The 57,671-nt window shown below is 55.0% G+C and carries 45 protein-coding genes and 2 tRNA genes; 26 read left to right on the top strand and 21 right to left on the bottom strand.

Annotation, left to right across the window (positions count from 1 at the left end; genetic code table 11):
- Positions 1–27 precede the first annotated feature (27 nt).
- Positions 28–3,006 carry a hypothetical protein gene (locus SFX18_14795; protein ID MDX1964417.1) on the bottom strand — a complete coding sequence of 993 codons (2,979 nt, stop codon included), beginning with the start codon at positions 3,004–3,006 and terminating at the stop codon, positions 28–30.
- A 133-nt stretch (positions 3,007–3,139) separates the two neighbouring features.
- On the opposite strand from SFX18_14795, the gene SFX18_14790 reads away from it, so the two are divergent.
- From SFX18_14790 to metF, 3 genes are all read left to right on the top strand, one after another.
- Positions 3,140–4,429 (top strand): DUF1080 domain-containing protein, encoded by a 1,290-nt coding sequence (locus tag SFX18_14790; protein MDX1964416.1) that lies wholly within the window; start codon positions 3,140–3,142, stop codon positions 4,427–4,429.
- A gap of 413 nt (positions 4,430–4,842) precedes the next feature.
- Complete coding sequence (locus SFX18_14785) at positions 4,843–5,277, top strand: CBS domain-containing protein (GenBank protein ID MDX1964415.1); 435 nt, start codon at positions 4,843–4,845, stop codon at positions 5,275–5,277.
- Positions 5,278–5,617: 340 nt separating this feature from the next.
- Positions 5,618–6,493, top strand: a complete 876-nt coding sequence (gene metF / locus SFX18_14780) for a methylenetetrahydrofolate reductase [NAD(P)H] (protein MDX1964414.1) — start codon at positions 5,618–5,620, stop codon at positions 6,491–6,493.
- On the opposite strand, the gene SFX18_14775 is transcribed toward metF, so the two are convergent.
- Together SFX18_14775 and SFX18_14770 are read right to left on the bottom strand one after the other, a co-directional pair.
- Entirely contained in the window at positions 6,490–7,392 is a 903-nt protein-coding gene (locus tag SFX18_14775; protein ID MDX1964413.1) for a hypothetical protein, read from the bottom strand. The two genes, metF and SFX18_14775, sit on opposite strands and share 4 nt — an antisense overlap.
- Positions 7,393–7,484: 92 nt before the next feature.
- On the bottom strand, positions 7,485–8,510 hold the full coding sequence (locus SFX18_14770) for a hypothetical protein (protein ID MDX1964412.1): 1,026 nt from the start codon (positions 8,508–8,510) through the stop codon (positions 7,485–7,487).
- A gap of 379 nt (positions 8,511–8,889) precedes the next feature.
- On the opposite strand from SFX18_14770, the gene SFX18_14765 reads away from it, so the two are divergent.
- Both SFX18_14765 and SFX18_14760 read left to right on the top strand, forming a co-directional pair.
- Entirely contained in the window at positions 8,890–10,104 is a 1,215-nt protein-coding gene (locus SFX18_14765; GenBank protein MDX1964411.1) for an HD-GYP domain-containing protein, read from the top strand.
- Positions 10,105–10,293: 189 nt separating this feature from the next.
- Entirely contained in the window at positions 10,294–12,096 is a 1,803-nt protein-coding gene (locus SFX18_14760; GenBank protein ID MDX1964410.1) for a M14 family metallopeptidase, read from the top strand.
- Positions 12,097–12,160: 64 nt separating this feature from the next.
- Here SFX18_14760 and SFX18_14755 read toward each other — a convergent pair whose 3' ends face one another.
- The 3 genes from SFX18_14755 to SFX18_14745 all read right to left on the bottom strand — a co-directional run bounded on the left by SFX18_14755 (position 12,161) and on the right by SFX18_14745 (position 17,021).
- Positions 12,161–13,264 carry an ABC transporter ATP-binding protein gene (locus SFX18_14755; protein ID MDX1964409.1) on the bottom strand — a complete coding sequence of 368 codons (1,104 nt, stop codon included), beginning with the start codon at positions 13,262–13,264 and terminating at the stop codon, positions 12,161–12,163.
- 7 nt (positions 13,265–13,271) lie between these two features.
- Positions 13,272–16,379: a hypothetical protein gene (locus SFX18_14750; GenBank protein MDX1964408.1), complete on the bottom strand. Its 3,108-nt coding sequence runs from the start codon at positions 16,377–16,379 to the stop codon at positions 13,272–13,274.
- Between the two features lie 354 nt (positions 16,380–16,733).
- Positions 16,734–17,021, bottom strand: a complete 288-nt coding sequence (locus SFX18_14745) for a hypothetical protein (GenBank protein MDX1964407.1) — start codon at positions 17,019–17,021, stop codon at positions 16,734–16,736.
- Between SFX18_14745 and SFX18_14740 the strand changes: the two genes are divergently transcribed.
- The 3 genes from SFX18_14740 to SFX18_14730 all read left to right on the top strand — a co-directional run bounded on the left by SFX18_14740 (position 16,932) and on the right by SFX18_14730 (position 21,065).
- Positions 16,932–18,464 carry an RHS repeat-associated core domain-containing protein gene (locus SFX18_14740; protein ID MDX1964406.1) on the top strand — a complete coding sequence of 511 codons (1,533 nt, stop codon included), beginning with the start codon at positions 16,932–16,934 and terminating at the stop codon, positions 18,462–18,464. The genes SFX18_14745 and SFX18_14740 overlap by 90 nt on opposite strands.
- A 1,322-nt stretch (positions 18,465–19,786) precedes the next feature.
- Positions 19,787–20,629, top strand: coding sequence for a hypothetical protein (locus SFX18_14735; protein MDX1964405.1), 843 nt, complete (start codon positions 19,787–19,789; stop codon positions 20,627–20,629).
- A 37-nt stretch (positions 20,630–20,666) separates the two neighbouring features.
- Positions 20,667–21,065 (top strand): hypothetical protein, encoded by a 399-nt coding sequence (locus SFX18_14730; GenBank protein MDX1964404.1) that lies wholly within the window; start codon positions 20,667–20,669, stop codon positions 21,063–21,065.
- Between the two features lie 858 nt (positions 21,066–21,923).
- On the opposite strand, the gene SFX18_14725 is transcribed toward SFX18_14730, so the two are convergent.
- Positions 21,924–23,888, bottom strand: coding sequence for a M14 family zinc carboxypeptidase (locus SFX18_14725; protein MDX1964403.1), 1,965 nt, complete (start codon positions 23,886–23,888; stop codon positions 21,924–21,926).
- 126 nt (positions 23,889–24,014) lie between these two features.
- Positions 24,015–24,197 carry a hypothetical protein gene (locus tag SFX18_14720; GenBank protein ID MDX1964402.1) on the bottom strand — a complete coding sequence of 61 codons (183 nt, stop codon included), beginning with the start codon at positions 24,195–24,197 and terminating at the stop codon, positions 24,015–24,017.
- 321 nt (positions 24,198–24,518) lie between these two features.
- On the opposite strand from SFX18_14720, the gene SFX18_14715 reads away from it, so the two are divergent.
- The 3 genes from SFX18_14715 to SFX18_14705 all read left to right on the top strand — a co-directional run bounded on the left by SFX18_14715 (position 24,519) and on the right by SFX18_14705 (position 28,685).
- Positions 24,519–25,685: an aminotransferase class V-fold PLP-dependent enzyme gene (locus SFX18_14715; GenBank protein ID MDX1964401.1), complete on the top strand. Its 1,167-nt coding sequence runs from the start codon at positions 24,519–24,521 to the stop codon at positions 25,683–25,685.
- Positions 25,686–25,935: 250 nt separating this feature from the next.
- Positions 25,936–26,439, top strand: a complete 504-nt coding sequence (gene coaD, locus SFX18_14710) for a pantetheine-phosphate adenylyltransferase (GenBank protein MDX1964400.1) — start codon at positions 25,936–25,938, stop codon at positions 26,437–26,439.
- 137 nt (positions 26,440–26,576) lie between these two features.
- Positions 26,577–28,685, top strand: a complete 2,109-nt coding sequence (locus SFX18_14705; protein MDX1964399.1) for a right-handed parallel beta-helix repeat-containing protein — start codon at positions 26,577–26,579, stop codon at positions 28,683–28,685.
- Between the two features lie 169 nt (positions 28,686–28,854).
- Here SFX18_14705 and SFX18_14700 read toward each other — a convergent pair whose 3' ends face one another.
- The 3 genes from SFX18_14700 to SFX18_14690 form a co-directional block, all read right to left on the bottom strand.
- Entirely contained in the window at positions 28,855–29,325 is a 471-nt protein-coding gene (locus tag SFX18_14700; GenBank protein MDX1964398.1) for a hypothetical protein, read from the bottom strand.
- Between the two features lie 162 nt (positions 29,326–29,487).
- Positions 29,488–30,396, bottom strand: coding sequence for a hypothetical protein (locus SFX18_14695; protein ID MDX1964397.1), 909 nt, complete (start codon positions 30,394–30,396; stop codon positions 29,488–29,490).
- Positions 30,397–30,422: 26 nt separating this feature from the next.
- Entirely contained in the window at positions 30,423–31,037 is a 615-nt protein-coding gene (locus tag SFX18_14690) for a sigma-70 family RNA polymerase sigma factor (protein ID MDX1964396.1), read from the bottom strand.
- Positions 31,038–31,544: 507 nt separating this feature from the next.
- Between SFX18_14690 and SFX18_14685 the strand changes: the two genes are divergently transcribed.
- Positions 31,545–31,691, top strand: coding sequence for a hypothetical protein (locus tag SFX18_14685; protein MDX1964395.1), 147 nt, complete (start codon positions 31,545–31,547; stop codon positions 31,689–31,691).
- A 316-nt stretch (positions 31,692–32,007) separates the two neighbouring features.
- Positions 32,008–32,361, top strand: a complete 354-nt coding sequence (locus tag SFX18_14680) for a hypothetical protein (GenBank protein MDX1964394.1) — start codon at positions 32,008–32,010, stop codon at positions 32,359–32,361.
- Between the two features lie 423 nt (positions 32,362–32,784).
- Here the strand turns inward: SFX18_14680 and SFX18_14675 are convergent, their stop codons facing one another.
- Positions 32,785–32,973 carry a hypothetical protein gene (locus tag SFX18_14675; protein ID MDX1964393.1) on the bottom strand — a complete coding sequence of 63 codons (189 nt, stop codon included), beginning with the start codon at positions 32,971–32,973 and terminating at the stop codon, positions 32,785–32,787.
- Positions 32,974–33,074: 101 nt separating this feature from the next.
- The gene (gene galE / locus SFX18_14670) at positions 33,075–34,061 is read right to left on the bottom strand and encodes a UDP-glucose 4-epimerase GalE (protein MDX1964392.1); all 987 of its coding nucleotides are present in this window, start codon (positions 34,059–34,061) and stop codon (positions 33,075–33,077) included.
- Between the two features lie 225 nt (positions 34,062–34,286).
- Between galE and SFX18_14665 the strand changes: the two genes are divergently transcribed.
- The 11 genes from SFX18_14665 to polA all read left to right on the top strand — a co-directional run bounded on the left by SFX18_14665 (position 34,287) and on the right by polA (position 46,263).
- The gene (locus SFX18_14665; GenBank protein ID MDX1964391.1) at positions 34,287–35,204 is read left to right on the top strand and encodes a phosphoribosylaminoimidazolesuccinocarboxamide synthase; all 918 of its coding nucleotides are present in this window, start codon (positions 34,287–34,289) and stop codon (positions 35,202–35,204) included.
- Positions 35,205–35,293: 89 nt separating this feature from the next.
- Complete coding sequence (locus SFX18_14660; GenBank protein ID MDX1964390.1) at positions 35,294–35,476, top strand: hypothetical protein; 183 nt, start codon at positions 35,294–35,296, stop codon at positions 35,474–35,476.
- A gap of 42 nt (positions 35,477–35,518) precedes the next feature.
- Positions 35,519–35,803 carry a hypothetical protein gene (locus SFX18_14655; GenBank protein MDX1964389.1) on the top strand — a complete coding sequence of 95 codons (285 nt, stop codon included), beginning with the start codon at positions 35,519–35,521 and terminating at the stop codon, positions 35,801–35,803.
- Entirely contained in the window at positions 35,769–36,362 is a 594-nt protein-coding gene (locus tag SFX18_14650; protein ID MDX1964388.1) for a hypothetical protein, read from the top strand. Before SFX18_14655 ends, SFX18_14650 begins: the two co-directional genes overlap by 35 nt.
- 302 nt (positions 36,363–36,664) lie before the next feature.
- Entirely contained in the window at positions 36,665–37,891 is a 1,227-nt protein-coding gene (gene xseA, locus SFX18_14645; protein ID MDX1964387.1) for an exodeoxyribonuclease VII large subunit, read from the top strand.
- 40 nt (positions 37,892–37,931) lie between these two features.
- Entirely contained in the window at positions 37,932–38,426 is a 495-nt protein-coding gene (gene xseB, locus SFX18_14640; protein ID MDX1964386.1) for an exodeoxyribonuclease VII small subunit, read from the top strand.
- A 93-nt stretch (positions 38,427–38,519) separates the two neighbouring features.
- Positions 38,520–39,437 (top strand): polyprenyl synthetase family protein, encoded by a 918-nt coding sequence (locus SFX18_14635; protein MDX1964385.1) that lies wholly within the window; start codon positions 38,520–38,522, stop codon positions 39,435–39,437.
- A complete protein-coding gene (dxs, locus tag SFX18_14630) occupies positions 39,437–41,362 on the top strand; it encodes a 1-deoxy-D-xylulose-5-phosphate synthase (GenBank protein ID MDX1964384.1) in 1,926 nt (641 codons plus the stop codon). The genes SFX18_14635 and dxs overlap by 1 nt, the downstream gene beginning before the upstream one ends.
- A gap of 54 nt (positions 41,363–41,416) precedes the next feature.
- Positions 41,417–42,574, top strand: coding sequence for an FAD:protein FMN transferase (locus SFX18_14625; GenBank protein ID MDX1964383.1), 1,158 nt, complete (start codon positions 41,417–41,419; stop codon positions 42,572–42,574).
- A gap of 295 nt (positions 42,575–42,869) precedes the next feature.
- Positions 42,870–42,943, top strand: a tRNA-Ile gene (locus SFX18_14620).
- A 263-nt stretch (positions 42,944–43,206) separates the two neighbouring features.
- Positions 43,207–46,263 (top strand): DNA polymerase I, encoded by a 3,057-nt coding sequence (polA, locus tag SFX18_14615; GenBank protein MDX1964382.1) that lies wholly within the window; start codon positions 43,207–43,209, stop codon positions 46,261–46,263.
- 188 nt (positions 46,264–46,451) lie between these two features.
- Here polA and SFX18_14610 read toward each other — a convergent pair whose 3' ends face one another.
- From SFX18_14610 to SFX18_14580, 7 genes are all read right to left on the bottom strand, one after another.
- Positions 46,452–48,038 carry a porin gene (locus SFX18_14610; GenBank protein MDX1964381.1) on the bottom strand — a complete coding sequence of 529 codons (1,587 nt, stop codon included), beginning with the start codon at positions 48,036–48,038 and terminating at the stop codon, positions 46,452–46,454.
- 519 nt (positions 48,039–48,557) lie between these two features.
- Positions 48,558–49,640: a signal recognition particle-docking protein FtsY gene (gene ftsY, locus SFX18_14605; GenBank protein MDX1964380.1), complete on the bottom strand. Its 1,083-nt coding sequence runs from the start codon at positions 49,638–49,640 to the stop codon at positions 48,558–48,560.
- A 37-nt stretch (positions 49,641–49,677) separates the two neighbouring features.
- On the bottom strand, positions 49,678–50,118 hold the full coding sequence (gene nusB / locus SFX18_14600) for a transcription antitermination factor NusB (protein MDX1964379.1): 441 nt from the start codon (positions 50,116–50,118) through the stop codon (positions 49,678–49,680).
- A 152-nt stretch (positions 50,119–50,270) separates the two neighbouring features.
- Positions 50,271–50,813 (bottom strand): 6,7-dimethyl-8-ribityllumazine synthase, encoded by a 543-nt coding sequence (ribH, locus tag SFX18_14595; protein MDX1964378.1) that lies wholly within the window; start codon positions 50,811–50,813, stop codon positions 50,271–50,273.
- A gap of 64 nt (positions 50,814–50,877) precedes the next feature.
- Positions 50,878–52,158, bottom strand: a complete 1,281-nt coding sequence (gene rho, locus SFX18_14590) for a transcription termination factor Rho (protein ID MDX1964377.1) — start codon at positions 52,156–52,158, stop codon at positions 50,878–50,880.
- 877 nt (positions 52,159–53,035) lie between these two features.
- The gene (gene coaE / locus SFX18_14585) at positions 53,036–53,650 is read right to left on the bottom strand and encodes a dephospho-CoA kinase (GenBank protein MDX1964376.1); all 615 of its coding nucleotides are present in this window, start codon (positions 53,648–53,650) and stop codon (positions 53,036–53,038) included.
- A gap of 36 nt (positions 53,651–53,686) precedes the next feature.
- Positions 53,687–54,091: a hypothetical protein gene (locus SFX18_14580; GenBank protein ID MDX1964375.1), complete on the bottom strand. Its 405-nt coding sequence runs from the start codon at positions 54,089–54,091 to the stop codon at positions 53,687–53,689.
- 111 nt (positions 54,092–54,202) lie between these two features.
- On the opposite strand from SFX18_14580, the gene SFX18_14575 reads away from it, so the two are divergent.
- Entirely contained in the window at positions 54,203–55,456 is a 1,254-nt protein-coding gene (locus tag SFX18_14575; protein ID MDX1964374.1) for a VCBS repeat-containing protein, read from the top strand.
- Positions 55,457–56,233: 777 nt separating this feature from the next.
- Positions 56,234–56,315, top strand: a tRNA-Leu gene (locus SFX18_14570).
- Here the strand turns inward: SFX18_14570 and SFX18_14565 are convergent.
- Positions 56,282–57,637 (bottom strand): phage integrase SAM-like domain-containing protein, encoded by a 1,356-nt coding sequence (locus tag SFX18_14565; protein ID MDX1964373.1) that lies wholly within the window; start codon positions 57,635–57,637, stop codon positions 56,282–56,284. The two genes, SFX18_14570 and SFX18_14565, sit on opposite strands and share 34 nt — an antisense overlap.
- Positions 57,638–57,671 lie beyond the last annotated feature (34 nt).

Raw genomic sequence — 57,671 nt, 5'->3', positions numbered from 1 at the left:
CAATCCCGGATCTGCAATGTTTCGGACTTACCACCACAGGGCAATCTCGGCCCAATCGTATGCTTCCAGATCAACGCGCACGCGATTATTTTCAATAGTCAAAATCTCTTGGGCTTCCCCGCTAAATTGAATGCGCTGGGCCGAGCTGATGGGATGAAACAGTTGCACGTGGACTGGCCCGGCTAACCCCGCGGTTTCTTGCAAGCGTAGCCGCAGGCCGCACACACGGTCTTCCTGCAGTAAAGATTCAATGGCCGTTACCAGGACATCCCGCACATCCACATGCACTAGCCAGCCGGTTGTGGGCCGGTCTCCGGGCCAGTCGCAATTGACGCTCGGCCAGCCAGAACCGGGCAAAACCCTACTATTCAATGATACTGGTACGTCATTTGTAGCGGATGAGTTGAGTTGATGGCATATAGCCCCCAACGCAAACTGCCTGGCAACGGCCGCACAATTCGGCAAATCCAGTCCAATCCCCAACCGCCAAACCCAAGGTTGTTGGTTAGCGGGAGGTTCCTCGCGCGAAACCGCTAAAAGCGTGTCGAATTTGCGGTATTCCGTACGTAAGTGAAAGGCCAAGCCCCCCGTCAAAATCGTGGTGCGGACCTTTTCATCGCGGATCTCCACAAAGTCTGCCGCTTCGATCCGTTTGGCCGTAGTCAGTTGCGCGGCCTCATGCACGCTGCGCCACAGCTCTTGGGTCTCGTGCGGCCACGCCCAGCGACAGGCCAGATAGGATTGCCACGGATCAGGCTGCAAGGGTTTTAACGGCCAAACTTTGATTGTTAGTTCCACCACCCGGCTCCCCGCCGCCAGGCTGGTTTGCTGTTCAAAGCGGGCATAGACCTCTCCCCCCGCATCGACCAAATCACCCCGGCTGACAATTTGTCCCAGCACTCCGGTATTGTGCTGGATTTCTAGCTGAGTGGCCCGCATCGTGGCATAGGTCGGCTCGTCTTCCCACGACTGGCCGTTGGTACTGTCTGGGAGCCGCCACGCCAGTTGTTGCGACAGCCGATTTCCCCGGTGTTTTAAATCGCGCACGCCCACGATTCCGCCGGTTTGGGGGCTGATTGTCACTTCGACCAATTCGTTTACCAGTTGCCATTGGGTGGCAATTGGAGAGGCAAGTTTGGTCGTTCGACCTGGAAATAAGCTACCTAGCACGCTTTTGGCTGATTTTTGGCCTCCTGGAGTTTTTGAGTTTGCCTTGCCTACCCAAGAAAAACCGAGCGCGGGAATTTCCACAATCAACTCACCGCTAATTGAGGAGGTTTGGCCGGGACTCATAGAAGTTGGATCATTGGCGGCGAGCGGGATCGCGGCTTTGACCATGCCATTGATCAGTGGCAAGTCTCCCCAGGCGGCTGGCCATACCAGTCTTACTCGCGCGGAGGCCGATGTGGGATTGACCAGCAATACACCCAGGGGTACAGGATTTTGGAGTTGCTGTTGGTTATCTACCGCGCAGTTTGTTCCCCCCAGTCCCGTGGCTAATAAAGGCAAAATCTGCTCCCCGGTGATCGTGCGGCAGTCACGCTGGCAAAGCGCTCCGGCCAAGCCGCGCAGAATCATTTGCTGCTGATTGGCTAGTCGTTGTTGAAACGCGGATTGGCGAGCGAGAATGGGATTGGTTGCGTAAGGCGCACTCGTTTGCGTCAAATACGGTGCGCGGTACTGATCGGCCTGGAAGTAGCTGTAGTCGCCGGTGCCGACGCTGTCGTTAAAGAATTGTTCAAATGTGCAAAATCGTCCCAACACCGGCGCATAGTCGTGAATCCGCAAGAGATCATGAAAGAACGGGCTGCCATGCCCCGGCCAATGGACAAACACCATCACCGCCACATGGTCATGGTCCATCGTTGCCCCTAGTTTTTCCGGCAGGTTCAGCAGCGCCGCGGACTCTCCCGCGTGCAGCGGCAACCGGCCAATCGCTTCGATCCCCTTGGTCCCCCAACCTTCCCAACTGGTTTTGGTTTTTTGCGATTCTGGAAACCGCCCCTCGTCAAAGGTGATATGCCAAGCCGACTGATAACCTAAGCTTTGCAAAATGCCTGGTAAAATAGGCGTCAGACCATGCCGCTGGCGGCCAAAGTGGCGTGGCTCTTGGTCGAGCAACTTCTTCCATACCATTCCTCCCGCGCGCAAATCCGCGAGAATCGCTTCGGCGTTGTGAATGGGCCATTCCGCTCCGTCATTGTCTCCGCCGATCACGGTTAGTCGTTCCGCCGCCAAACCCGCCCGAATAAGTTCCAGCGTTTCCGGCTCCGCGGCGGCAATTTCTGCCAGAGACTTGGCCGACAACAGGATGTTTTGTGGGCGTTCCGTGGCTAGTTCCCGACGCAGGCTTGCTCCCGCAAATTGTGGATTGACCAAGAGGATATTCAGCCAATAGGTATCCACCGGATAAAAATGACTACGGGCCTGCAGTAGCAGATCAAAGGCCCCCTGCAAATGGGTGCGCGTCTGGTCCGCATCTCCCAGGGCGCTAACCCGCGCGGCCAAACTTGCTAATTCTCCAAAGCGGGCCTCCTCGACCAGGCTCATGTAGCGCATCCGCCGGGTCAGCAACTCGGTCCAGAGGTAACCCAATGCCAGGGCAAAAAAGTCATCCACCAGGGCAAACTGCTCCGGCGGGATTGTTGCTTCCTCCCTGTCTTGCCCGGTGGCAAGGTTATACTTAAAAATCTGGTTCAGGATTTCAGTGCGATCCGGCCCCCCGATGATCAGCACGCCCCCCTGCTCCGCCACTTGCGCGGCATAATCACTGGGCAGGTCACATCCAAAGGTTCCAGGCAAGAGCAAGAGCTTGCCCGTAGTATCCTGGGGCGGGTCATCACAGCGGGCCCAAGTGGGGAGTTTTTGTGCTTGCGCTAAGAGAACCGGATGCCAGAGGGCCGACCACGCGGCCAGGAGTCCGCTGGCGTCATCGCCCGTATGGTACAACGGAAAATCTTCGAGGCTGTGGCAAGGGAGCAGAATGACAAGTTCAGTGAAGCGCATGCGATTAAAGAAACAATATGCCGGAAAATTCCGCAACGAATGGCAAAATCTAAATCATTTTTGTATCATATCAACAATTGTTAATGACATGTGGGTTAACCAAGAAAACACCGAACAATTATTTTTTATCACAATGCCACAACGCCAAACATCCAATCGCGCCGCCACTCCAAGTGAAAAATGCATCGCGATTACCTTTCTCGCCTTACTAGGTACCTTACTCTTTTGGCTTAACGGCGCCATCGCCAGGCAACAACCCGCCGGGCTGCAAAATCAACTCTCCCCCGCTGAAATCCAAGCGGGCTGGATTTTGCTCTTTGATGGCGAGTCCGCCGGTCCCGACCAGCCGCTTCCTTATGGATGGTACGCCAGCGGCGACGCCAAGTGGGAAGTCGTCGCTGGTGAAATCCGCAGTTCCGGCGCGCAGCCCGGCTTTTTAGTGACGACCACCGACTATGGCGATTTTCAGCTTTCCGCGGAATTTCGCGCGGCCGAAACCACCAATAGCGGCATTTTTTTGCGCACCGTGGCCAAACCGACCAGTCCCGCCGTGGACTGCTATGAGCTAAACATTGCAGCGCCGGAGGTTAGCCCTTTTCCCACCGGCAGCCTGGTTCAACGGCAAAAAAGCGACCTCAGCCATTCCCCCCACGGACCCGCCACCGATGACCAGTGGCATCGCTTTGAGGTGACCTTTGACAAAGGGCGCTGCACGGTCAAACTGGATGGCCAGCAGGTGCTGGACTATACCGATCCCCGGCCACTCGGTCGGGGGGCGATTGCCCTTCAGGCAAACACCGGACCGATTGCCTTTCGCAACCTCAAGCTTTTCCCCCTGGGGACAGAACCGATCTTTAACGGCCGGGATCTGACCGGCTGGACCCTCTTTCCCGGTAAAGCCAGCGAGTACAGCGTGACATCTATGGGCGAACTGCAAGTCAAGAACGGCCCCGGCATGCTGGAAAGCACGGGTAAGTATGGCGATTTTGTTTTGCAATGGCAGGTCCAGACCAATGGGGACCAGTTGAATAGCGGGGTCTTTTTTCGCCAGATCCCGGGCGAATTTACCCAAGGCTACGAATGTCAAATTCAAAACGGCTATAAAAACGGTGATCGCACGCAGCCGGTCGATTGCGGTACGGGGGGCTTTTATCGCCGCCAAAATGCCCGACTGGTCAATAGCAACGACCGCGAATGGACGGCGGTTACCCTTGTCGCCCATGGTCCGCACATGGCCGCCTGGGTGAATGGTCGCCAGGTCAGCGATTGGACCGACACCCGCAAACCTGACGACAATCCCCGCAAAGGACTGCGGACCGCCGCGGGGACGTTTTCCCTGCAGGGCCATGATCCCACCACGGACATTTTGTTCCGCGAGCTAAAGGTTGCCGAGATGCTACCACGGCAAGCGGTTGATAAATGAGTGGCGGGTTGCTCGTCATGGCAATTGATTGCCAATAAGTGTGTGAAGAGAGGATTGAGAATGATTTGCATTGTGAATTCTTTCACAAGGCGGAACCGCTAAATTTTTCTCCAAATATGTTTGATTTTAGACCAGCGATCTTTCTAAGATAGAGATAACTTCTTTTGAGCTGGCAGCAATGGTTGCAAATTGCCAACCGGTTTAGCAAGTCAATCGGCAACGGATAAGAGGCATCCGCGGGTTGACGGCAAAGATCGCGCTTGTGAAGGCGCATTAATAACCGTGTGTGACGGGATTGTGCGCCCAATATTTGACCTCATCCCGGGCTGGGGTTGTTGGTGGATATAGCCGTCAAAGCGCGTAATTACTCTTTTCTAGTGATTGGTGTTCTTTTCTTTGCGGAGATTGTTGCCATGCAGTTGCGTCATATTTTAGCGAACAAGGGGCACGCCGTGCATTCGATCCGGGCCAATGCCAGCCTGGATGACGTGGTCAAGCAGTTGGTGCAGCATAACATAGGCTCCCTGGTCGTGGTGGACCCCGCCTGGCCATCGCGGATGCAGGGGATTATCACCGAGCGGGATATCCTGCGCGCCCTGGCTCATATGCATACGCCGCTACATCTGTTGGAAGTGGCGGACTGCATGACGCGCGATGTAATCGCTGGCGGACTCAATGACACCGTTGAAGAAGCCATGCATCTGATGACCGCGCATCGGGTCCGGCACTTACCCGTGGTGGAGGGGACCGAACTTGTGGGGATGATCTCGATCGGCGATCTGGTTAAAAATCAGTGCGAAGAACTGACCTTGGAAAACCACTACCTCAAGTCGTATATCCACGGATAGGGTGAAATGGCCGTATGCCAGTCCGCACATCCCTCGCTCTACGTTGATTAGCAGTAGGATGCACGCCCACGGTTTGAATTGCATAAACCGTGGGCGAGTGCTGTGTCAAAGTTAATGATTCGAGTTAGGCAGATCAGCCGCTGGGCGCTAGCCCACGGTTTTTTCCGCTCCTAATCCGACCGTGGGGTAGCTGCCTATGGATCATCCACAAACGAATCTTTGGCAGAGCACTAGCTTGGTACATTGCTGCGATTTTAGGCTTTTTCGCGCCACCTTTGCGAAAATCGGGCCACCGCGTATGATACGGTGAACAGACTTCACGGCATCAGCGGAGCGGTTTATGCGATTGAGCGAGGCGTACGGTCCCGGTAAATTTGGCTTGTCTTTTGAACTCTTTCCCCCCAAAACGGCGGCGGGAGAAGAGTCCATGTACCGCAGCCTGGACGAACTGATGCGCTTTCGGCCCAGCTTTGTCACTTGCACGTATGGCGCGGGGGGGAGCACCCGTGAAAAAACGTTGGATATTTGCCAGACGGTCCATCGCCGTTATGGCCTGCCGGTGGCCTCCCACCTGACCTGCGTTGGTAACACCGTGGCCGAATTGCGGGCCTACCTGTCGGAGGCTGGCTCACGCGGCATTTCTAATATTGTCGCCCTACGCGGCGATCCGCCCAAGGGGGAAACCCGCTTTACCGCAGTAGACGGCGGGCTGTGCTGGGCCAGCGAGTTGGTCAATCTGATTCATACCGAATTTCCACGTTTTGGCATCGCGGTGGCTGGATATCCAGAAATTCACCAAGAAGCCACCAGCGCGGCCGACGATCTGCAAAATTTGTCAAACAAGGTCGCGCTGGGGGGGGAAATCGTCATCACCCAGTTGTTTTATGATAACGCGGACTACTTTGGCTATGTGGAGCAGGTTCGTAAGTTGGGCGTGACCGTGCCCATCGTCCCGGGCATTTTGCCCGTGACCAATTTTGCGCAGATTCAGCGAATTGCCAGTTTGTGCAAGGCGCGATTGCCAGAGGAATTTGCCGCCGCGTTATCCGCCGCCGGAATGGATGAAGCGGCGCAGTTTGAAATTGGCGTGGAGTTTGCCACGCGGCAAGTGCGGGAACTGGTGGCCGCGGGCGTGCCGGGCATCCATTTTTATGTGCTAAATAAATCCGCGGCGACCATGCGGGTACTGGAGAGCGCGGGGATACAATCAAGCTAATGCTTGCCCCTTTCGGGTGATTGGTAACGCATTTTATTGTCCTCCACCACTTGCCGCAACCAATAACGCCAGGCACCATACCCGGTAAACAGGACCAACCCCGTCACGATCACAATCGTCCATTCCGTGGACTTGCCGGCTTCTTTGGCCAATTCAGCGGGCACCTGGGCCAGGGGCTTGATCGCGTTTTCCGCCACCACCACGGACAGGTCCTTGGCCCCGTCCAGGAAAGGTTCGGGATTGCTGACAAATGCCGCGCACGCCGCCACACTTGCCAGTGTTAGTTTGTTGCGCCAGACAAAGTTCATCGCCCGATCGCCATATTTGCCAATGACGCGCAGCACCGCCGGAGATTGGGGAATGATAGCCAGGGTCCCTTCGCTGGCCATGATGGCCAGTTGGCGGCCTTCTTGGCTGGAAAGTTTGGCCAGCGCCTCGGCGGCTTCGCCGCCAAATTTTGATATTACCGGCGTGGCGGCGTTGCCATGCTTCACCAAGGCCGCTGCGGCGTTATCACCTAGATTGGCCACCAATCGGAGTTGGGTCGAATCGGTCACGACAGCCAGGGCGTTGTCGCCATATTTTGAAAGCGTGGTCAACGCGGGAAGGGCATTTTCGCCGGCCTCCTCGGCAATGCGCAGCGCGCGCGGGCCGACACGGCGAGTGGCGGCGGTGACTACTGCCTCGCCATGCCGCGCGGAGAGCGTTTCTAGTCGCTTGGCCACGGTTTCGGTCCCTTGCTCAGCCACTTCGCGGGCAAAATTCTTGCCCAGATATTCCATCGTCTCGCTAACGAGTTTGCTGACGGGATTGGCCAGACCGGCGGTGGTCGCAAAACATAGCAACCCGCAACACCAGGCAAGCGCCCATAACCGGCGGAAGCGCGAATGATAGGTCATGGTAAAAATGCTCGTCTGAAAAAATGGTGGTCAGTATTGCGTGCAAAAATGGATGATCCCAGCTTCATCCTCCGGGCATTATTATTATAAGGCTAAGGTTGTGGGTGATTGGCCTGGAGGAGTGATAATAAGGCCGCGCGTCGTAAATTGGCCCGTTGACTGGCGTATTTGGTCAGCCGTGATTTTAACGCGGGACTCTCCTCCGTGCCGATAATCAACAGGCGAATCTCATCCAGCTTGCGATTGAGTTCGTGCGCCAATTCGCCCTTGGGGTCGGCTGTCCAATCATACACCCACCAGACAATTTGATCTATGATAACGCCCACCACCAGCCCAATCCCCAGGGTATACGGTGAAGCAGCTGCCCCGGTCCCTAAAATGCCCGCGGAAATGCCCAGCCGGACGGCGACCTGCGTGAGCACCTCGCCAGCGATCAAGGAGACAACTTCGCCCGCGGCCGTATTGGCAAAATCGGCCTGGCTGGCGTGGATGACCTTCTCGACAGCGGCGGCATACTCGGCCCGCAACTGGCGTTCATCCCAGGTTGCCAGTTGATAAGTGGTTGAAAAGTCAGCGGTGTCCACCCGCACCCGCACCAGCACCTCATTATCCAGGCTATCCAATTGTTGGACGTAGGCCTGTATGGTTTGTTTGAGCAAGGTTTCCAACTCTTCCGGGCTAAAGATATGTTCATTGAACCGCTCGCGGATGTACTCCACGTGCCGGTCGCCGCGCGTGCCCGGGACATAATCGAGGATCAGCCGCCATTTGCTGCTAAAGCTGAGCGCGTCCCGCGCAAACGCGGGCGTGTGGTTTTTTGACTGGCGAAAAAACTGATCAATCCGTTCAAGCTGCGCTTGCAGTCGCTGTTCGGCGGCATGCTCGGCCCAGGTAAGGTGTGGCCCGGCTAACTGGAGCGCAGAGGGGACGACGGGGGTCGGTGGCGACGGCCTGGCCTGCTCCGGCTGGCTACCCGCGGATGGGGGAGTATGGCTGACGGCATTTTGCCAAGCGACATAGGGCCAAAATAATATCACGGACAAAGCGCATAACCCACCCAAACCGAACAAAATCGTCCAGTCGGGAAGCAATGTTCTCTTTGCACCGCGGTTGCTCATGGATGCCACGTGGAGTTTTCTATGGGGAAACATCCTTGCCCAAAGGATTTCTGGATGGGGATGAAATTATTGGGGAAAAAAGGGTGCTGCTTGCGGGATTTTGCCAACTTTTCCATCTAAGCACGAAATCGGCGCTTCTGAAAGTCGACTTTGTGTTAATTTTGTTGCCATTTTCGATTATTTCGTCACAGGAATTTTTAATAGTCCAAAACTCCAGGCATGAGCGGGATACCCCTCCATAGAGGAGATTTTGGGTAAATTGCGAAGAAAAAGGTGGTGTCCGGGAACTTTAAGCTACTTTTTACTACGGGGCTAATTGCTTGCTGGACGGGAGTTGGCGAGAAGATCGGCGTGAATTTGGCCTGCATTATTTATTAACATGCTGCGCGTCCCTTTACATAAACTGCAACCCGGCATGATCCTGGCTCGAGCTATTGCCGCGCCGGGGGATCCCCGCATGTACCTAGTGCAGCGCGATCGAGAAGTTCCGGCGGATCTGATTCCGCGGCTGCGCGATTTGGGCATCACCGATGTGTGGGTGCGGTTTCGGGATTTGGAATTTTTGGAAGGCCTGATCGATGAGGGGCTGGGCGAGCATCAGCGCGAGGTTTATCAGCATGTGCGCCGTAACTTTGAGCAAATGCTAGGCGGAGCGGCCTTTGAGCTGGATTACAATAAATTTACCACGTCGATTGGCGATTTGTTTCAGTATCTGAAGCAAAATCCCTGCGGCAATGTGTTGCTGCAAAAGCTGGAATCTTATGATAATTATTTGATGTCCCATTCCACCAATGTGTGTTATCTGGCGCTGCTGCTGGGTTTAAAATTAGAAAAATATCTCATCGAGGAACGCAGTTTCAAAACTGCGCGCGAAGCCAAGGATATCCAGTTGTTGGGGTTGGGCTGTATTTTGCATGATGTGGGAAAAATGCGCATACCGGCGGAAATCTTGAACAAGCCTTCCCGCCTTACGGAAGAAGAAATGCGCATCATGGAGATGCACACCATTTACGGATATGAAATGGTCAAGGGCCAAGTCCCCGCCAGCGCGGCGCAGATCGTGCTAAACCACCATCAGCGGTTTAATGGCAAAGGTTATCCCGTGCGCGTGGATCCCACCAATGGCCAGGAGTTGCCGCCGCTGGTGGCCAAGCAAATTCCCATTTTTAGCCGCATCACCACCATTGTCGACGTCTACGACGCGGCGACGGCAAAACGCGTCTATTCCGCCGCAAAGCCTTCGGTCCGCGTTCTGCACGAAATGAAAACCTGGTGCCAGGGTTTCTTTGACCCGCGCATCGAAAAAGCATTTTTTGAAATCATTCCCCCGTTTCCCGTGGGGAGCTTGGTTAAATTAAATAACGGCATCGAGGGGGCGGTGATCGATTTTAATCCCCAGCATCCCACCCGACCCAAGATTCAAGGATTGATCGATCCTTATGGGCAGCCGTTTGAAAATCCGGCAAACGAAGAGCTGGACCTGGCCCTGCATCCCGACTTGCATGTGGCCATGGCCGATGATCAAGATGTCACACCCTACCTGGCTACCCAGGAAACGCTGGAAAATCAGTTGGAATACGCGGAGGCCGTGTAATATTTTCTGGAAAATGCCAAGGATGGGCCGCTCGCAATGGTTATCGGCGCGGCATTGTTGCTAAAATGCAACTGACCGTCTGGTGGTTTGGTTAACGGGCGGTGGATCATTTTTATGCGGCGGCCGCTCGTCCGCCCTGGATGTGCAACTTTTGGGGATGGATGAATGATAAAGCAACCACTGTTTGTTATGGCCCTGGTTTTGGTGTCTAATCTGGCCCAAGCCGCCGACGTGGCGGCTCCGCCATCTGCCCCGGTAGGATCAGCCAATTCCGCGGCCGCCACCGCTGTCGGGTCACCGCGGGCGGTGTATCAACCAACGGGCGCGCCAGCGGATCCCCGCGTGGACGTACGCTGGAATATCTATCACGACTACGATGCCTCCACCCGCATCTTGCAGGCGCTGGCCGCCGCCCACCCGCGGTTGGCCACCTTGTCCAGTTTGGGAAAGTCCACTGACAAACGCGAAATGTGGGTATTGACCATCGCCAATCCCGGGACGGGCTCCCTCGAGGAAAAAGCTGCGTTTTGGATCGATGGCGGGATTCATGCCAATGAAATCCAGGCCACCGAAGTTACCCTGTATACCGCATGGTATCTGCTTGAAAGTTATGGTCGCAATGAGCGCGTCACCAGCTTAGTCAATGAGCGCGTTTTTTATATTTGCCCCATGCTAAGTCCCGACTCGCGCGATGCGCATTTTTATCGGGCCAATACCACGCATACTCCCCGCACCGGCCAGGTGCCGGTGGATGACGACCAGGACGGAAAATTTAACGAGGACCCTCCCAATGATTTAAACGGCGATGGCCACATTACCCAGATGCGCCGCCGGGATCCCAATGGCAATCAAAAACCCCATCCCGATTTTCCCGACCTGCTAATCCCCGCAAAACTAGATGAACCCGGCGAATACACGCTGTTGGGCGAGGAAGGTTACGACGACGATGGCGACGGCCGGGTCAATGAGGATGGCGACGGCAGGTATGATCCCAACCGCGATTGGGCGTGGAACTGGCAGCCGCGGCATGTGCAAAACGGCGCGCACCGCTACCCTTTTTCCCTGCCGGAAAACCGTGTGGTGGCGGAGTTTATCATGCGTCATCCGCACATAGCCGGAGCGCAAAGCTATCATAATACCGGCGGCATGATCCTGCGCGGGCCGGGCGCGCGGGATGACCGCTATGAGGCTGCGGACCTGGCCGTCTATGACCAGTTGGGCAAGCGGGGAGAAAGCATGCTCCCCGGCTACCGCTATATTAATATTGCCGAAGATCTGTACGAAGTATACGGCGGCTCGGTCGATTGGCTGCATCAAATGAACGGTGTGTTTACATTTACCAATGAGTTATTCACGCCGTTTAATTTTCAGCGAAAGGAAGTCGGCGGGGAACCATTTGCGCGGCCGGAACTGCTGCACCAGTTTAATCGAGATCTGCTGCTGGGTGATGGCCTGGTCAAATGGCAAACCGTGACGCATCCCAAATACGGCCAGATCGAAGTGGGCGGGATGAAAAAGAATTGGGTGCGGCAGCCTCCCTCCTTTTTGTTAGAGGAAGAATGCCACCGGAATATGGCGTTTACGCTGTATCATGCCGACCAAATGCCCCGGGTCGCCATTCAATCCGCCGTTAGTAAAGCACTGACCGCGGAAAAAACGGATCAACCGCTGTATGAAGTCACAGCAGTCATCATCAATGAAAAGCTCATTCCCACGCATGCGGCGGTGGACGTTAAGCATAACATTAATCCGCCGGATAAAGTAACGTTATCCGGCGACAACCTGACGGTTCTGGCTAGCCAATGGAGCGAAGAGCCTTTTTTTGAAAAGCCGCGAACCACCCGCAAAAACCCGCGCGAAGTCCGCCTGCCCAATTTACCGGGGAAAGGCGCGCGGTATATCAAGTGGATTATCCAGGGATCAGGACCGGGCAACGTGCGGGTCCAAAGCGTCAAAGGGGGCGTGGCGGAAAAAACTGTCAAAGTGCAATAACCAACCTGAAATAACGATTGCCCCGACCGCTGATGCCCTGCTGCCGCAGACATTCGCGATTTTTCTAGGCCACTAAGCCTTTTGTCACCAGCATAAAGACATCTTCCAGGGTTGGGTCCTTATCATAAAAACTGCGGATCCGCACGCGATGCAGGACCAACTGATCATGCAGGGCGGCGACGGTTTCATCCCCCCCCTCTAGTTCCACGGTGATTCGGTCGCGGGCCGCCTCCACATTGCGAATTGCCGGATGATTCCGCAAAACATTCAGCGCCACCTGCAGCGCGTCTTCGTGCAGTTTGATTTCTATCACGCGATTGCGGCGTATCCGGCGATAAACCTCTTCTATCGGTCCCTGCAAGAGCAACTGCCCGCGCTCGACAATGCCGATGGATGTGCAGGTGTCGGCCAATTCACTGAGGATGTGGCTGCTAATCAGGATTGTCTTGCCCATGCGGCGCAGTTCCTTTAACAGCGCCTTAAATTCCATCCGGGCGCGCGGGTCCAGGCCGCTGCTGGGTTCGTCCAAAATAAGCAGCGGTGGATCATGCACCAGGGTTTTTGCCACGCACAGGCGCTGCTTCATCCCCCGCGACAGGCCGTTAACATAGTCATCCCGCTTATGGGTCAAGTCCAAAAGTTCCAAAACATCGCCGATGACCTGCTTGCGCCGCGCGCGGGGAATTTGATAAGCCACCGCGAAAAAATCAAGAAACTCCCAAACCTTCATCCCATCATACACGCCAAAGTTATCCGGCATGTAGCCCACACACCGCCTGACCCCCAACGGATCCTGGGTGACGCTGATCCCATTTACGAATCCCTCGCCGGTGGTCGCGCGCAAGAGAGTCGCCAAAAAGCGAATGGTCGTGCTTTTTCCCGCGCCATTGGGACCAATAAAGCCAAACAATTCCCCTTTGGCAATGGTCATATTCATATTTTGAACCGCGACAAATTCCCCGTAATGTTTGGAGAAATTGGTGATTTTAATCATCGGCTGCGCGGGAGTCGCCTGGCCGCTGGTAGCCCCCGTTGGCAAGGTTGCGGCATTGGCCGCTGAAGCACCGGCGGGACGACGGGCATCCGCCGGAAAACCGGGGACAGGCGCGCCGCTGGCGAGTTCCGCAACGGGGAGGGCGTTGGTTGTGGGCAAGTTGTGTTCTGGCATACACCGCCTAATCACTAAGTTGAACGTCCAAAAGCGATCTTAACGCCGGACGCATAACGTCCTGCCGAGTATTATAATCGCGCAGGTGGTTCCATAATGTGCCTGTTTGTAAATGCACCACCATGAGCGTGATAGAATGTTCGCTATTCGCCGTGGCGGGAGTGATCGACATTCCCCCCACTTGCTGGGGAATCAGGCATACCAGCCGTGCCTCATTGCAAGAAATTGTTGCGGGTGAACTAACCACCCCCAAGAGTTCTTGTATGGGGACGATAGGCCCCGTGGCCGTGGACGATTTAACCGGAGAAGGTGGTGGGTTATTGCCACTGGCAGCGGCTTCCTGCAATTTGTCGCGGCGCGGCGGTTTTACCGCTTCTCCACTCGACAGTGATGTTATCCGCGTCGTGGTTGCGGGATCAGGGTTGTCAGCTCCATTCAAATAATGCTTTTGCCAGCCGGAAAAGAGGGGCAAATTTAGGCTAGATGGTTCCAGCGGAGCCAGATCCACGGTGGTGCCTTCCCCCGCGCGTAACTCCCCAATCCAACCACCCGCCAACACGCCATCCTCCCGCCGCATGACAATCGCCGCGTCCTTGAGAATTTGCGTGGTTTTATTGCGCACCGCCCAACGATTCTCCGCGCGGGGTTCATACTCGATCACCCCTCCCAGGTCCAGCATTTGTTCGCTGTGGGCCATCGACATGCTGTTGGAGCTAACTAAAAAACCATTTAGCGAGTGTTCTTTGTCCCGCTGCCAAAAATCGACAGGCGTGGCGGCACGGTTGTTGGACGGATTGCCCGTGTTCGCCGGTCGGGTGGGAAACGGCAATGACACCGCGGAGCTTTCCGCCAACGTCAATTCATAGCTAGTGGTCAAAGAGGAATATAAGGCGGTGTAACGTGTCAAATGCGCGCGGGGGTAATTTGCATGGCATTCCAGGATTGCGACTTCGGTTTGGGAACGGACAAAGCCAATATCCAACTGCGCCAGCCGGATCACCGCCACCGAGCCGCCAATGGCTATCAGCGGCGCCGCCAGCCAGGCGTACTCAACCCGCCCCAGCACCCGGAAGATGCCGTAATTTACAAACACTAAAATGGCCAAATAAACCAGCAGTGTCCCAACGACAAACTGTAAACCAGGTATTTTTATACCCGCCGCTTCGCCCAAAGCCCGACGCGCAACATTCGATACAATCGAATAGTCATTCCAACTGGCGGGGGCGGGTTGCAGGGGATTGCGAGAATCATCAAATTGCTCGGGCGAGAGTGCCGCCGCGCCGGATGTTTGGGGTTGTTGCAGGAGGCCCGGAGGGGGCCACGGACCGCTCCAGCCCGGCGGTCGCGCCGGAATAGGCGCAAAATTGCCGGGCGTGGTGGCGGGGACGGCGTTGATTAAGGCGTCCGCGGAATTTTCCTCCACCAAGGGGGTCGTGAGCGGCGGTAGGATCGCCAGTTCCGAATGGTCCTCCGCGGCTCCCCGCGCCGTGGTGTTTTCCTCGATGACTTCTTCCACCAATTCCGACATATCCGCGGCGGTTCGCGGTACGACCGTGGGTGTTGACTCGGTATTTTCCGAGGGGCGTTCCTTTGGCGCTGTGGATGCGATTTTTCTCGCGGTGACGACCGCCGTCCGGGCTTCCGCCAGACTGCCCACTCCGGCGGGCAGGCCAATTTCGGGAAAGCCGCGCTCGGTCCAGTCTCGACTTAAAAACCGCAACTTGGAATTGCGATACGCATTTGCCAAAAAACCGTCATGCCGGGCGGCGGCCACCGCATACGCCTGATTGCTAAATTGTTCCCCGGGTATTTCGTAAAAAGCGCGCGGTCCGCGCCCCAACAGCGCACTATTTAAAAAACCATCAAACCCCGGCCAATTACGCAGTTCCGGCTGGGTTAAGGAAAACTTGGTTACCACCACCCGCCCCCGGCCCACTCGGCGGGCCGCGATCATTTCGGCGGTATTGGGAATGTACGCGCTCTCGGCGGCCAGCTGTCCATCCACGATGCTCCAGGGTTTGACCATGATCAGCGGTTTAAGCTGGGTGGTTTCCCGCGCGGGAGGGGTGCTGATGCCAAATTGGCCCGCGGGATCGTCCCGTCGCGACCAGTAATCATTTAGTTCCGCCAATTGCTCCGCCGTTAATTGAGCCGCCTTATGCTGTATGAGCGGTAAGTAGGACTCCCGCGGCGTGGCATCCAAAAAACTCCCCGAAAGTTTATCCAGCGCGCTTGGCCCATTGATAACCAGGACGCCTCCCCAGTGCAGCCAATCGATTAGCGCGGTTTGCTGTTCCACATTCCACAAGGCCGGATCAATATTATCCCAGACCAAGACCCCGGTTGTTGTCCAGGCTTGCACCTGGCGCGGGACTGGCACGGATTTTGATACGGCGGGGGCGGAAAATTTGTAGTTGTACCGCAATTCGCTGGTCGCCGGCGCGCGGATCGTGTCTAAGTCGGCCCAATAATGATATTTAGAACGGTCGGTGCTCAGCAGCAACATGAGATAAGTTTGCTGCGGCAGGCTGCTCAACGAAAGGACTTCCTCGCTGGCGGTAGGCCCCCCCACCGAACTTAGCAGTTCGGTCCGTAAGAATTGGTTGCTTTGGGGGGGCGTGAACAACAAATAATCCAAAAACTTTTCTTTTCCCTTGGCCAGGCTGACGGGCCGGGCCGCGGTCACGCTGTACGGCACATCCAATAAAGGGACCGCGTCCCCGTCGCTGGTTTGGACACTCGCCCGCAATTCGCCGGCGGGTACGTCCTCATCGTTGGCTTTGCGGCGTTCCTGCACGGCGGACCAATGCCGCGGCTTTACGTAATTTCGCAGCGGGGCCATTGGGCCAAAGAGCAACTCCACGTCGCTCGAGATTCCATCCGGCGCGTCGCGCGCCGGTAAAGAGTCCTTCCCCTTATTGGAACGCTTTTGTTGTTCCCTCTGGGATTGGTCGGCCACCTGCGGCAGAATGTCCAGTTGCACCGGATCAAACGGGGGAATTTTATTTTGACGGCGGGCTTCCTCTTCTTTTTGCTTGGCCTCTTCCGCGGCCAACGTGGCGGGGTCCGGCGAGCAACTGCACCCCGCTAGGGATAGCAACAAAATTCCAACCATTACTAAACCCGTACACTGCCTGCCATTCCTGAACAAAGTATTGCCCGCCTGCCGATTAAAAGCAGTCCGCCAAGGGGCATTATCACAAAATTTTATCATTTGCCGATGCATACGCGGCTACGGTAAAGGAACACAGATTTGCCAAAACCCTAGAACCCTAAAACCCCAGCATACCAAATCGAAAATCACCTTGCCCACTATCTGTGCAGTTTTTCCACCATAACTAAACAAAGGTACACTGTCAAGGGTTGGGGCGGGAAATCTTCTAAAAATTCGCGTTTGTAGGTCGGATCTCGATCCGACAAGTAGCTGCAGAAACTTGTTCCTGGGCCACGGAGCGGCGGGAAGCGTTTTTCAAATCTTTCCGCCATCCAACACCGCTACCTCCGCGGCCCGCTCGTCGATCAAATCCTCGCCGATGAGGATTTTTCGGGGGGCACCGGCGGAAAATTCCGCTGGACGCTCGGCGATCATGAAAACTCGATCCGCGACATCGTTGACAGCCTGACCCGCGCCCTCCTCAACCACAAACGCTACGACTCCTTTGGGCGGCTGGCGGCGGAAAGCAGTTCCGACCCCGCCCACGACACGCTGTTCGCGTTCACGGGGGCGGTGTTCGACATCGAGACGGGCCTGCAGCACCACCGGGCCCGGTATTATGACCCGCGGACGGGCCGGTTCCTGGGTGAGGACCCCGCGCTGGCGGATACCAACCTGTACCGCTACGCGGGGAACAACCCGGTCAACGCGATTGACCCGAGCGGCCTGGCGACGCAGCGCCTGGGGGGCGGAAGCGCCGGCAACTTGGCATTTCAGTTTGCCTTGGAAGGGGATAGTTATGCTCCGCGCGGAAATCCCAATGCACTCAATTCCTTGGTCAACAATTTGGTGGGGAACGATGCTTACAGTTCCGTTCACCGCTGGGTCAGTTATCAAGATTTTCAAAATAGCAGACTCAACGATTTCCTGAATCCACCAGAGACGAAGCTACAAGCGGAATTGCGCACCTATCGTGCCCAGCAAGAACGTGAAGTATGGCTGGAAAAAATTCGTGTCGATCATGCAAACGCCAGTTTTGATTACAATACGTGGCGATTAACGCACAGTACTTCCAACTTTTTGAATTCCGTTGGCGATAACGTCAAGCAATTCTCGAACAACCCTCTGTTCGGCATCGCGGACACGGTTTCGTCGAATTACATGCGGACAGTGAATCCCGCGTTTGCCGTGAGTTCCCATTTTGGCATGGAACAACCCACGCCGAGTAGCATAGTTGCGAGTGTTGGGAATTCGCTTAAAAGCGCTGCCCACACTACACGGGAAGCTGGGGTCATGTATGAGGAACTCGTTCGCAATGGGCACTCCAGGGAAGAGGCTTTCTACGGCGCCACGGGTAACGCCGTGGGAAATCAGGTGGGCCTGGGGAAAATCTGGAATGGGGCGTACTCCGGCAGCACCTACCAGATGGATGCCAACGAGAATTTTCAGTTCACAAAACTCTCAACGTCGGGTAGAATACTGCAAGGTGTCGTCGGGACTGTGGAACTCGTCACGACGGCCATGAGTATTGCTAGCCCGGTCAAAGCGGCTCTGCCAGGAGGTGGGGTAACTTCTCCAGCTGGAGGAGCAAGAGCAACTGGTGGCCTCGGGAATTTGGGAGGCGGTTCGTTAAAAGTATGGTCATCTGCGACTGGAGATGTTGTAGTTGATGCTGCAGCTTTACCGGGGCGTACTGGTATGCAGGTAGGCCGAAGACTTACCAATACTGAAATGGAAGGATTGCAATTGGCGCACGGAAGAGAGTTCGCGCTAATCTACGAAACAGGTGCTGGTAGAAATGGTGGAGGAGGACGCTATCTTCTCTTCTCGGGAGATCATGCAAAAGTATGGTTCCCAGCAAATGGCAACTATCGGTGGATTTCGCATACTCACCCTGCTGGTTACGCTCAGCATGCAAGCAAGGACGATATGCTGTGGTTGCAATTAATGCAGAAAAATGGAAATCCGCAGAGATACTCTACAGTAGTTCCACTCGATGGTGATCCATTCAAATTTAGCAGTTCAATTAATCGGGTGTCGCCATAATGCAAAGAGAAAAGTTTGAAGATTACGAGTATCTATTCATCGACAAAACCGGTCGATATGTGCTTATCCAGACCGGTAACGATGATTCTACGGATGTTGCAACATGCGTTATTTACGACAAAAAAACTGCGTGTGGTTTAATAATCGAAGACGATGTATTGGCCGAATCTATTAAGATTCGTCTTCATTCTGAAGGTACTCCTATTCTGTCGAACATACCAGCGGGGTAGCGGGTAGCGGGGTAGCCCATCCCTGAAAGAGTGTCTGGTGTCAAGGGAGCGGTTGGATATTTTTTGCTGTTTGATTTATGGGAAGACAACGAGCGCCCCGGAGTTGCCTTAAAGTTCATTTTTTGGCAACCTGCCGTGGTGTGGCGGGACAGTGGACGGACAGTGTTTTTGTGATTGGTCGGAGCGTGGCGTGGCTGCGGAAGTGCGTGAGTTTCGTGTCTGTTAAGCGGAGCGGCAAACGGGCGTTCTGTTATTGCGGGTTGATTGCCGACGATCTTTGCCGTGCGGCGGCACCCGACACATCCCTTCGTGAATCGGCGGGGTGGCACCGTTGAAGTGAACTTTTTCAGCAAGCTTTAGCCTTACTCTTGCTGGTTCCATTTCCTTGCACCAGACTTATCCATGATGAAGTAACGTTGGGTGCCACTGGCATTTTGCCAGTGCTTGCCACAGGGTGTGCGATCCCCAATAGCTTAGGAATTCTTACTCACGACTTTTTCCGAAGTGCCAGCCGTTTCGAATCATCAAGTTCCCGTCTCGGCACTGGTGTTCCACCAGTGGCACACGACGGCTTCACAAAATGGCCAAGTTGTTTGGTTGTTCCTGGAGGTGCACGGAAATGGCTGTCAGCAAGAACTGGGCAAAGCTAGAATAAGAAAGAGGGTAGTTCGTCAGTGCCACCCCGCCGATAAAGAGATTTGGGCACACGTTAATAAAACTATTCACACATTCCAGTGCCACCAACTACTTGGGCACCCAACCTTGGAGGAGGACTTCGATGACAAACAATTTTGAGTCAACCATCATTTTCTGCGCGGAATGCAACGAGGATCATAAATCAAATGAGTACGAATTCTTAGGACTTGTTCCGGAACTTGGAAATGTACCTCGGTACCGCTGCAAGAAATGTGGCCATATATTCGAGACCATCATGCCAAGCTTTGATGTAATTCGACCTGAGCGGAGATGAAATTTTGTGCAGAATGAGCAAGTAGGACAGGCTATTCATTAACCGGCGGTAAGGCCGTGGTAAATGGCGGATTCCAAGCCCTGGTCTCAACGGCCACGCTGGGTTTTGTGGAGGGGGGCCGGTTGCTTCCGGTCGATAAAGCCGACCTGGAAGCGGGTTATGCGTTTTCCGAGGGGTTGGCCAGGGTTTCGACGGAACTGGGCCTGGCGGCGCTGACCGGCGTCGCGCAGGGGTCAAAGTTAGCTTACGTGGCAAAGGGAGCGAACTATTTTGACACGTTGGGGAACGTGGTTGGTGTTGGCCGAGGCGGTTATGACGCGTATACTAATGATGGATTCTCGCTGCAAAACAGCGTGCAGATGATCGCTGGCCTTTTTGGCCTGGGGGGGAACACGGCAAGCTTCCGGGCGGCAGGGAAGGTGGATGAGACCGCGACGACGCTCGCCGGGCCGTTCAAAGAGATTGCCGGATCGCGCTCCGTTGTGGGCGGCGCACGAGTTGCACCAGGGATTACTGGTCTACATGACGTAAAGGATTTCGTTCCGTCGAGACTGCAAAAACTTGATGGGACTTGCGGGCTTTATTGCGCAAGTAATGCGATGAAAGACTTGAATGTGCCGCATACGCTTACAGTTCCGTTAGCTTTGCGAAACAGTATGCGTTCAGGTGGCTTGAATCGCAGTGAGCTGACCACACTTATCAACAATTCTACCGATGCGGCGTTTGCGGTGTCGCTTCGCCCAAGCTTGGATGATTTCTACAAGGCCCAAACCATGGGGTCCGTGATAGCGCATGTTGATGGAAACCATTGGGTAAATGTTAATACAGCATTCTCCGAGATAAGCACCCGAAAAACCTGGGTAAACGTCACAGATTCCGCACGGGGAACCTACAACCAACTGGAAACTTCCTTTCATACGAGAATGGCTGGCTCCAACACTATCATCAACGTCAGGCCCTATTAAACCTAATGTTCATGGCCATACCACAAGGATTTGTCTCATGTCTGGTGCGTCACAAGCTGATCAGTTAGAAAAGCAAATCGCCAAGTTTTTCACTGCTTACTTAAGGGAATTGCTCACCGACGATGAGCTCTGCCCGAATGTAGTAGAGAGAATCCTTTTGGAGGATCCAAGCGTATACGAATGCTGCGTTAGAAACATGGATTACAGACTTGTCACTTTATTGATAAATCATTTCGAACGGGATATTGTTCCAGCCAATTTTCGGCCGGATGCAACGGCATTTGTGGCTGATTTTAACGACAAAGAACTTCTTGCTCGCAGGCAGTGCGAAATGGAGGGTCGCTATCGCAGACTCTACGAATGCTTACGCTTTGGCCGCCCTGTGCCAAAAATAGTGCAACCCCAAAATGACGCAATCGAATCTGACAAATCGTAAGACTGACGAGGTGGGAACGCTGTTATTCGCTGCCAGATCATGAAGAATTTGCAAACATACCACCGCACACGCAACCCGATACGCAATTTTCCTCGCTAGCCGCCTAAGGGTCATCGCTGTTAATCCGCCTGTGCAGTTTTGTAACCCGTCGGCTTCGGCATTAGCCACCAAATCAGACTCGAACTATACAAGTACTGACTGAATCAGGAGTTAGAAACATCCCCAAACAGAGAATCGGTTCGGAAAGGGTGTGGCACGGGGAGCTTTTCTTATTTTTTGCGGAATTACCGCCAATCGACGGCTTGCACTGGAACTTGTTCCAGTGTGCGTAGCACAAGAAGCCCACATGGATATAATGGAAATATTTGAAGAAATGCTTCTTGCCGCTGCGCGGCCAAGGAACAAGTTCCTTGGGTACCCTTGCGAATCACCTGGGCTACCCGCAGTTGTCCTTCGCCGCTGCGCGGCTTTGCAATCAAACACGACTAGCGATCCGGGGGTTTGCATCCCCGGCTAAATTTCTGACGCCGCTGCGCGGCTAAACAAATTTCAAATACCGCGCTCCGCTGCGCGTCGCGGCTAAACGAGACAAGGGGTAGTTTTTCCATTCCCCCCGGGTAGTCGCTGCGCTCCAACCCGGGGCTATGTGCTGCAACCGCTTCGCGGCAGAAAAGCAAAGAAACCATAAACCAGCAACCAAATACTAGAACGGCGACGGAACGTCGCCGCTACGGCCTGAATGGCGAGTAGAACTCGCCGCTACGAGGAACCGCGCTCCGCTGCGCGTCGCGGCTAAACAAATACCATAAACCAGCAACCAAATACCAAAATCCAGCAACCAAAAACCTCAACAGACACCTATTTCAGGTCCAGGCTCTGCTCCACCCAGCCGGTGGCGGGTGAGCCGATCCGCAAACGCGGGCTGGCGGGGAGCTTGGGTACCCGAATCAGCCATTCCAGCTTGGTCTGGCCGTTGGTCCCGGTCAGTCGTTCCACAAATCCGCGCCCCGTCCCCTGCAGCCATAGCGTCTCCGCCGGCACATCCTGCCAGGCAAACGTAAGTGGCGGCACCTGATCGGTCGTTTCGCCCATCGCACTCATCGTGGGCAGATATCCGGTATTCAGCAGCTTGACCTGGATACGAAAAATTCCCCCGCCCAGTGGTTCGGCGACGGCGGAGTCGATCCGCAAACGGGGAAGCGCCTGGGCCAGTTCCTCGATAAATTGGCGATGCTGGGCGGCTAGGGCGTCTAGTTCCGCGCTGGGGGGGGTGGTCATCACCAAGGGATGAAAGCCCCCGATTTCGACCGTCTGGCCTGGAAAGTCGGGATGGTCGATTTTGGTCCAGGGAACAAAACCCACGCGTTGGTGATGCTCCAGCCAGCGCAGGGCGTTGAGCTGGTCGGCTCCGCGATCTCCGGGTTGCAGAGGAGTTTTGTTCGGGTTAGTGGGTGTTGATGCGGTCGCGGCTGCCTTATCTGATTTTACGGAAGGTTGCTCGGGATCGGTTGTTTGTTGTGCCGGCGGGGTCTCTGGCGGGGAAGCAGTTGATTCCGCCGGGGGTTGCTCGGTCGGGGGCTTTTCTGTGCCGGACTGTTGTGGGCTGGGTTGTTCCGCCGCTTTGGCTTCGGGCGCGGCGGCTTTTTCCGCCGGTTTGGCTGTCGGTTTTTCTTGGGGAGGAATCCACCAGGCGCGGGGCGCAAACGACCAGCGACCATAATGAAAGTAGGCCCAATCGGCAAAGGACCCAGCGCCGTTGGCGGCGGGCGGGGGATTTTTTCCGCCATGCAACTGGCGGTACTTTTCGGCCAGATGTTCCACCAAGGGGGCGTCGGCGGCGGCAATGCGGGTTTTGATTTTCCCCGGATCATCACCGGGCTTCCAGGGATGAAACAGATTTTCCTGACTGGAAAAACTGTAAATCGCGGTGATGTTTTGATGGTCAAAGCAAAAGTCGGCAATCGCCCGCGTTTCGGGCTCGCTGACTTGATGGGGACCGGCGGCTATTTGAAAGAAGGGATATTTGTGCGTGAAGTTGCGGGAAAAGGCCACGCCAGCGCTGCCGTCCTCGTTAAAACTTTCGTCCTGATCGTCGTCGCGTCCCTCGGTATAAAGCGTATAAGCTCCACGTTCGTTGTCTTGCGGTTTGATTTCGATCAGCACGCGTGGGTCGTCCGGGTGGACGGCATACTTGCCCGCCGGGTCGCTGACGCGCATTTGTGTGATCAGGCCGTCGCCATTGAGGTCATTGGCGGGGTCCTCGCCGGTTTGGCCATCGCGGTCATCATCGGTAACGCGGCTATTCCCTTGTGGAGGTTGTAGCGGTTGATTCCAAAATTTGGCCGTGGCGTCCGGCGATGGGCGCGGGATGCAATAGATCGTCACCCGCTGTAACAGGTCGTTTGCCGGGGTGGCTTTTTGTGCGGGATCAAGCTGTTTGGCGTCATGCGTTTTCTGGGCCGGTTCTTTTTTTGGCTCATCCAATGCGGGTGAGGCAGTTGCCGCATCGGTAGCCTGAGGAAGCCCAGCCGCCCACCCACGCACCATGCGCAGGGCCAGTTCGCCTCCCGCCAGGTCCGCGGGTTCGGCACTGCCCACGATCAAAATGGCGGGCTTGTGGGCGGGGTCTTCTTCGCCCAGGGTAAAGAGCCAGACATCGCGTCCGGTTGCGGTTTTGGCCAGAGAGGTAACTTTGACACCGGGGCTTTTTGCCAGTTCCGCCACGGCGGCGTCAAATTCATCCGGAGTCAGATAGCCCGCCAAGGTAAATTGCTGGGCGCTGTCTGCGGATTGATCAGCCCTAGCCAGAAGGGAGTCAGCCATGCTGGCTGTTATCCAGCAAAGAATGAGTAGACTATAAAAGCGAAGGTATGGAGTGGTTGCAGAAACTGCGCGCTTTGGGTTGCTTGCGTTGTTCATGAAGTTTAGGCAAGCGATAATTGCCAGTTGTTAACTTTGTTCGCGATAACTTAGCCAGCCCATATAGCCTAGGGCTAGGCTAGCCACGATAAAAAAAGAGTCGGTGAGTGTGCTTTCACCGCCAAAGGGGATGCCCGCGGCTAAATCCATGGTAAAAATGACCAGGAAAAGCCCTGCGACCAGCATTCCAAAAATAGCGAACCCCTTGGCCATGCACTGCTTCCCAAAATTGTCCCGTTAGTACGCGCGTAAAGCTATTTAATATAGCTTAAATGGGAAAACCTGCTACCAATAACCTGGAAGAGGGCTTTTTTCGCTGAAATTAGCTCCCATGAAGAATTGGCATCATGCTTAACAGCGGCACAACCGTCAAGGCTTGACGCGGTAGAAGTTGGAGTTTTTTTTGCGTAAGTGCTGTAAGGTGAATGATTTCCGGCGAAATGAGCGGGACGACGGTTAATTTGTGGTTTTGGGGTGTATGGATCAATCAGGATGAGCCAACCCTGCAAATCACCAACCAAAAGAGGAATAAATATGTTTCCATTCACCAACACGAGTCAGATTTACCGCGATTTTCGTAAAAATATGCCCATTTGCGACAATTGGGCCTATTTTGACCATGCGGCGGTGGGGCCGTTGTCGGGGCCGGGTTTGCACGCCGTGAAAAAATGGCTGGGGGAGGCTGCGGCGGCGGGAGACACCGTTTGGCCCCAATGGAAAGCTAGCGTGGAGCGTTGCCGTGCCGCCGGGGCTCGGCTAATCGGGGCAAAACCGCAAAATGTGACCCTAGTCCCCAACACGACCTGGGGGATTAGCTTAGTGGCCGAAGGGTTGGATTGGCGAGCGGGTGACAATGTGGTTTTTCCCGCAGATGAGTTTCCATCCAACCAGTACGCGTTTCTCAACCTGACGGCTCGAGGCGTCGAAACCCGCCGGGTCGAAATGCCACCCGGCACGTTGGATTTAGCGAAGTTACTGGCGGCTGTGGATTCCAAAACCAGACTTGTCAGTCTGAGTTGGGTGGGTTACGCACATGGCTGGCGGACCGATGTGGCGGCAGCGGTAGAGCAAATCCATGTGCGCGGGGCGCTCGTGTTTTTGGATGCGATCCAGGGGTTGGGGGTCTTTCCGCTGGATGTGGCGCAGATTCCGGTTGATGCGCTCGCCGCGGATGGCCACAAATGGCTATTGGGTCCGGAAGGAGCGGGTTATTGCTATCTGTCGGACAATTTGTTGGATCAATTGCGGCCCATCGGCGTGGGGTGGAATAGCGTGGTCCAGGGGAACGACTTTACGCGCATCAATCCCGAGTGGCTCCCCACAGCGGCGCGATATGAGGGAGGCTCGCTGAACATGGCGGGCTTCTTGGGCTTGGGGGCCAGCGTGGAACTGCTGTTGGAAATCGGAATTGACAACATAGCCCAGCGAGTGCTGGACTATACGGACGAGTTGGTGGAACGGTTGCGTCAAAGCGGTGCGGTGATTTGTTCTGTCAGGGAACAGCGGGAGCACGCTTCGGGGATTGTCAGCTTTGAAATTCCTAGCTGCGATCCAATGCAGGTCCGCGCGGCGTGTCTGTCAGCGGGCGTGGCGCTTAGCACCCGCGCAGGAAAGCTGCGCGCTAGTCCCCATGCCTATAATGACGAGTCGGATCTGGAGAAGCTGCTTTCCGGGCTGGAATTTGCACGGCGGCAAGGGTGATAAAATAGAGTAGCGGAATTCGCTAGAATTCTGGAATAGCATGTAGCGGGTTTCGCCAGAATTCCGAGACTGCTTCCTATAGCACAATTAGCCAGAATTTTGGAATTTCCCACCACAGTTCCGGACTACAAGGTTAAGTGGCTTTACGCGGTATAAAAACAGCGGTAGGCTGAGTTGCGGCATCGCCTGGGGCAGGCGATAATTTCGATTCGCCACAATTTTATCTCCTTTATCTATTTTTTTAGCCGTTATGTCCAATTCTCCCCGTCTGGCTGTTTATACGGGCTCGTTTGACCCCATTACTCTGGGCCATTTAAATATTATTGAACGGGCTAGCAAGCTGGTGGATCAACTGATTGTGGGGATTGGCGTCAATATTGAAAAGCAGTCGTTGTTTACTCCGGAGGAACGGCTGGAATTGGTGCAAAAGGCGATTCCCCACCTGGTAAATGTCAGTGTGCGATCCTATACCGGTTTGACGGTTAAATTTATCCGCGAAGTCGGCGCGCGGGTCATGCTGCGGGGGATTCGCTCGTTGACTGATATCGAAAGCGAATTCACCATGACACTGGCGAATCGCAAGCTCGACGCCGGCATCGAAACGATCTTTCTGATGGCCGACGATGAATTTTCGCATATCAGTAGCTCGCTATTAAAGCAAATCACGCCGCTGGCGGATGACGCCGAGTTGTGCCAGTTTGTCCCCCGGGCCATCATTGCCGATCTACGGCAAAAATTTCCCCGTACGGGATAAGCGGCGTTTCTTACCCTCTTTCGTGTGCATTAGGTTTCTAAATGTTTCTTCCCTTCACGCGAGTTACAGCGATGACAAATTGCCGAATACTCATTGCGAGTTATGCGCTGGTTTGCGGGATTATTGGTTGTGGGCTTATGGGCGATCTGGCCCGCGCCGCGGATGTCACGCTTTCAGGGAATGGCCAGCTCATCAAATCTTCTGCCCAGATTGCGCCGGGAGAGTACACCCTTGCCGACGCGTCAGGACATGGAGCGATACAAATCGTCGGGGATGATTTGGTGGTTGACTTTCAAGGGGCCACGTTAAACGGGGCCACGGGAAATACGCCACCGAATGAGTATCAAGGGCATGGCGTCATCCTGCGAGGAAAAAACATCACCCTGCGCAATGCCAAAATTCATGGCTACAAGGCCGCCGTTGTGGCGATAAACTGTCCCGGTCTCACACTGGAAAACCTGGATGTCGGGGGAAACTGGCAACAGCGGCTGCGCTCTACCCCCGCGGCCGAGGATGGGGGGGATTGGCTGTTTGCCCATGATAATCCCGACGACCGCTGGCTGCGCGACTTTGGCGCGGGAGTGTATTTGCGGGACTGTGATCGAGCCGTCATTCGGCGGGTAACGGCCCGGCATGGCCAAAACGGTATCGTGCTGGTTAACGTCAGCAATTCAAAAATTTACGACAATGATTGTTCGTTTTTATCCGGCTGGGGACTGGCAATGTGGAAATGCAACGACAATCTCATCTCCCGCAACTCGCTTGACTTTTGCATACGTGGTTACAGCCACGGCATTTATAATCGCGGCCAGGATTCGGCGGGAATATTGCTCTTTGAGCAAAACAACCGCAATATCATTATCGAGAATTCCGCCACGCACGGCGGCGACGGATTGTTTGGCTTTGCCGGCAAGGAAGCCCTGGGTGAGACCCCCGTGCCACCGGATTTTGACTTTAAGCGTCGTGGTTGCAATGACAATTTGATCATGAATAACGACTTTTCCTATGCCAGCGCGCACGGCATCGAAATGACGTTCAGTTTTGGAAATCAATATGTGGGGAACCGCGTGGTGGAGAACGCGATCTGCGGCCTGTGGGGGGGATACAGCCAGGACTCTTACATCGCGGCCAATGATTTTCATGGCAATGGCGAGTTTGGTTACGGACTGGAACGGGGCGGGGTGAATATCGATTCCGGTAAAAATAATCTTATCGTCCGCAATCGCTTTGAAAAAAATAAAGCCGGCGTCCACCTGTGGGGACCGGCCAATCCCGACTTTCTCAAAAAACCGTGGGGCCAGGCCAACCAACCCGCCAGCACCGGAAATGTGATCGCCCATAATTCGTTTGACGGGGATGACCTGGCGATTCAACTGCGGGGAGAAACCCGGACCGGCGTTGGCCACAATACCTTTAAAAACGTCAAACGGGAAATCGACGCGGGAGATCAGTCTAAAGTGGAGGAACCTCCGGAAGTCCCGCAAATTAAAATCGCCGCCGAGCCCCTGGGCGAGACCCGCCCCGTGGGAGCTAGGGCAAAGTTGCGCGGACGGGACAAAATTTTGATGACCGAATGGGGGCCGTATGATCACATGCGACCGATGATTTTTCCCACTAATGGCGTCGGCAGCGCGACCTTGGATTTGCAACTATTGGGTACAACCGGCGAATTTGCCGTGAAAAGCCACACGGGCCAAGTCCGGCTCTCGGCCACCCAGGGGACAGTTCCCGGTAAGCTGACCGTCCAGGCGACAGAACCAGGCGTGCATCCCTTTACGGTCACGATTGACATTAATGGTCAAGAGTTGACCGCCGTCGGCACGCTGGTCTGGACGACCTGGGATGTCAAGTTTTTCCAGTGGACTGCCGACCCGCGGCATGATCTGCCCGCCTGGAGAGCGTTGATTGCTGGCAAACCGATATCGGAACAGCAAATCGATCGCGTGAATTACTCCTGGGGGGCCGGGACGCTGGGGCCTAATCTTCCCGGTGACCGCTTTGGCACCGTCGCCACGACCAAGATCGACCTCCCCGCAGGAACTTACCTCCTCAAAACCGTATCGGATGACGGCATCCGCGTTTGGGTGGATGAAAAACTGGTGATTGACGATTGGACATGGCATGTCCCAACCGCCCATGATCAAGAAATCACGCTGGAAAACGGAGAGCACACGGTTCGGGTGGAACATTTTGAAATTGATGGCGTCGCGCAATTGCAAGTGGGCCTAGAGCCAGTGGAGAAGTAATACGCTTTCTAGCTAAACGTAGCGCGGCTAGCGATTTGTGATGGCACCCAGTATGAATGGTTTGTTTACGGATGACGCTACCTCGTTGCCTTAGATTCCCCATCCGCTCCTCGGTAAAGGGAAAATGACAAATGGCAGGGCCAATGGCCCGGCTCATTCGCGACTGCCGTTAACTTTCGTTGAGCGCCGCCACCGCTAACTGCAGGCGAAACTGTTCTACCTGGGTAAATTGATCCCTTGCCCGCGACTGCAAGTTCATCAAATGTGTCGGATGCAGGTGCGTGATCATGCCGGGGACTTTTTCGAGCGCGGTCCACAAGGCCAATTTGCCGGTAATCCCCAACGAGAGCAGTTCCAGGGCCTCGAATTGCCCATGGGTTTCATCCAGATTCAGTTTGAATTGACCTAGTTTTTGTGTAAACCAGGCCAGGGTGTTTTTTAATGTATTCGTCGAACCTTGTTGTTCTTCGATCAAGTTTTGCAAGACAATCCGGTCGCTTTCTATTTCCGTCAGTAGCGTCTGGGAAAACTCAGCCAAGCGTTGATGAGAAGTTTGCTTGGCCAGATCGCTCAATAGACTGACGGCAAATTCTGACCCAGCCAGATGATCTTGCAAGTAAATCAGCAATGCGTTGGGCATGGCACAAACCTTCACGAAGGAATGAAATACGCAAAAATATTTCAAGCGTGTTTTTGGCAAAAAATCGCGCACGACAGAGAGTGCCAGTGAACATGCAGCAAATGGTATGCCGTATTTTCCGGGCTTAACAAGCACGAACAGGCGGAAAAGTTGACGCGGCGATTAGGCCACGATTTCCCGAGCAGGGCTAAAGAATTGCTGGTAACGCAAGGCGGGCCCTGCCGCCACAAAGACAAATAAGTGTTCCTGCTCTTGCCAATAGGCAACGCTGACTCCCTGCGTGCTGTGCTGCGGCTGATTAGGAACTCGCGTGCCGACATCGGAAATGGTTTGGCGGATGACAAACAGCGCGGCTGGAGCCTGGCCAACCGGGGTAAAATCGTACGCCACCGCCGGAAAGCGAAGGGTCGAACTGACATCCTGCCACGCCCGGGGCTGATATCGCAACGTCCGGGGAAGGGGAAACTGAGCGGTGGGTAGACGGGCGGTCTGCCACGCCTTATCGGAAATCTCGTCAGAGAGCCACGTCACCGCCCCCGCCAAATCCTCGACAGTCAACCGGGGGCGCTTGGGCCAGCTAAAATAAACCGCCCCGACCGCCGCGGCACTGGCCGCGGTTAACCAGCCTAGCCACATGCGGCGAGAATACTGTTGACGCGAAAACCGTCGGCGCGAAAACTGTGATGGCTCCCCCAAAGGATTGGTGGGAACATCATTTAAGCTATCAACGGAGGTAACAGGCGCTGTCTGAGCTAAGCGGGCGAGGATGCGCTCGGACAAATCGGATGGTACGGGGCCCGCGACGAAGGGAGCTCCAACCACAGCGGTAGCCAATCGCTCCTCCCACGCGGCGAGGTGCGCTAACCCCGGAGATAATGCGGGATCCGCGCTTAAAATATCACGGATTTGTAAGAGTTCCGCCTGTTCCGTCACATCCGTTGGCTGATCGACTGGCTCAGCCCCCCGCAATGCCCCATCGCCCAGGGTTGCATTGCGCAATGCCCCATCCCGCAGTGTCGCAGCGCGGCAACTGAGCAACAGTTCGAGTTGTTCGGGGCTAAGGGGGGACACAGGAAGATTACATGCGAAAAATGGGGTTATTCGGACTTTTGAAATTTCTTACCGCGGCGGGGAGGCTCGGTCGTAAAATTAGCTCGTGGCTTGGAAGGCAAGGTTGCGGGAGCGGATAGGGGAACGGGGGGGGCATCCTCGGTCGTGAGTTGTTCACGCAGCCAAACTTTGGCCCGTGAAAGCCGACTCATTACAGTCCCCACGGGAATCTCTAACCGCGCGGCCAGTTCCTTGTACGAACATTCTTCAAAGTAAAACCCAACCAAAATCTGTCGGTATTCAGGAGGTAACCGCTGTAAGGCCTGGTCCAGGATCGCGGGGTCCAGATCATCCGGGGGCACCCGAGCGGGCAGGTTTAACTCTGTCTGGTCCAAACTTTGCAAAGTCTGCGTTACGGGGGCTTGCCGTGTTTGTCGCAAATAACGCCCAAAGGCGCTGCGTACCAACGCAAATAACCACGCCCGCGCTGTATCGGCCCCGCGAAGTTGGTGAAAATTTTGTTGGGCGAGCATAAATGCCTGCTGGACCAGATCCTCGGCATCGGTGGCGGAACCGCACAGCCGATAGGCATAGCGGTACAACGAATCGGTGTGCGCCCGCACCAACTCCGCCAGCGTCAACGATGGGCAATCCTGATCCATACAGTGCCACACTCTACTCTTGAGAGCCAAATTTGGCTCTAATATTCCCAAAATGAGGATTGGGTTAGCAAATTAATTCCAAGAATCTTCAGGCGACGACGAAGGAGACTAACGGGAAAATGAGATTCTTCGGAAAGTTCTTCGCGGGGATAGAAAATTTCTTGCCCTCGACCGCATTTTACCGTGAAAAAAGTCGGTCTGAAAAATTTTTTCCAGAAATCCAAAGAAATTTTTGGAATGACCGGGAATAAACGCCAGCTTCAGTGGCTCTAACAAGTGTAACAAAGCAGAGCATTTATTTTGCTGCCCATTTGGACAATTGTAAATGTGTGGCTGTAAATTCGCGACAAATCGTGTCAATTGACGGGTTGGCAGGCTTGGCAAACTGTGCTTGCTTCAATTTAGTGCTTGCTTGGATTTTATTTCCCGCCGAGTGTTTCGGCGGGGTGGCGAAGGTGCTATTTGGCATCTTCATAGAGTTAGGTGACCCTTATAAGGATGTTTTCCATGAAGAAGTTTTTTGCTTTGATGGTAATGGCCGCGATGACCGTCTCGATGATCGGCTGTGGCGAAACCAAGAAGGCTGATCCAAAGCCCGCTGATACCCCAGCTGCTGGTACCACCGATAAGCCCGCTGAAACCCCCAAGATGTAGTTTCCGGCAGGTTTTTGCCTGCCTGAATGAAACATGTTGAACCAAAGAGCGTTCCGGCCATCCCGCAGGGGTTGGGACGCTCTTTCTTTTTTGCCCCGCATTGGCAAAAAGAATCCCGCCATGGCGTTTGTTTGCAATGATTCCTTCCCACCGGCAATATTATTTGTTGCCTCCGGCAATATTACTTGTTGCCTCTGGCAATCCCGTATGGTTTGCCAGCAGCTAATCTTAGCTGTCAACAGCAGCGATTGCGATGCAACTGCTCGCGCAATTGCCCCCACACCTAGCAGTGTTCTTTTTTTTAAGGATTTCTCTCATGAAGAATTTGTCATTTTTGTTGGTGATTTTTGCCTTGTGCGGCACCTTGACGCTGACCGGTTGCGGTGACGCCGCGAAGCAAAAGGCGGACGAAGCCAAAAAGAAAATGGATGAAGCCGCCAATGCAACTGCTGACGCTGCCAAAAAGGCTGGTGAAGCCGTAGGCGATGCCGCTGCCGACGCTGCCAAGAAAGTTGGCGAGGCTGCTACAGAAGCCGCCACCGACGCTGCTAAGCAGGTGGGTGATGCCGCCGCTGGTGCCGCGGACGCTGCCAAGGATGCCGCCGCTGGTGCTGCCGACGCCGCTAAGGACGCCGCCGCTGGTGCCGTGGACGCCGCGACCGGCAAGTAAAGAAAGTCGCCTGAGTTTTATTAGGCCTGACCTAATGATTCAGCATGCAAAAATGTTTAGCCCCAAAGTGCAAACTCTTGGGGCTATTTTTATGATTTCTGGTTACTATTCCAGCGAATTGCTAACCGCGATGAGAGACTTCCCAGTTGCTCACTCATCGCGAAATATAACAGCGGCTAGGCTGTAGATAAAAACAAATTCCAACCGGCTTTCCGCCGCGGCATAGACCGCATTCAAGGCGTTCGTCACCCCCTCTCTCGATTGCGATAGTGATAATCGTGGATTGCGGCAGCATATAGCTCGCTACGGGAGAGTCCGCGTGCCAGGGCGAATTGCTCGGCTGCTCTAAATAGTTCATCCGGTAGGGAAATGGTGATTTTCATACCGTTTGTAACATACAGAACTTGCTCAAACTAGGATTTCTTAGGCTGCTTCCACCGCCGCGTATAGCTTCCCCTTGTTGGTCAACCAGGCCACGTCTTCCCGCTCGGCATGTTCCTGGATTTCACGTAGGAAATCAACTGTTTCCGATTCATAACACGGTTCGCTCGGATCATCGAGCGGGATCACTTGCTCGACCTCGACCGCGACCACGTACTTTGCGGTCTGCACAAGGCGTGTTCGCTTAATTCGCGCTCCTGGAATTCGCATGGCTTTGAAACTGGAAACAGGAAAATAGATAGTAAGTGTAACGAGGTTGGCGATCCCAGTCTTCATTCCCCATACCCCCGTGGATGCCGACGATGCCAGTCCCAGGCGGTCGCCACGATGGATTCCAAATCCGGGTACCGAGGCTGCCAGCCCAGTTCGTGGCGGATTTTTTCGCTACTGGCCACTAACGCCGCCACATCCCCCGCGCGCGCGGGGCCTATCTCCTGTGCGATCGAATGACCGGTGATACGTGTGGCCGTGTCGATGACTTCGCGCACGGTGTAGCCGCTGCCATTTCCCAGGTTATAGAACAAACCGGGCTCAGTCCGGGTATCAAGCGCCTGCAGGGCCAAAATATGGGCCTGCGCCAGGTCGGTCACATGAATGTAATCCCGGACACAGGTTCCGTCGCGCGTGGGATACTGATCGCCAAAAATTGTGATTTTTGAACGCTGACCCAGCGCGACCTGTAGCACCAAGGGAATCAAATGCGTTTCGGGTCGGTGGTCTTCACCCAGGGTGGTGGTGGCCCCGGCGGCATTAAAGTAGCGAAGGACGGCGAATTTTAACCCGTGGGTTTTATTCAGCCAAAAGAGGGCTCTTTCGAGGTAGTGCTTGGCCTCGCCATAGGGGCTGCCGGGAATAAGGGCCTCGGTCTCATCAATGGGGATTTTTTGCGGTTGATCGTACAGATTGGCCGTGGAAGACAGGATAAAGCGGTGCACACCCGCCGTAACGGCCGCCTCTAGCAAATTGAGCCCCTCGCTGACGTTATGATGCAAATACAAAAACGGTTGCTGCATCGACTGGCCCACCTGGCTGCGGCTGGCAAAGTGTAAAATGGCCTCCGGCCGCAATTTTGAGAGTGTTTCGGATAACTGGGCCTTATCGGCTAAATCCAGCTCAAAGATTTTTGCCTGCGGATGGACCGCTTGGCGGTGGCCTAGGGAAAGATTGTCCAGCACGGCCACGTCATAGCCACTGGTAATAAGTTCCGCCACGGCCACGCTGCCAATATATCCCGCGCCTCCGGTGACCAATACCAGCATGTTTTGCCTTTTTTTGTAAAGTCGGGGTTTTAGGTCGTGCTGTAAAAAAGATGATGGCTAAGTATAGCAATTATCAGGCCAAACAGAGGGGAGCTAACCTGGTAATATGCTGTATCGTAATTCCACGGCGTTGCCGGGCAAGCGTCAGTCCGTTAAAACAACCAAATTCACGCTCTCCCGGGGTAAATTTATCCTCTGGACCACATTTTTTCATATAGCCCCTCCATGACAGCAGAACCCTTTTTAAAAGCTGAATTGCCCGGTCTCCCCGTGCGCCATGGCAAAGTGCGGGATGTCTTTGACCTGGGGGATCGCCTGCTCCTGGTGAGCACCGATCGGATCAGTGCTTTTGACTGGATCTTACCAGGGGGAATTCCCGATAAGGGACGCGTGCTCAATAGCCTGAGCGCGTGGTGGTTTGCGCAGTCGGCGGAGGCTCATCATGTGCTTAGCACCGATCCGGCGGATTTTGGCCTGCCAGCCACGGTGGATCCTCGCCCTTTGGCGGGACGGGCTTTATTAGCTAAAAAAACAGACGTGATCCCGATAGAATGTGTGGTGCGGGGTTATCTGGCCGGTTCGGGCTGGAAAGAATACCGTGCCAATCGCAGCGTGTGCGGGGTCGCGCTGCCGCCGGGGCTGGTGGAAGGGGCCATGCTGCCCGAGCCGATCTTTACCCCCGCGACCAAAGTGAATAGTCCCACCGGCGAAAGTGGCGGGGGGGCCCACGATGAAAACATTGCCTTTTCACGCATGGTTGACCTGATCGGCCAGGAAACGGCGGAAGAATTACGGCGACGCAGCCTGGCCCTGTACCACTGGGGGGCGGCGATCGCCCGGGAACGGGGAATCATCATTGCCGACACCAAATTCGAGTGGGGACGCCTGCCGGATGGGGGAATCATTTTAATTGATGAAATATTGACGCCGGATAGCTCGCGGTTTTGGCCACGGGATGACTACCAGCCGGGCCACGCCCAGGCTTCCTATGATAAGCAGTATGTGCGGGATTGGCTGGAATCGAGCGGATGGGACAAGAACTCCCCCCCGCCGCCGTTGCCCGCGGGGGTGGTGGCACAAACCCGGGAAAAGTATATCCAGGCGTTTGAGCGATTGACGGGGGGGAATTTTCCCTGGAAGTAAATTTCGATTGTCGAACCGACCGAAAATCGTTAGTGTTGAAGGTAGGGTCGGACAGCAACTAATTTTGTTCCTTTTTTTGAGGTGCGTTCGTGTCAATAGTGCGTGTCGGCAGCAATGAAAAGTTTGCCAGCGGTTGGGAAAAAGCCTTTGGCAAAAAAAGCGGTTCCAAGAGTTCCCCCGCGGCGGTGAGCGCGGGCAAAAAAGCCAAACCCGCGATGAAAAAAGCGGCCAGTTCCAAAAATAAAGCGGCCAAGAAATCCGCCAAGAAGTAAGGCGGATTCGCCGTCACCACCCGCCCACGAGGGAGTTTGCCGATGCGCCTTTTATCCGACACCAGTCCCGAGGCCGAGCGCGTGCAGATCGAGCTGATCCGCAAAAAGTCGCCCCAAGAGCGTTTTGAGCTGATGGCGCGGCTGACGGATGAAATCATTGGAATTGGCAAGCAAGCGATATCCCGGCAGTATCCCCATCTATCACCACAAGAGGTAAACTATCGCTTTGTTAGCCGCAATTATGGAGCGGAGATGGCAAGACAATTCAAAATTGCGGATGAAGAGCGTGCGCATGAACGAACAAAACATCATTCGGCAGGCACTTGAGCCGGTAATCGAAACTTTCCATCGATTACAAATTCGCTACTTTATTGGTGGCTCGGTGGCGGCTAGTTACTATGGATTATCCCGCACGACGGTGGATGTTGATCTGTCGGTGGAATTAGACCGGTCACAGGTTGAAAAGCTAGTAATATCCCTGCAAAATTCGCATTATCTGAGTGAGTCGGCCATCGAAGCGGCTTTGCGGGAACAATCCAGCTTCAATTTGATCCATTTTGAAACGGCATTCAAGGTCGATTGCTTTATAAGTCATCGCCGCGATTTTGATTTAATCGCCTTCGAGCGCGCTATTGAACAACCGTTAGGCGTCGCGCAACCGCTACAGGTTCGAGTGGCCACTGCCGAAGACGTCATACTTCTTAAGTTGGGTTGGTTTCGATTAACGGATGAAACTTCCGATCGGCAATGGGGCGACTTGTTGGCAATCGCAAAGTCGCGTTATTCAGAATTAGATCAGACTTATCTGCGAAAATGGGCTCCCGAATTGGGCGTGGCTGATTTATTGGAAAAACTGTTGGAAATTGGCAAAAATTTTGCTACATAACTTTAATCTTGGCGCGGGCGCTAGCTTGCAAGTCGATGCATCAGGCAGTAGGCCCTTTATATCGTATTGCCCCTATTACCAAGGACGACACTGCGCTTGCCCTTGTCTGGGATAGGCCGAGTCTTTGGCCCGCAAAGAATCAAATGCCTTTGGACCGCGTTTACTGACTTGTGTAAAATCTGTCTAATCAATGTGATCTGTGTTCTATTCTTATCCGATTTTGAGTTCCAATCTACTCCGTTCCGCTCGGTCTGCTCCTCCGCTCCTCTGTGATTGAGTATTTTGAATTGTCTAATACGCCCATGTCCCCCACGCCCGTCCTGACTGTCTCGGCCCTGACCACCCTGCTAAAGGAAGTGGTCGAAACCACCTTCCCCGAGGTCTGGGTCAGCGGCGAATTGACCAATTGCAGCGCCGCAGGTTCGGGACATTGGTACTTGTCGTTAAAGGACGACTCGGCCCAGATGAAGGCGGTCATTTGGCGTAGTACCGCGGCCAAACTCAAGTTTCAGCCGGAGGATGGCCTGGCGGTCATCGCCCGGGGGTATTTAGACCTTTACATCCCGCGCGGAACGTATCAGTTAGTGATAGAGGAACTTCACCCGCGCGGCGTTGGCACGGCGGAATTGGCCCTGCGACGGCTCAAGGAAAAGCTTGCCCGCGAGGGGCTGTTTGATCCCGCGCGCAAGCGTGAACTCCCCTCGTTTCCCCGCCGCATCGGGATTGTCACCAGTCCCACGGGAGCGGTGGTCAAGGATTTTTTGGAAGTGCTCCGCCGTCGTTGGCGCCTGGCCGATGTGCTCATCTTGCCCGCGCGTGTCCAAGGTGAAGAAGCACCGCGCGAAATTGCGGCGGCCATTCGCCGGGCTAGTGCTCTCTTGCCTCCGCTGGATGTGTTGGTCGTGGCCCGCGGGGGAGGTAGCAGCGAGGACCTGCAGGCGTTCAATGCGGAGGAAGTCGTTCGGGCCATGGCCGCGGTCCCCTGCCCCGTTGTTTCCGCCGTGGGACACGAGATTGACGTCACCCTGGCGGACTTGGTGGCGGATGTGCGGGCCTTGACCCCCAGTGAAGCGGCGGAACGGGTTGTTCCCTCCCTGGCTGAATTGCGTCAGCAGTTAGCCAAACTGGGAACTCGCTATCAAGCAAGCCTGGCTTGGCGGGCCGAGCAAGCCCGACGGCGGCTGGACCAGCTGGCAAATCGGCTCCCCTTTCGCCGACCTTATGAACGAATTTGGCAATGGTCGCAACAGCTCGACCAGTGGCAAACCGCCGCGACCCGCCAAATTCGACAGATCATGACCAATCACACAACCTTATTAGCCAGTCGAGCGGTCCAGTTAGAAGCCCTCAGCCCATTGCGGGTTTTAGGGCGGGGGTATAGTCTGACACGCCGGGGGGAGGATGGCATGTTGCTCTCCGCGGCCAGCGAGGTTAGGCTGGGCATGGAAATCATAACCCGGCTGGCCAATGGAGAAATTTCCAGCACGGTTACCCAGATTCTGCCAGAGAACCCCTCACGCACGGTCTGAACGCCATATTCCACAACAATCACGCTTCTCGACCTTGGCCATGTCTGTGCCCGACGATTCCCCCCCTGCCCCCTCCGATCTTAGCTTTGAACAAGCGCTTACCCGCCTGGACGAAATTGCCATGCGGCTGGAAGACCAGCGATTAGGGCTGAATGAATCCCTGGGCCTCTATGAAGAAGGCGTATCGCTTTTAAAAAAATGCCAAAATTTGCTTGCCGGGGCGGAACGTAAAATTGAACTTTTGACAGGTTTGGATGCCGGGGGACAACCCCTCACGCAACCATTTGCGGATACAGCGACATTTGCGGCCCCCACATCCGAAAATTCGCATTCCCCCGAACCAGTATCCGCAAAAAAACGGCCTGGCCCCGCTACTAGCTCTAAAAAAGCCGCTTCCGCAACCCCTATGCAACAACCTGAATCTCCACTCCAAGTTACCCCGCCCACCAAATCTGCAAAGATTAACAATTTGGCCCCCTGGGAAGATGATTCATTTTCCAAACCAGGAATAGACGACACAGGTAACCTTTTTTAGAATAAAATGCGTCACCGCAGATTGTGGAAAATCTGTTAGGCCAACAACCGTCGTGAATCAGCGATTCGTTTCTTTAGGATGAATTTCTCGCCCATGCCGCAACTTGCCACCCACGGTTTGAGCGAATCCCTGTTGGCCACCCGGGAAGTGATCGACGCGGCGTTGTTGGCGGCCTTGCAATTTACCCCGGGATGCCCCGAACGCTTGGCGGCGGCGATGCGATATTCGCTTTTGGCTCCAGGCAAGCGTCTCCGGCCCACGCTATTGTTATGGGGGGCCGAGGCTTGCGGTTGTGAGGATTGGGTAAATGGGCTTCCAGCCGCTTGTGCGGTAGAGATGATCCATACGTACTCGCTGATCCACGACGATTTGCCAGCGATGGATAATGACGACTTGCGGCGGGGACAGCCCACCTGTCACAGAGCATTTGACGAGGCGACTGCCATTTTGGCAGGTGATGGATTGCTCACGCTGGCCTTTGAGCAGTTAACCCGCCTCCATCCGCCAACGTTGGCCGCCACCGCTTGTACGGAATTGGCCAAGGCGGCTGGCCCGGTGGGCATGGTGGGGGGGCAAGCCAGCGATTTAGCGGCGGAGGGTCGATTTTTAACTGATCCGCTCCCTCCGGCGTCCGTAGAGCAATTGGAGTCGATCCACAGCCGCAAAACCGGCGCGATGATCCGAGTTTCCCTCAAATTGGGTGGAATGATCGCCTTTGCGGGGCGGGAACAGTTGGCAGCCTTGGATATTTACGGTCAAAAGATTGGATTGGCATTTCAGATCGCGGATGACTTGCTCGATGTGCAGGGGAGCGAAGTGGCTACAGGCAAAAGAGTTGGTAAAGATCACAATTTGGGTAAAATGACATACCCTACTTTGTGTGGCATTGCGGAAAGTCAACTCATGGCTAATCAATTAGTGGATGAAGCGATTGCGGCATTGGCACCGTTTGGTAACGCGGGCGAAAAGCTGGAAGCCCTGGCCCGCTATGTTGTGGAAAGGAATCACTGATGGATAACTTATTAAGCACCATCCAATCGCCGCGGGACCTAACCCGTCTTTCCCTGTCGCAGCTTGAACAGCTAGCCACTGAAATGCGGTTGGCCTTGTGCGAACTGCTGGCACACCGGACCGCGCACTTTGCGTCCAACCTGGGTGTCGTGGAGTTATGCCTGGCCTTGCACCGGGAATTTGATTTTTCCCATGACAGGCTGATCTGGGATACGGGCCACCAAATTTACCCCCATAAGTTAATTACCGGGCGTTACCAGCAATTCGACACCATCCGGACCAAAGGGGGGCTTATGGGTTACCCCAACCCCGCAGAAAGCCCCTATGACCTGTTTATGACCGGACATGCCGGTTGCAGCGTCTCCACGGCGCTGGGCCTGCGGTCGGGTGACGAGTTATTAGGCCAGGATGACCGCCATAGCGTGGCGGTGATTGGAGACGGGGCGTTGCCTTCGGGGATCGTGTTTGAGGCTCTCAACAATGCGGGGGGGCTAAAGTCCAAGCTGCTGGTGGTGCTGAACGATAATAAGATGTCCATTTGCAATCGCGTGGGGGGATTGGCCGAATATCTGGACCGCCTGCGGACTAACGATCTGTATAATAATTTTAAGCATGAAGTCAGCAACCTGTTAAAGAAAGTTCCCCTGGTCGGGGATCAAGCGGAACAACTCCTCTGGCAGATGAAGGAATCCCTCAAGCAAGGCTTGCACATGGGGATGCTGTTTGAAGAGATGGGCCTGCGCTACATTGGCCCGATCGACGGGCATAATTTGGCGCAACTGGGCAAATACCTAAAAATGGTCCGCAAGGTTGATGGTCCGGTCGTTCTGCATGTGGTAACGAACAAGGGGCACGGCTTTGAACCCGCCGAGCGCGACCCGGTGTATTATCACACGCCCGCTCCGTTTCGTTGCGGGGATAACGCCGAAGTCATCCCCTTAAAAAAGAGCTCTAGCCAGGCCTATACCGACATTGCCAGCCAGGCGATCCATGCCGCGCTCGAGCATGATCCGCGGGTGACGGTGATGACCGCCGCGATGTGCCAGGGGAATAAACTGGAGGCCGTGCGCGAGAAATTCCCCACCCGCTTTTTTGATACGGGCATTTGCGAGTCCCACGCCGTGGCCTTTGCCGCCGGCCAGGCCAAGACAGGACTCCGTCCGATTGTGGATATTTACAGCACATTCCTGCAGCGCAGTTACGATCAGATCTTTCAAGAGGTCGCCCTGCAGGATTTGCCGGTGACATTTATGCTCGACCGGGCGGGTTTGACCGGGCCGGACGGTCCGACGCATCATGGCTGCTTTGATATCGGGTACATGCGGCTCTTTCCCAATTTGACTGTCATGGCTCCCGGCGACAGCCGCGACCTAAGGGAAATGCTTTCCTGGGCGTTGTCCCACGGCGGGCCGTGCAGTCTGCGCTATCCCAAGGCCAACGCGGTGGAGGTCAAACAAGAGCGCGATCCCATTGAATACGGCCGCAGCGAGGTATTTTCCTGGGGCGCGGACGGCATGCTGATCGCTTGCGGGACGTTGTTGCCGGATTGCCTGCGAGCGGCGGAAATCCTGCGCGAGGCGGGTTACGACGTGGGTGTCATTAACGCCCGTTTTATTAAACCCCTGGACACGGATGCGATCTTGCGGGCGCTGACCAGCGCCGACTTTGTGGTGACCGTGGAAGAAGGGACCCTCATGACCGGATTTGGCAGCGCGGTGTTGGAGGCGGCCGCGGACGCGGGAATCAACGCAGCCCATCTGACCCGTCTGGGAATCCCCGACCGCTTTATCGAACATGGCGAGCGGGCGGAATTATTGGCCGAGCTAAAGCTGGACGTGGACGGCATCGTGCAAACCTGCCTGGACGCCGCCAGCCGCGCCGGCGTGCAACCGCGGGAAAGCTCTGTCCAGCGGCAGGTCTCTTAGATGACTGGCAACTTTGTAAACTCCATCCCCCGCGGTCGATGGGGAACTATTGCCATGCTTTTGCCGCGGGTTGTTTCTCAATTTGCATGGCTGGCGTTATTACTAGTGCTCAGTGCGGGGGGAACGCCTGGGCCAGCCCCAAACCATGCCAGGGGAGCCGAGCTACAACGCTTTACCGCGACCGAGCGGCACATGGGCATGTCCGTGCGCGTGGTCCTCTATGCCCCATCAGCGGATGAGGCGCAGGCGGGCTTTGCGGCGGTGTTTGGCACATTTGCACGGCTGAACCAGGTATTTAGCGATTATTTGCCAGACAGCGAACTCATGCGGCTCTGCAAGACAGCCAATGCGCAACCCGGGACGGCGGTTTCTGTCAGTGCGGATTTATTTCGCATCATAACCCTCGGCCAGCAATTGTCTCGTCAAACCGAGGGAGCGTTTGATGTAACCATCGGCCCCTTGACGCAACTTTGGCGTAAAAGCAAACGTACGCGCGCTCTACCGGCCCCGGAAGTCTTGGAACAGGCGAAGGCGGCGTTGGGCTATAAAAAACTGTTGCTCGATCCCCGGCAAGAGGCGGTAACCTTTTTGCGGGGAGACCTGCGTTTGGATTTAGGGGGAATTGCCGTCGGTTACACGATCGATCAAGCGCTCGCGGAGTTAAAAAAACTCGGGATCGAGCGGGCCATGATCGACGCTAGCGGCGATATCGGTTGTTCCGGGCCGCCACCAGGCCAAACCGGTTGGCGGATTGGGTTGACACCCCTGGATCCCGAGGCGCCGGCCAATCGTTACGTGCGCCTGGCCCACGGGGCAATTACCACCTCGGGCGACGCCTTTCAAAGTATTACCATTGACGGCACGCGCTACTCGCATATTGTCGATCCCGCCACAGGCCTGGGCTGCACTCGATGGAGCGCGACCACGGTGATAGCCCGCGATTGTGTTACGGCTGATAGTCTGGCCACGGCCATCTCGGTCCTGGGGCCCGAGCGTGGCCTACCGCTTCTTAGTAAATACCCCGGCACCGAGGCGGTGTTGCTGGTAGGTCCGGCAACAGGCCAGCCAACTCCTGATCATTCGTCCCCATCTCTGGAAAACTCTTCCGCTTCCTCCGCGCAATCCGCACAATCCCCCCGGGTGGTGGAATATTTTTCCTCGGGATTACAAAAGCTGCTAGAAGAACCCACGCTGGCCCCCGCCGATAAATAACACTTAATTCATCCAGAACGGCCGAACCCCGCAGGGTATTCCCATGTCAATAACGGTGGCGGGGCAGTGCCGGGCCACTTGACATTTAAGGGCTAGAATTGAAAATAGGGGTTTGGAGTTAGATTCAGCCCGCAGCGTTTTTTAGCCCGCAGCGTTAGCAAGGGACAGTCAGCCCGCCGTGTTAGCAAGGGACAGTCAGGTTTTCATATTCCTCGCTTACGCTTCGGTGTAGGTACACGATTATAACCCTTTCCCTCCCTTACGCTTCGGGCTATCGAAATAACATAAGCTTTTCGCGCACATAGCTCAGTTGGTTAGAGCGCCACCCTGATAAGGTGGAGGTCCCAAGTTCGAATCTTGGTGTGCGCACTGTTTTTTTGGCGTTTAACGCTAAATTAGCTACGAATAATTACCCGCGGCCGCGAATCCCTTTCAATGATTCAGGGCTTCATTTCTCTTAGCCATTCTGGCTGCATTCCTCTTAGTCATTCTGGCTGCGGCGGTGCCGCCGCCCCTTGACCAATAACCCTTGCCTTGGAGGCTTTGTGCCGGGGACGGGACAACTGGCGTGTCACCCGTTAAAATGCCTGGGATTCGGATTTTCTTTACAAACTTTCTGGCAAGTAGAACTTATGGCCAAACAACGGCGCACCGTCCAAGAACCGACGTTACCCGGTTGGGATGAGCCGGAGGCGGATCAAGCAAAACAATCCGTTGAACCTGCCGTGCCCATGGCGATGTCGCCGCCGGTCAGCCAAGCACGTATGCCTGTCCCTCATGATACGTTGATCCAGGAAATAGTTGAACAAAATATTGCCAGTCCTCTCGCCGCGCAACAATTTCCGCAATTTGTCCCCAATCCCACCCCCCCCGGCGATGTGCTTGAGCAGGCTACGGGTCAGCTCCTGGTTGCGAGTGAACTAGGGACGCCAGCGGATGCGCTGGAAAAAGTTTCCCGGGAGGGCTTTCCCGATCTGCGGGGAAAAACTGTTTGGGGGATTGATTCGATGTCGCTGATTTTTCAGGTGTTTCACGCCGTTCCAGAAATGACCAGCCCCCAGGGTCTGCCGGTCAACGCCGTGTTTGGTTTTACCCGCGATTTGTTTGCCATTTTGGAACAAAAGCGTCCCGATTATCTGTTTTGTGCTTATGACCTGGACGGGCCGACGTTTCGCCATGAGCTTTACGCCCCGTATAAGCAAAATCGCTCGGACATGCCGCCGGATTTGATCCCCCAGATCGCCATGATCCGCCGCGTGCTGGAAACGTTGGAGATTCCCATCTTGGAGTTGGCCGGTTACGAGGCGGATGACCTTTTGGCTACGCTAGCGCGGCGGGTGGAAGCGGCGGGTGGCGAATGCGTGCTGGTCACGGCGGATAAGGATTACCGCCAGCTCATCACGGACCGAGTTCGGCTGTATAGCATGCGTAAAAATCAATACTTTGACGCCGCCATGCTCTTGACCGAATGGGGGGTCGCGCCCGGGCAGGTCATTGACTACCAAGTTTTGGTCGGCGACGCGGTGGATAATATTCCCGGCGTTCCCCTCATTGGCCCAAAAATAGCCACGGAACTATTGCAAAAGTATGGCACGCTGGAAAATATTTTTGCCAACGCCCACGCGCTCACTGGCGAAAAGCGCAAGCAAAATCTGCTGGCAGCGCGGGATCAAACCGTGCTTGCCCGCCAACTGGTCCGCTTGGAAACCGATGTCAATATTGAAATTCCCTGGGCGGCCGCGGCATGTCGCGGTTTTTGCCCCCAATCCGCGCAAGAGTTATTTGCCGAATTAGGCTTTCACGCCTTGACCAATAAAATGCGCGGCGAGCAACTCCGGCAAGCGCCTGTTAAATTAGAGGCGACGTATCAAACAATTGATACGCCCGAAAAATTGGCATGGCTTGCGGCGGAATTAGGCCAAGTGGCGCAATTTTCGCTCGATACCGAAACAACCCATATTCACCCGCGTTGGGCGGAAATTGTGGGTATTTCGTGCGCCTGGCAACAGGGCGAGGCGTATTACATACCTATTCGCGCCCCGGAAAGAGACCAATGCCTGGATTTGCAACTGGTCTTGGACGTGTTGCGACCCATACTCGAAAACCCCGCTATTGGCAAAATCGGCCAAAATCTCAAATACGACCTGATTGTGCTGCGTTCGGCGGGCGTGGAAACGCGGGGAGTCGTATTTGACACGATGGTGGCCAGCTATTTATTGGATGCGGGGGAGCGTAATCATAATTTGGACGAGCTAGCCAGCCGCTATTTAAATCACAAAACAACCACCATCGCCGAATTGATCGGGACGGGTAAAGCGCAAAAGCGGATGGATGAAGTACCGGTGGAGCAGATAACGCATTATGCGGCGGAGGACGCGGATATTCCCCTCCGGTTGGAACCGCTGCTTACCGCCAAGCTGGCCCAGCGGCAGCTAACGGATCTAAATCAACGCGTCGAAGTGCCGTTGATCGACGTCCTGGCGGATCTAGAGTATCAGGGAATACGGGTGGACGCCGCGCAGTTGCGCGATCTCAGCGGCAAATATGAGATTGTGCTTGAGCGGTTGGAGGCCGAGATTCACGCTTTGGCAGGGCGCTCGTTCAATATCGCCTCCCCCAAGCAATTGCAGGAAGTTTTGTTTACCGAACAAAAACTGCCTGTGCTAAAGCGGACCAAGACCGGTCCCAGCACCGATGTGGAGGTGCTAGAGGAACTGGCCCTGCAACATCCGCTGCCGGCCAAGATTATTGAGTATCGCCAAATTTCCAAGCTAAAAAACACCTATATTGACGCATTACCGGAACTGATTCATCCGGCCACTGGGCGGGTGCACGCCAGTTTTCACCAGGCGGTCGCGGCGACGGGGCGGCTCAGCAGTAGCGATCCCAATTTGCAAAATATCCCCATTCGGACTGAAAGCGGCCGGGAAATTCGCGCGGCGTTTTTGCCGGGGAACCCCGACTGGCGGTTAGTTGCCGCGGATTATTCGCAAATCGAACTGCGCGTGCTGGCGCATTATTCCGGCGACGAAACGATGTGCCAGGCGTTCCAAAACGACGAGGACATTCACGCCCGCGTGGCCAGCCAGGTTTTTCATGTGCCGCTGGACCAGGTGACCAGCGCCCAGCGCCGCGTGGCCAAAGCGGTCAACTTTGGGATTATTTATGGTCAAAGTCCCTTCGGCCTGGCAAAAGCCCTGGGGATCGAGCAAACCGCCGCGGCGGAGTTTATCGACGCGTACTTTCGCGGGTATCCGGGGGTGGCGGCGTTTATGGAACAAGTGCTGGCGGACTGCGCGCGCCAGGGTTATGTTGGCACGATCCTGGGCCGTAGACGTGCAATTACCGGGGTCAAGCCCCCCAATCCGGCCCATGCGGCCCTACCCCCCAGCGCGTCCCAGCGGCAAAAGAGCCTGCCAGAACGGACCGCCATCAACACGGTCATTCAGGGATCGGCGGCGGACCTGATTAAGTTGGCGATGCTGGCGATCCATCGGCGTTTATCGTCGGAAAACTGGCAAACCAAAATGCTCTTGCAAATTCACGATGAACTGGTATTTGAAGCTCCACCAACGGAAATCGACGCGATAAGCGAACTGATCGAACAAGAGATGACTGGCGTCATGCAGCTAAAAGTGCCGTTAAAAGTCGATTTAAAGGCGGGGCGCACCTGGGCGGAGTGCGAATGAGGGGGGCGGGGATCAGGAGTCAGGGAACCGGGGGTAAGATGGGATGCCCATTCTCCCTTGCTGACGCTGCGGGCTAATATACACAGAGAACAAAAAAACACGGCCCGCGGAGTGTTCCGCGGGCCGTGCGTTTGTATCCACCTGACTAACTGGCCTTGCTCCGCCCCGTTTTGCGGAGCGTGGGTGGGTTAGTACACGTAGATGACGTCCCCACCGATTAACCATTGGTTATCGCTGGCACCGTCGTCATAAGGATTTGTACCGCCTGCATTGACTGGCCCGTCATACCAATCATAGCGAATTTCCGGACGTACCGTCAGATTCGGGAAATTGTAAGGCTTCCAGTTGGCGCCCAGGGCCACATCATAGAAGTTCCCCGCCCAACCACCAGTACTGGCGGGGTTGGTGCTAAAGCCCAGGGCCGGATAATCGCCGACAGCGGCCACACGGGTGCCATCATCATCACGGAACCATTCGGCCCGAATACCGGCGGTCCAGCTGCAGTTGATCTTGTAGAACAAGTACTGATTGATGCCGTACCATTCGCCCCGTTCGCCGGAGTTGTTGACGTTTTCTTGATAGCCGTTGTCGCTTTGAAACACATAACTCAGGCGGTCAGTCAGCGTGCGGCTGTACACGATGCTCATGATATGGCGATCGTCCGTCGGTTCGGGGATACCAAACGTGGTCGAATCCTTGCCATAATGTCCCGCAACGGCCAATTTGCTGTTTCCGTCGCTGGCGGTAAAGGTGGCACCATACAACACGGACTGATAGCCTACGACATTATCAAAGTTATCCCAGCCGTTGGTGATCCCGCCAAACAATGCCAATTGATCGTTGGCATTGTAAGTCACCAAAGCGCCGGTGTGGGTAAACGGCTCGCCGTATTGGAAGGTATAGGGAATCGAGTAAAAGAAGTTGTCCGGGGCGGTCACCACTTGATACCCGATGATCGTATAAAAGCGACCGAGTTTCGCGTTCAACTTCTTGTTACCCACTTCCGCGTACAACTGAGGCAGATCCAAACCGTAAAAACGATTGGTGTCCCACTTGGCCGTAAAGTTATCGCGGGCGGACAAGCCACGGGAGATATTAAAGCGGTAGTCCGAACCATACAGCAGGTCAATCCGACCACCCCAGCCGATATCACCGGCTTCGGTATTGGCCACAGTCTGCTTTTCGGCGATAAAATACAATTGGTTGAGCAACGGTTCGTCCCGATCACCAAACGTGACCGGCCCGTTCCAGTTGCTGGCGGGGTTGTCAAAGTTGCCGAAGTAACCGGCTGCCACCCAACCGCGGAAGTTCAGATCGTGGCAATTGGATTCGTTGCAATGTCCGAATAAACGCCAGGGATCATCGCGATCCTCACATTCCAGCTTGCATTCTTCACAGCCGGTCCCGCAGCCACTGTCGCAACCACAGGCGGCGTCAGCGCCGCAACCGGGGTCACAAGCGCCGTTGGTACAGTTGGCGGCGCAACCGGGGTCGGTGGGGCAGGCACTGGTGCAGGTGCCATCGGTGCAGCCGCCCGCATAACTGGCGACGGGAGCGGCTTCCGCCGCGGGGGGAGCGGCTTCCATCGGCGCTGTGGCCGGAGCCATGTCGCTGGGGGAACCGGCCGGCATTTGCGCCGACGCTTGATAATAACTTCCGTACTCAATGCCGGTCTGTGCAACGCGCGGTTGACGTTGACCGTATTGAGCCATTGCTGTCGCGGCCGACATGCCGCCGGCCAAGGCGATCAACATCGCCCACTTAGAAACCTTCATGTCCGTGACTCCAGTCCATTGAGGAAACGGGAAATTACCGTGTGTTCCATACACACGCATCAGGTGGATACCTGTTTGGCAGGTGCATCCGAGCTCCAGCCGCCAATTTTTCTACCGGGCTATGATGCTGAAAATCGTATCGTCCCCGTTACAAACGCAATTTCAGAGAAATCAGCTACTTTGTGCAATCATGGCACAGCTTTCGGCTATTTTTGCGAAACCTTGACGGCTGTTCTGATCCTGACCAGAGCCTCCCCAGTCGACTTTACCGATTAGGTAATCTCTGCCGATTGGCCAACATTGATTTATTTGCACCCAAGGGAGCGCCATGAACTGGTCCCCGGGGGAGGGCATTATGGTAATTTATGCCGGTTAGAAAAGAATTACCGCCGACTCATTGAGCGGCTGATGATCAAAATACCAACAACCCTGCTAGCAGACTTGCTTTGTTAAACCTTTAGTTAGAATGAGCATTAACATAACGCTTCTGCTGCTGATGTGCAAAATATGGCAAGAGAATTAGCCCAATTCCTCGGTCAAGCCGCTAAAGAGTGCCTGGACAAAGGTTTGCGGCGAAAAGGGAATCAGATCGTCCGCTTGTTCCCCCACCCCCACGAATTTGACCGGCAGGCCAAACTGCTGTCGGATGGGGATCACCACGCCCCCTTTGGCCGTGCCATCAATTTTACTTAGCACAATTCCCGTGCAATTGACCGCCGCGGTAAAGCCCCGTGCCTGGCTGATTGCGTTTTGACCGCTAGTCCCATCCAATACCAACAGCACCTCGTGCGGGGCATCGGGGAGCCGTTTGCCGATGACGCGGTGGATTTTCCCCAATTCGTCCATCAGATTTTGCTGAGTTTGCAGCCGTCCGGCGGTGTCAACGATGCAGACGTCATAATTTCCCGTGATGGCGGTGTCCACCGCCCGGTGGGCGACGCTGGCTGGGTCGGCCCCCTGCCCCGCGGTGACAATCTCTGCCCCCAGGCGTTCCGCCCAGATGGTCAGTTGCTGGACCGCCGCCGCGCGAAAGGTGTCCCCCGCCCCCAGAATGACGCGTTCCCCCCGCTGCCGAAACATCCGGGTAAGTTTGGCAATGGAGGTGGTCTTTCCCGAGCCATTCACCCCCGCCACCATAATTATCGTCGGCCCAGCCGGATTGCGGCGTAGTTCGCCCCCCTCTTGGGCGAGCAGTTCCAGCAGTTCCGCCTCCACACTGGCTAAAAGGTCCCGCATGGTCAGGACGCGAGCGCGAAAATCGCGTTGCACCCGCTCGCAAATTTTATTGGCCGCGGCGGGGCCCATGTCGGTTTTGATCAGGATCGCGCGTAACTTATCTAAAAATTCATCATCCAGGAGCTGCCCCTGGGCTTTAAATAGGTCGCGGATGTCGGTGTTGAGTATTTGCGACGTTTTGTGCAAACTGTCGCGGATGCGCGCCAGCCAGGATTTTTTGGTGGGGGGCGTTTCACTGGCGGGTTGTTCCCGGGAACCGGCCAAGGGGGAATCCGCCTCGGCGGGCAAGTCCGCGGCCCGTGGCGCATCGACCGTCGGGGACGGGGGAGAGGCGGGCGCTTTCTTAAATAAATCAAATAGTCCCATAGCGGGCGATAAGCTGATATTGCAAAAGTGAAAAAAGTTAACCGGCGGGGGAGGCCGGACCATCCGGGGTGTCGTCCTTGCGGTGACCAGCCAAAAAACGATCTAAGATGCCATTCACAAAAGGTCCGGAATGGCTGGAGCCAAAACGTTTGGCAAGATCGACCGCCTCATTGATGGCGACCCGGTCGGGCGTGCCATAAAAAAGAATTTCGTACGCGCCGAGCCGCAGGACGTTACGGTCGGTCACCGCCATGCGGTTGACGGTCCAGTTATCCGCGGTCTTGCCCAGCATATCGTCGAGTTCCTGCCGATTGCGGCGCACGCCCGAAATGAGCGCGCGGGCGAACTCCACCAGTTCTTCCTCGCGCAGGCGGCGAACCAAAAAGGCGTCCGCCTCCGCGGGGTTATGACCGGGATTCAAATCGTCCTGAAATAGGACCTGCAAAGCGACTTCACGTGCTCGGGTACGGCGTGCCATATAAAAATTTTACAGGATGCGCGCTGATTTGGCGAGTCGCGGGAAAAATCATCCCGCGTCAAAACTACATGCCGATGAATTTTAGAATAATGTGTCGCTGCGGAGGGGGCGAAATCCGGCAAAATTTGACCACCGGCGGGAAACCGGCAAGGTTACACCTCGTCATCCATGCTGTTAAAAATATCGGGCATATCTGGCAACGGGAATTCATCCAGTAAGGAAATCATTTGCAGCGCGGATAGCGCGCATTCGGCCCCTTTGTTGCCATGACTTCCCCCCGCGCGATTCAGCGCTTGCTCCAAGGTGTCGCACGTCAACAGTCCAAAGGCCACCGGTCGGGAATTTAACAGGCCGGCGTTCATCAAAGCGATACTGACCGCGCGATTTATATGCTGATCATGCGTGGTTTCGCCCCGGATGACAGCTCCCAGACAAATGAGCGCGTTGTATTCCTCCGCTTGCAGCATTCGCGACGCCATAAGCGGCAATTCAAACGCCCCGGGCACCCAGACGACATCGATGTTTTCCGGGTCGACATGATGGGCCTGCAAAGTTTCCAATGTTCCCGCGAGCAATTTGGACGTGACCGCTTCGTTGTATTTAGATACGACCACGCCAATAAAGTTATTACGACCTTCTATTTTTGGCAAGAAAACCCGGGGTTGTTTTTGTTTAGAGTTTGTTTTAGAGGGCATGGTTAGGCGCGGAGAAGATGTAATTGTTGAACGAAAGAACTTGGTGAGAGCCCCCAGCGGGGAGTTATGACGATTTCATGCTCATCAGAAACTCGGCGTTGGTTTTGGTCTTGGCCATGCGGGTGGTCAGCATTTCCATGGCGTCGGGCGGATTCATGTCGTGCAGCACCCGCCGCAACACGCAAATCCGGCGGTATTCGTCAGGATCCAGCAACCGTTCTTCGCGGCGCGTGCCACTGCGGTTGATATCGATCGCCGGCCAAATCCGTTTATCCGCCATTTTGCGGTCCAAGACAATTTCTTGGTTGCCCGTCCCCTTAAACTCTTCAAAAATCACCGTATCCATCATGCTGCCCGTCTCGACCAGGGCCGTGCCGATAATTGTCAACGAGCCCCCTTCCTCCACCTTGCGGGCGGAGCCAAAAAACTTTTTGGGGGCTTGCAGGGCGTTGGCATCGACACCGCCGCTCAGGAGCTTGCCGGAACTGGGAATTTCGGAATTCCACGCCCGCGCTAGCCGCGTGATCGAATCCAAAAAGATCACCACCTGATGGCCATATTCGACCAGGCGTTTGGCCTTTTCCAGCACCATTTCGCTGACTTGGATATGCCGCGCGGCTGGCTCGTCAAAGGTGGAGCTGATTACTTCGCAATTTCGCCCCTTGATCTCGCGCTCCATGTCGGTCACTTCCTCGGGGCGTTCGTCAATCAACAGCATAATCACGAAGCTGTCGGGATAATTGGCCAGGACCGCCTTGGCCATTTTTTGCAGTAGGATCGTCTTGCCCGCGCGCGGCGGACTGACAATCAACCCCCGCTGGCCAAAGCCGATCGGCACGATCAGGTCAATTACCCGCGTCTCTAGCTCATTTTGGGTGGTTTCCAACCGAATTCGCAAATCCGGGTGCAACGGCGTCAGATCATCAAATCCGATTTTGCTATGAACCTCTGTCGGGTCCCGGTAATTGATGGATTCCACCCGCAACATGGCAAAATAGCGCTCGTTTTCCTTGGGCGGGCGAATTTGGCCCGTCACCGTGGTGCCGGTTTTTAGTCCAAAGCGGCGAATTTGGCTGGGGGAAATATAAATATCGTCCGGGCAACTGATGTAGTGGTAGTCGGGGCTGCGCAAAAAGCCAAACCCGTCCGGCAAAATCTCTAGCGTTCCCTCGCCATACATCAGGCCATTCATTTTGACCCGGTGTTTTAGCAGTTGAAAAATCAAATCCTGCTTTTTGACGCCGGTAATGTCGGCCAATTCCGCGCGCCGGGCCTCTTCCATCAGTTCGGGCATGGACATCCGCTGCAATTCGCCCAGGTTGGAGCCGGGGTGTTGCTTGGCCAATTCCGCTAATTCATCACCCGGCAAAACCCCGGTGCGGTCCAGTTGTTCCGCAATTTCCTCCGCCAGGGAAAGCGGTTCTTGTTCGCGTTGGCGCTCGCGCTGCTTATCTTTTTGGCTTTTATCCGTTTTGTCGTTTTTTTCGCCCGGATGGCTGGCGGTTCGAGCAACAACTTTTTCGCTATCTCCTTTTTTACCAGTCGCAGCTTCCGGAGTTTGGCTTGTTTCTTTATTGAGGTGGGCCCGCAGCGGAGACTCAAACTTTGCTCCACCTCCCGGTCGGGATGCGGATCCAGGGGGGGTGGTTCTGGCCGCGGGGGACTCGCCGGGATCAACGGTGGTAGCTAACGAAATATGCGGCGTGGGCGTCGTACCTGCGGGCGTGCTGGCGGAGCCAGGCGGATCCAACGGGGGAGCTACCGACTTCGCCGCCACATTTGCTGATTCCGCCGCTGGCTTACGAGATTTGGAACTGCGTGATTCAGGCATAAAGAAAACTCCCCACAGGAGTTGCGGCAATCCACGAATTAATTGAAAAAAATTGGTAAAAAATGCCAAGCGCCGGTCACTTGGTCGGGTCGTTGTAACATGCGAGGACTGCCAGCTGGCAAAAACAACCAATCCAGACGTGCAAAAATTGTGCACAATCCCAAAAATGGAAAAGCGCAAGCTGCATCGGTGAATGCCCAATCATTTGGGGATCGGCCAACTTAGCTGACGGCCAGCTAGCCGATTCGCGAACGCGCAGGGGGAATGGAGTTTCCCATCCGGGGAAAAATGTCTCAGGCGGGAGGCCAAACATCCTGTGGCACAATTGATCAAACCGCGGGTTACTGGACAGGTTTCGCCGGCGGGCACCCGGAAACTGGGCTGGCGGCGATCAAAGAGGAGCAAAGCCTGTCCAGTCGGTCCACAGCTTTCTCAACTGCTGTTCAGTATATTCGGCGGTCCCGGAATTATCTAGGGAAAAATCCGCCCGGGATTTTTTTACCTCCAGAGGCTCCTGGGCGGCCTCCCGCGCGGCAAATTGGGCCTCTGTCCAGCCAGGGCGGGTAAGTGCCCGTTGCAAGCGGATTTCGCGGGGGCAATCCACAAAAAGGATAAAATCGCATAAGGCGTCCCAGCCGCTTTTTAACATGACCGGCGCGTCTAAAATCGCCAACGGGACATTTTGGCGGCGTAACTCCGACAATTGAGATTCTAACAATTGCCGAATACGGGGATGGCTGACGCTTTCCAGCCACTTGAGTTCCTGGGGGGCGGTGGGCGTGTCGCCAAAAACGATAGCGGCCACGGCGGAACGGGAAATTTCGCCCGTTTCATCGATGATGGATTTTCCCCAACGGGCAACCAATTGGTCGCGAATGTCGGGTTGCCGCAGGACCTGGTGCCCGGCCTGGTCGGCATTGAGCCATACCCCCCCCCAGCCCACGAGCGTCCGGGCGACAAAACTTTTGCCGCTGGCGACGCCGCCCAGAATGCCGAGGATTCGCATGGTTAAGAGGAATGGAAAGTAAAAGAGCCTTAGGTGCTAATTTGATTTGGCGCCTAACAATCCAACTTTAATGCCATTTTTTTGCAAGATTGAAGTGGCCTTTTGATTCACAAACAAGAGCACGATCAGGCCAAAGATGGGGATCAACGTAAGAATACCCATAAGAATGCCGGTCCCTTGGCCATAGATTTTGATGGCGAGCATAAAGACAAAGACCGCGCCGATGATGCTGATGATGATCGAGGCTAGGCTGGTAAAAATGCCTAATTGCGGGGGTAATAAAAATGTGGCGACCATCAAAATCAACTGGAACAGAATGCAAAACAGCAGACCTTTTTGCGAGGAGATAATTCTTGGCAGGTCCGCTGCGGTGGCATTTCCCGCATCCTCCAAGGTTGCGGTTTCGATTACTTGAGGAGCTTCATAGGGATTGGACTGCATTTTATAACCTAAATGAATTGAGATTATTCTAGAAATCAGTTGCCATAGTTAGAAAAAACATTGTACCTTAATTCTACTCGAAACAATATGGATTTTACTTTTACAGAAAACATGATGACACGCCTAAACCAGCTTAGTCGAGCAATTTTATTTTGCATCCCCGCAATCCCCCTTTTTGCCGCGGAACCAGCCAGTCCGTGGCGCACCCAGGAAATCGAAACCCAGCTTACCATCGGCTATGCCGTTTCCCTGTGCGATGTCAATGCCGACGCCCAAACCGACATTGTCGTGGTAGATGCCGATCGCGTTGTTTGGTACGAAAATCCCACTTGGAAGCGCCGCACGATTATCGCGGCGGGGCAAACCGAGCGGGATAATGTATGCATCGCTCCGGCGGATATCGATGCCGACGGGCAGTTGGACTTTGCCCTGGGGGCGGCTTGGCGACCGGCGGACACTTCCACCGGCGGCACCCTGCAGTGGCTGCGGCGGGGCAAAACACTCGACGATCCCTGGGACGTCCTTTCCATCGGTAGCGAACCGACCATGCATCGAATGCGTTTTGCCGATTTTGATAACGATGGACAGCCCGAGTTATACTGCGCGCCGCTACTCGGACGCGGAACCACCAAGCCCCACTTTGCCGAGTCCGGCGTCCGAATTCTCCGCTACAAGATCCCCGCCAATCCCGGCAAAGATCCCTGGGTGCCGGAAGTCATCAACGAAACGCTGCATGTCACGCATAATTTGTGGCCCTGCGATGTCAATCGCGATGGTAAACTGGAAATGCTGCTCGTTAGCTTTGAGGGCGTGCATCAACTAACGCCTACAGCCAGTGGTTCTTGGCAAGTGGAAAAGTTGGGTGCTGGCAATCAAGACACCACGCCCAATAAGGGAGCCAGCGAGGTAAAGCTGGGCAGATTGAACAACGAGAGCAATTACATCGCCACCATTGAGCCGTGGCACGGCTTTCAGGTGGTGGTGTATACGCCACCATCAAAGGCGGGCGAATTGTGGCAGCGAAATGTCATTGACGAACAACTCCTCTGGGGGCACGCCGTTTGGTGTGCCAACCTGGACGACGACCCGGCCGAGGAACTGGTCATCGGCGTGCGTGATCAGCAAAGCGAGCAATTTCGCAGCGGAATCCGCATTTATGATCCAACCCCCGACCCCCAACAACCCGGTGGTACGGCGTGGCGGCGGCAGATTGTCGATCCGGGGGGCGTGGCGGTCGAGGATGCCGCCGCGGCGGACCTAAACGGCGATGGGCGGGTGGACATTGTCGCCTGCGGCCGCGCGACCAAGAATGTGCGGATTTACTGGAACGAGGCAGGGGCTAACAAAGACGCCGCTGGCAAATAAAGCCGCCGCTGGTATCGGCGGAAACAAGCGGCGTGGATGCTGGATGGTCATGGTTAAGCATGATTTCATTTTTTGGTTTATGTTTGCTCGGGATATGCCCCCAGGAAACCGACTTTGATTCCGTTAGACTTAAGCAAAATGGTTGCTTTACGGAAAATAATAATCAGTACAACTCATCCCAACACTGGGATCAAAAACAATATTCCTAATAATATTCCGATGCCGGTGCCATAGATTTTCATCGCCAATCGAAACACAAACACGATGCAGACCAAGCCAGCGATACCAGCGGCGAGATTGACGGGACGCTCTATTTCCTCTGATACAAATAAACCTAGTACGATTGCCCCCAAATAAATTAAGATACAAACCAAGGCACCCGTTTAAAAGCCCGCGATGCGTCGCAATTCTTTCTGTGAACCGCTAGTATCTTCTGTCATCCTCGGCATATCGACAGTATGCGGAGCTTGATAAGGATTTATTTCCATAAAGTTGATTTCACACGCAATTTTGTTGAAATGCAAGTGTAACGCGAGCTTAATTCAGTTTCCATCATCCGTGTGACACCTTTCCTTTTTATGCCGATCTATCCGCGAACCTAATTACCAAAAATTTTCTCAGCCAAGAACGGAATTTTGGTTCCGTGTTTGATTTTGTGCCAAGAGCTATGCTACTGTGTCTGATATTAGCAAAAATCCACGTGATTTGCCGCGTTTACCAGTCAGGGAAAACGCATTATAATAAGTGTGGATTGGTTATTTGTGAAAATTGCATTTCGGCCGCCTGGTGAAATTGGCAGACACGCCAGACTTAGGATCTGGTGCCTCACGGCGTCGGGGTTCGAGTCCCCGGGCGGCCATTGAACAGATGTTCACTGACTGGCAATGACAGTAAATGCGGGGAATTTTCATCTTGTGAAACTGTGAGACAGTCGGAAATACCCCCTGAGTGCGCTACCTTGTGCGCTACCTTTTTTGTCTCTGCATTATGCCTCTCGAGCGCGTCGGCTAGGTCGGCATCCGTGAACACCCAATAATGATCCCGCGCGGTCTGGACGTCATGGCCGCTAATCGCCGCCGCTAATGTTTCGGGCAATATCTGGCGGAGTTCATTGCAGCGTGAATCCCTTAGGTTTTTAAATATGTTCGGCCAGGGGGTTAGTCCCGCGCGAATGACAATATCGCGGAATGGTTCCGCCAAATTGGTGTCCTTGCCTTGCCGCAGGTGTTGAACAAATATCTTTTCGTGGGGACGTTTAGCTGGCTTGCCGGGTTCCTCAAAATAAGCTTCCAACTCGCGGCGGACTTCTGGCCAGAGGGGGACAATCTTTTCCTCCTTGCCAGCATACCGTTCTGTTTTAGGTGTTCTGATCCGCAGGCGGTTCTGATCCCAGAACACGTCCCCCCACGTCATCTCGCATAACTCACTGGCACCGCGCACCGGAGCGTATCGTCCCATTGCGATAATGACACGCCATTCCTGGGTGCGGCATGCGGATAAACACTTTTCGTACATCTCGCGGGTAACGAAAAAATAGCGGTTCAGGTTAGACTTCACCTTGCCGGTCATTTTGGCAAAATGGCTTTTCGGGATCAGTCCTAGTTCCACGGCGTCGGCGAAAATTTGCTTGCAATCCCCGATCCGTTTTCTGGCGGTATTTTCGGCCAGTCCTGTATCGGCGGCGTTTTCCCCGTGTTTAGACTTGCGCGACTGAGGGGATCGCAACCAGACGCCATACTCGGCGGCGTCGCGGGGTGTTATTGATTCAATGGGACGATCCCCCAAAAACTGAATCAGGCTATTTACCGATAACTGCCATCGGCGGCGCGTGCTATCTTTCCATTTAGCAAGAATGGAATGGCGGCGCATATAGTCTTTGGCATGATCGGCCACCGTTACCACGGCCTGGGGGATCGCTGCTTGTCGCGGGTCTGTCAAATCCGCCTTCACCAGCTTGCCATGTTGTGCATCGCTGAGTCCCCCTAACCATCGGACCGTCGCGGCATGGGGGACCTGGGATTCATCAGCGGCGCAAACCACAAGATGCTCGATATGGCTTTTCCACTTATCCAACTCCCCGGCTTTGCTGGTGAGGGGTAAGTAGATCGCGCGTCGGCGTCGGTCGCCTGGGTGAATGAAAACGATCCGATACGCTTTGGCGGTTTTACTTAGACTGGCCATTTATTCCGGTTCCTTGCTGGAAAGTTCGATCCTG

This window comes from Pirellulales bacterium, from assembly GCA_033762255.1.
GTDB lineage: Bacteria > Planctomycetota > Planctomycetia > Pirellulales > JALHPA01 > JANRLT01.
Note: the sequence above shows the minus strand (reverse complement) of the source record. Positions and strands in the feature narration are given on the sequence as shown.

Bases quoted from the DNA above. Each gene is read 5' to 3' on its own strand.
- SFX18_14795 (MDX1964417.1), bottom strand. From the start codon at position 3,006: ATGCGCTTCACTGAACTTGTCATTCTGCTCCCTTGCCACAGCCTCGAA.
- SFX18_14790 (MDX1964416.1), top strand. From the start codon at position 3,140: ATGCCACAACGCCAAACATCCAATCGCGCCGCCACTCCAAGTGAAAAA.
- SFX18_14785 (MDX1964415.1), top strand. From the start codon at position 4,843: ATGCAGTTGCGTCATATTTTAGCGAACAAGGGGCACGCCGTGCATTCG.
- metF (MDX1964414.1), top strand. From the start codon at position 5,618: ATGCGATTGAGCGAGGCGTACGGTCCCGGTAAATTTGGCTTGTCTTTT.
- SFX18_14775 (MDX1964413.1), bottom strand. From the start codon at position 7,392: ATGACCTATCATTCGCGCTTCCGCCGGTTATGGGCGCTTGCCTGGTGT.
- SFX18_14770 (MDX1964412.1), bottom strand. From the start codon at position 8,510: ATGAGCAACCGCGGTGCAAAGAGAACATTGCTTCCCGACTGGACGATT.
- SFX18_14765 (MDX1964411.1), top strand. From the start codon at position 8,890: ATGCTGCGCGTCCCTTTACATAAACTGCAACCCGGCATGATCCTGGCT.
- SFX18_14760 (MDX1964410.1), top strand. From the start codon at position 10,294: ATGGCCCTGGTTTTGGTGTCTAATCTGGCCCAAGCCGCCGACGTGGCG.
- SFX18_14755 (MDX1964409.1), bottom strand. From the start codon at position 13,264: ATGCCAGAACACAACTTGCCCACAACCAACGCCCTCCCCGTTGCGGAA.
- SFX18_14750 (MDX1964408.1), bottom strand. From the start codon at position 16,379: ATGGTTGGAATTTTGTTGCTATCCCTAGCGGGGTGCAGTTGCTCGCCG.
- SFX18_14730 (MDX1964404.1), top strand. From the start codon at position 20,667: ATGTCTGGTGCGTCACAAGCTGATCAGTTAGAAAAGCAAATCGCCAAG.
- SFX18_14725 (MDX1964403.1), bottom strand. From the start codon at position 23,888: ATGGCTGACTCCCTTCTGGCTAGGGCTGATCAATCCGCAGACAGCGCC.
- SFX18_14720 (MDX1964402.1), bottom strand. From the start codon at position 24,197: ATGGCCAAGGGGTTCGCTATTTTTGGAATGCTGGTCGCAGGGCTTTTC.
- SFX18_14715 (MDX1964401.1), top strand. From the start codon at position 24,519: ATGTTTCCATTCACCAACACGAGTCAGATTTACCGCGATTTTCGTAAA.
- coaD (MDX1964400.1), top strand. From the start codon at position 25,936: ATGTCCAATTCTCCCCGTCTGGCTGTTTATACGGGCTCGTTTGACCCC.
- SFX18_14705 (MDX1964399.1), top strand. From the start codon at position 26,577: ATGGGCGATCTGGCCCGCGCCGCGGATGTCACGCTTTCAGGGAATGGC.
- SFX18_14700 (MDX1964398.1), bottom strand. From the start codon at position 29,325: ATGCCCAACGCATTGCTGATTTACTTGCAAGATCATCTGGCTGGGTCA.
- SFX18_14690 (MDX1964396.1), bottom strand. From the start codon at position 31,037: ATGGATCAGGATTGCCCATCGTTGACGCTGGCGGAGTTGGTGCGGGCG.
- SFX18_14685 (MDX1964395.1), top strand. From the start codon at position 31,545: ATGAAGAAGTTTTTTGCTTTGATGGTAATGGCCGCGATGACCGTCTCG.
- SFX18_14680 (MDX1964394.1), top strand. From the start codon at position 32,008: ATGAAGAATTTGTCATTTTTGTTGGTGATTTTTGCCTTGTGCGGCACC.
- galE (MDX1964392.1), bottom strand. From the start codon at position 34,061: ATGCTGGTATTGGTCACCGGAGGCGCGGGATATATTGGCAGCGTGGCC.
- SFX18_14665 (MDX1964391.1), top strand. From the start codon at position 34,287: ATGACAGCAGAACCCTTTTTAAAAGCTGAATTGCCCGGTCTCCCCGTG.
- SFX18_14655 (MDX1964389.1), top strand. From the start codon at position 35,519: ATGCGCCTTTTATCCGACACCAGTCCCGAGGCCGAGCGCGTGCAGATC.
- SFX18_14650 (MDX1964388.1), top strand. From the start codon at position 35,769: ATGAACGAACAAAACATCATTCGGCAGGCACTTGAGCCGGTAATCGAA.
- xseA (MDX1964387.1), top strand. From the start codon at position 36,665: ATGTCCCCCACGCCCGTCCTGACTGTCTCGGCCCTGACCACCCTGCTA.
- xseB (MDX1964386.1), top strand. From the start codon at position 37,932: ATGTCTGTGCCCGACGATTCCCCCCCTGCCCCCTCCGATCTTAGCTTT.
- SFX18_14635 (MDX1964385.1), top strand. From the start codon at position 38,520: ATGCCGCAACTTGCCACCCACGGTTTGAGCGAATCCCTGTTGGCCACC.
- dxs (MDX1964384.1), top strand. From the start codon at position 39,437: ATGGATAACTTATTAAGCACCATCCAATCGCCGCGGGACCTAACCCGT.
- SFX18_14625 (MDX1964383.1), top strand. From the start codon at position 41,417: ATGCTTTTGCCGCGGGTTGTTTCTCAATTTGCATGGCTGGCGTTATTA.
- polA (MDX1964382.1), top strand. From the start codon at position 43,207: ATGGCCAAACAACGGCGCACCGTCCAAGAACCGACGTTACCCGGTTGG.
- SFX18_14610 (MDX1964381.1), bottom strand. From the start codon at position 48,038: ATGAAGGTTTCTAAGTGGGCGATGTTGATCGCCTTGGCCGGCGGCATG.
- ftsY (MDX1964380.1), bottom strand. From the start codon at position 49,640: ATGGGACTATTTGATTTATTTAAGAAAGCGCCCGCCTCTCCCCCGTCC.
- nusB (MDX1964379.1), bottom strand. From the start codon at position 50,118: ATGGCACGCCGTACCCGAGCACGTGAAGTCGCTTTGCAGGTCCTATTT.
- ribH (MDX1964378.1), bottom strand. From the start codon at position 50,813: ATGCCCTCTAAAACAAACTCTAAACAAAAACAACCCCGGGTTTTCTTG.
- coaE (MDX1964376.1), bottom strand. From the start codon at position 53,650: ATGCGAATCCTCGGCATTCTGGGCGGCGTCGCCAGCGGCAAAAGTTTT.
- SFX18_14580 (MDX1964375.1), bottom strand. From the start codon at position 54,091: ATGCAGTCCAATCCCTATGAAGCTCCTCAAGTAATCGAAACCGCAACC.
- SFX18_14575 (MDX1964374.1), top strand. From the start codon at position 54,203: ATGATGACACGCCTAAACCAGCTTAGTCGAGCAATTTTATTTTGCATC.
- SFX18_14565 (MDX1964373.1), bottom strand. From the start codon at position 57,637: ATGGCCAGTCTAAGTAAAACCGCCAAAGCGTATCGGATCGTTTTCATT.